Below are 57671 nucleotides of genomic sequence, written 5' to 3'. Positions count from 1 at the left end.
GCGCGGTGCTGCTGCAGTTCCCGCCGTGGCTGGCCCGCGGCGACGCGGCCCGGCGACGGATCGTGGAACTGGCCACCCGTTGCCGGCCCTGGCGGGTCGCCGTCGAGCTGCGGCACGCCTCCTGGTTCGACGGAGCCGCGGCCGCCCTGGAGACGTTGACCTTTCTCCGCGAACACGGCCTGACCTTCTGCTGCGTCGACATGCCGCAGGGCCATCCGGATTCGGTGCCACCGGCCCTGGTCGCGACCGCCGACCTGGCGATGGTGCGCTTCCACGGGCACAGCACCGTCTGGGCCGGCGGCAACAAGTCGACGTGCCGGCCGTCCGGGCCGTACGGTCCTGACCGGCGCCGCGCCCGGCGGTGTCAGCCCCGCGACACCCCTTCCGGTCGCATGCCGGTCGCCTCCTCCAACGAGTTGTCCGGCAGGTCCTCGCCGGCCACGTCGTCGGGGAACGATCGTCGGGACGGCGCCGGATCCGGTGGCGCACCGGGACCGGCGGCCGGCGTGGCGGTGGGCTCCACCGAGCCGAACTCGTGCCGGCCGGCGGGCCGGTGTTCCGCCGGCGGCTCGCCCGCCCGCCGCTCACCGCGCCGCCCCTCGGGCACCGCGGTCTCCTCGCTGCCCTCGTCCATCGGCGAGTCCTCACCGACACCCTCCGGCGCGCCGGCGTCGAAGCCGCCCGTGGTCCCCCAGGGCGCGACGTCCTCCGGTCCCCGGTCCTGCCTGTCCCTGTCCGTCATGACCACCTCGCTGCTGGATGCCTGGCCCCCGGTGCTGCTGCCGGCCGTGCTGCTGGATGGCTGGATCGGTGCTGCCGCCGGCCGTCAGCGGCCGGACGACACCATGTGCCGGCGGACGGCGTTCATCGCCCCGATCTTGCCCATCGCCGTCGGCGCGTGCATCAGCCCGTTCGCCCGGCCGAGCATGCCGCGCAGCACCTGTCCCGGCTTCTGCTGCTCACCCATGTACGCGGTGACCACGATCAGCGCACCGGTCAGCGCCGGAATCGCCCACTGGAGCAGCTTGAGCTGACGCTGGCAGGACGCGATGTTCGCCGGCGTCTGCTGGTTCGGCTCGGTGACCCCCTCGACCGAGGTCATGCCGCCCCGCTCCAGCCGCTTGCCGAGCATCCGGCTGTAGCCGGTCACCGCGAGAGCACCGACGGTCAGCGCGGTCTTCACCGTGCTCGTCCGTCCGACGCCCCGCTGGGCAGCCATCCGGGGGCTCTCGGTGACCAGTTCACCGACCGCGCCGGCGAGGTGGGCGCCGATGGCCGCCGCGTTGACCGGGGTCCACCGGGCCCAGCCGGTCGACGCCACCGGAAGTCGTTTGGTCGAGTCGTCGATCCGGGCGGCGGCGCCGTTGACGCCGAAGGCGCCCATCAAAGAGCCGCCGAACCAGGCTGCCAGGCCCAGGTCGTGCATCGAGCGCAGTGCGGTGTGGCTGTCAGACATCGGGTCCCCTTTCGCGGTGTCGGGCGCCCCGGCTTACCCCGGCGAACAGGGGTTAATCCCGAGCCGTCGGGCCCGTCAGCAGGGGTTGATCCCGAGCCGTCGGGCCCGTCAGCGCGGCGGCAGGCCGGCGGTGAAGTCGGCGATCCGGGCCGCCAGCGGCGCGGCGGCGCGTACCCAGGTGAAGTGGTCCACGGTGCTCTCGGCGTGGTAACGCTCGCGCTCGACCCGGGCCGAGGTGAGCTTGGCGCAGAGCCGGTCCAGCGTGGGGTGCGGGGTGTACTGGTCGCCCTCGACGCTGACCGCCAGCACCGGGGTGCGGATCCGGCTCACGGCCGCCTCGGCGTCGACCCCGCCCAGATGGGGGAAACGGCCGGTGCGGGCGGTGTGCGCCCAGTCCCGGATCACCCCCGGGGCCTGCCGGCCACCGAACCCCCACCCGGGCCAGACGCCGAGCAACCGGGTCGTGGCCGCGATGCCCTGGGTGTACGGCAGCACCCCGTAGCGCCGGAGGCCGGTGAAGTCACGCCAGTACGGCAGGCCGACGGCCACCAGCGCCAGCCCGTCCACCTCCTGCTCGCCGTGCAGGGCCAGGTGCAGCACGGCGGCATGCCCGCCGAGGGAGTGCCCCAGCAGCAGGGTGCGCCGCCCGTCCAGCCGTTCCTTCAGCGCGGTCCGCACCGCGCCGATGTCGGCGGCCAGTTCCGCGTACCCGTACCGGCAGGCCCGGCTCGGTCGCGGCGTGCTCTCTCCGGTGCCGCGCAGGTCGGCGACGATCACGGCCAGCCCAGCGTTGCGCAGCGCGGCGGCGAACGGCCGGTAGTACCGGGCCCGGACCCCCATCGCCGGCGAGATCAGCACCACCGGGGCGTCGCGGACGCCCGCCGGTTCCGGGTACACCTGCACGCCGAGGCGCGCGCCGTCGACCTGGACGAATTCCTGCACGTATTCCACCGTTGCGCTCACCAGGCCAGGCTACCCATGAGTAGCCAACGGGTGGCGTCGGGCATAAGGCCGGACACCGGGGCGTTGACCCGCGGCAGGGCCACCAGCCGCGATCTCGTGCGGCGTGCCGTACGGGTGTCCGCATCGCCTGTCGGGGCGTACGGCTACGCTCGCTGCGGCGTGCCCGCGCTGGGCCGACCACCGACGGTGCGGGCAGCACATCGCCGAGACCCGGGAGTACGACCAGTTGACCGCAGAGCCTGAGACCCTGTACGGGGCCGACGACCTCACGCACCTCGAGGGGCTGGATGCCGTTCGCAAACGGCCCGGCATGTACATCGGCTCCACCGACAGCCGTGGCGTGGGCCACCTCGTCAACGAGATCCTCGACAACTCCACCGACGAGGGGGTCGCCGGTCACGCCACGAAGATCGCGGTGATCCTGCACGCCGACGGCTCGGTGCAGGTCGACGACGACGGGCGGGGCATCCCCACCGACGTGCACGCCCGCTCCGGCATCTCCGGCGTCGAGCTGGTGCTCACCCGGCTGCACGCCGGCGGCAAGTTCGGCGGCTCCGGCTACAAGACCTCCGGCGGCCTGCACGGCGTCGGCGCCTCGGCGGTCAACGCGCTCTCCCGCCGGTTCGACGTCACCGTCCGCCGGGACGGCAAGGTGCACGCCATGTCCTTCCGGCACGGAGTGCCCGGCATCTTCGACGGCGACGGCCCGGACGCGTCGTTCACCCCTGGGCCCGGGTTGCAGGTCGTCGGCGCGACAAAGCGCGGCCAGCGCACCGGCACCTCGATCCGCTACTGGCACGACTCCCGCTACTTCGAGACCGGCGCGGCGCTGGACCACGACGCCGTACGCGCCAAGCTGCGGCACACCGCCTTCCTGGTGCCCGGGGTCAGCTACACCCTGCACGACCGCACCGGCGAGCAACCAGTCGAAGAGATCTTCCACTACCCCGGTGGCCTCACCGAGATGGTGGAGTTCCTCGCCCCGCCCGGCGACCGGCCCGTCTCCGGCACCCTGCTGGTCACCGGCGAGGGGACGTACCGCGAGAACGCCGCCGACGCCAACGGGGTCATGCAGTCCAACGTGCAGCGCCGGGCCGAGGTCGAGATCGCCTTCCGCTGGGGCACCGGCTACGAGCGCACCGTCGAGTGCTTCACCAACACCATCCGCAACGCGCACGGCGGCACCCACCGCAAGGGCTTCGAGCGGGCGCTGGCGCGTACCCTCGCCGACGCCGTGCGCAACACCCGCGGTCTGCTCAAGGCCAAGGAGGACGCGCCCACCCTGGACGACGTCCTGGAGGGCATGACCGCGGTGGTGCACGTCCGGGTGCCCGAGCCGCAGTTCACCTCCCAGACCAAGGACGAGCTCTCCACCGCCGGCATCACCAAGGTGGTGCAGGGCCTCATCGAGCGGCACCTCAAGTCCTGGCTGGACGACCGGAAGACGAAGACCGAGGCCCGCACCGTCCTCCAGAAGATCGTCGACGCGGCCCGGGTCCGGCTCACCCAGAAGCAGCAGAAAGACGCTGCTCGCCGCAAGACGGCCCTCGAAGGCGCGGCCATGCCCGCCAAACTGGTCGACTGCCGCGCCGCAGGCATTGACAGAAGCGAATTATTTATCGTGGAGGGGGACAGCGCCCTGGGGACAGGGCGACTTGCCCGATCTGCCGAGTATCAGGCGCTTCTTCCGATTCGGGGCAAGATCCTGAACGTGCAGAAGGCCAACCTTCAGCAGGTGCTCGACAACGCCGAGTGCGCGGCGATCGTGCAGGTGCTCGGCGCCGGCTCCGGGCGTACCTTCGACCTGTCGGGGCTGCGGTACGGCCGCGTACTCATCATGGCCGACGCCGATGTCGACGGCGCGCACATCCGGACGCTGCTGATCACCCTCTTCGCCCGCTACATGCGGCCGCTGATCGAGGCTGGTCGGCTCTACGCCGCGATGCCGCCCCTACACAAGATCACCACCAAGGGGCGCAGCCCGCAGACCATCTACACCTACACGCAGGCGGAAATGGAGACGACGGTCCGCAAGCTGGAACAGGCCGGCAAGCAGATCGTCACCCCCATCCCGCGGTTCAAGGGTCTCGGCGAGATGAACGCCGACGAGCTGTGGGAGACCACGATGAACCCGGCCACCCGCGCGGTACGCCGGATCACGCTGGACGATGTCGACGCCGCCGAGCGGATCCTCGACCTGCTGATGGGGGAGAAGGTCGAGCCGCGCCGCAACTGGCTGATCGACTCCGCCGGCCGGATCGACCGCGACGCCATCGACGCCTGAGCACCGGCTCTCTCGGAAGGACAGCGCAGCACATGGCACGCCGCAAGGAAACGAAGACCGACCACTCCGCGTTCGACCGGGCCGGCGCGCGGGTCTTCGACAACCCGCTGGTCACCGAGGTCTCCGACTCCTACCTGGAGTACGCCTTCTCGGTGATCCACTCCCGGGCGCTGCCCGACGCCCGGGACGGCCTCAAGCCGGTGCACCGGCGCATCCTCTACGCGATGCACGAGGCGGGTTTCCGGCCGGACCGGCCGCACGTCAAGTCCGCCCGCGTGGTCGGCGACGTGATGGGGCGCTACCACCCGCACGGCGACACCGCGATCTACGACGCGATGGTCCGGATGGCGCAGGACTTCTCGCTCAACGTGCCACTCATCGACGGGCATGGAAACTTTGGAAGCCCAGACGATGGACCGGCAGCGGCGCGTTACACCGAGGCTCGGATGTCGCGGGAGGCGATGCTGCTCGTCGGTGAGCTGGGCGAGGAGACCGTCGACGTCGAGCCCAACTACGACGGCTCGCTGACCCAGCCCACGGTGCTGCCGGCCGCCTTCCCGAACCTGCTGGTCAACGGCACCTCGGGGATCGCGGTGGGGATGGCGACCAACATGATCCCGCACAACCTGGGTGAGGTCGTCTCCGCCGCCCGGTGGCTGATCCGGCACCCGGACGCCACGCTCGACCGGCTGATGGAGTTCGTGCCCGGGCCGGACCTGCCCACCGGTGGCCTGCTGCTCGGCCTGGACGAGGTGCGTCGGGCGTACGAGACCGGTCGTGGTGTGGTGCGGATGCGCGGCAAGGTGGAGATCGGCCCGCTGGAGGGCAGCCGGGGCCGGCAGGCGATCACCGTGGTCGAGCTGCCGTACGGGGTGGGTGCGGAGAAGGTCATCGCGGCCATCACCAACGAGGTCAACAAGACCAAGCGGCTGACCGGGATCGCCGACGTCAAGGACCTCACCGACCGGGAGAACGGCACCCGCCTGGTCGTCGAGTGCAAGGTCGGGGTGAATCCGCAGGCGCTGCTGGCCGACCTGTACCGGCTCACCCCGCTGGAGCAGTCCTTCGGCGTGAACAATCTGGTGCTGGTCGACGGCCAGCCGCGGACCCTCGGGCTGAAGGCGCTGCTGGAGGTCTTCCTGGCGCACCGCTACGAGGTGGTGACCCGGCGCAGCGCGTACCGCAGGCGCAAGCGCGAGGAGCGGCTGCACCTGGTCGACGGCCTGCTGATCGCCCTGCTGGACATCGACAAGGTGGTCAAGCTGATCCGGGCCAGCGAGGACGCCCAGGACGCCAAGGACGGCCTGATGCGCCGGTTCAAACTCTCCGAGATCCAGGCCGGCTACATCCTGGACACTCCGCTGCGCCGGCTCACCAGGTACGACCGGCTGGAGCTGGAGGCCGAGCAGGAGAAGCTGCGTGCGGAGATCGCCGAGTTGTCCACCATCCTGGACGACGAGAAGGTGCTGAAGAAGCTGGTCTCCGACGAGTTGGCCGCGGTGGTCAAGAAGTTCGGCGCCCCCCGTCGCACCACGCTGGTCGACGGCGACCTCAAGGAGGTGCTGGCGGCGTCGGTTCCGGCCGGTCCGCTGGAGGTGGCCGACGACCCGTGCCAGGTGATCCTGTCGGCGACCGGGCTGGTCGCCCGCACCGCGGCCGAGTCGGAGGAGGCCGCCGAGGGGCGTCGCCGGCACGGTCGGGTCCGGCATGACGCGGTACGCGCCGCGGTGCACTCCACCGCTCGGGGCCGGGTGCTGCTGGTGACCAGCACCGGCCGGGCTTTCAAGGTGGACGTGCTGCCGTTGCCGGTGCTGCCGGAGCAGTCCGGCACGGTGTCGCTGCGCGGTGGGATGTCCGCCGCCGAGCTGGTGCCGTTGGAGCCCGGGGAGACGGTGGTCGGCCTGGCGCCGTTGGGGCCGGTCGCCGAGGGCTCGCCCGGCCTGGCGCTGGGTACCCGCCACGGCGTGGTGAAGGTCTGTGCCCCGGACTGGCCGGTGCGCTCGGACGAGTTCGAGGTGATCGGGCTGCGCGAGGGCGACGAGGTGGTCGGGGCGACGTGGTTGACCGACGATGCCGAGTCGATGATCTTCCTGACCAGCGCGGCGTCGCTGCTGCGCTTCCCGGCCGGATTGGTCCGGCCGCAGGGGCTCAAGGGCGGCGGCATGGCGGGGATCGCCCTGCCGGACGGGGCGCAGGTCGTCTTCTTCGGCGCGGTCCGCACCGATGATCCGCAGCATGGTGAGCCGATGGTGGTCACCTCCACCGGCGCGACGGTGAAGGTGACGCCGCTTTCGGCGTACCCGGTGAAGGGAAGGGCGACCGCCGGGGTGCGTGCGCAGCGGTTCCTCAAGGGTGAGACCGGCGTGGTGGTCGGCTGGGTCGGCCCCCGGCCGGTGGGGTCGACGGCGAACGGCGAGGCGGTGGAGTTGCCCGCGGCGGATCCGCGCCGCGACGGCTCCGGCTTCGCCGTGATGCTCGGCCCGGCCGTGGTCGGTCACCAGATCGACCGCGAGTAGGGGGTCCTCACCGGCTGAGCGTGGCGAGGCTGATGCGCGACGACACATCGATATCGGTCATTGACGTATGACGTATGACGACGATACGTTGAGCCTTGCTTCGCAGGCTGATCCAACGTGTTGACACCACCGTCCGACGTCGGCGCCTGCGACAACGCCCGTCCGTTTTCATCGCGCGGGTCTCTAGTCGAAGGAGCGGATCAATGAACGGTGAGCTTCATCCCGCCTCTCCTCCCAGGCGTCAGCGATGGTCCGTCGTGGCCGGGGCGGGTGCGGCGCTTCTGGTGGCCGGCACCCTCGTCGCGGTCAATGCGGCACCCGCGGCTGCCGCGACGGTGGACACCAACGCCTGGTACGTGCTGGTCAACCGCAACAGTGGCAAGGCGCTGGACGTGTACGGCCTGGCCACCAACGACGGCGCGCGGATCAGCCAGTGGACGCGCAACGACGGGGCCAATCAGCAATGGCAGTTCGTCGACTCCGGCGGAGGCTACTACCGGCTGAAGTCGCGGCATTCCGGCAAGGTGCTGGACGTGTCGAACGCGTCGACCGCCGACGGCGCCGCGATCATCCAGTGGGCGGACCACAACGGAACGAACCAGCAGTTCCGGCTGGCCGACTCCGACGGAGGCCACGTCCGGCTGATCAACCGGAACAGCAACAAGGCGGTGGATGTGCAGGGTGCCTCGACCGCGGACGGGGCGAACGTCGTTCAGTATTCCGACGGCAACGGTGCCAACCAGCAGTGGCAGTTGTTCCCTGTCGGCGGCGGCCCCACGCCACCACCGCCGAGTGGTGAGCCGGGCGCGGGGTGCGGCAGAACTCCGACGTTGGGCAACGGCACGCACACGATCCAGAGCAGCGGCAAGAGTCGTAGCTTCATCCTGCGGATTCCCGCCAACTACAACAACAACACCCGCTACCGGTTGATGTTCGCGTTCCACTGGTTGGGTGGCACCGCGGGCGATGTCGCGTACGGCGGGGCCGACGGGACTGCCTGGTCCTACTACGGGCAGCAGGAACAGTCGAACAACAGCGCGATCCTGGTCGCGCCCCAGGGCATCGGCAACGGCTGGGCCAACTCCGGTGGCGAGGACGTCACCTTCGTCGACGACATGATCCGTCGGATCGAGAGCGACCTCTGCGTCAACACGACGCAGCGCTTCGCCCTCGGGTTCAGCTACGGCGGCGCCATGAGTTACGCGCTTGCCTGTGCCCGCGCGAACGTCTTCCGGGCCGTCGCGGTCTACGGCGCTCCCCGGGAGCTGAGCGGATGCAGTGGTGGCACCCAGCCGATCGCGTACTTCGGCATTCATGGCATCTCCGACAACATCGCCAGCGGGCGGTCGCTGCGCGACAGGTTCGTCCGCAACAACGGCTGCACCGCGCAGAGTCCGCGGGAACCGGCGGCGGGTAGCCGGACCCACATCACCACCGTCTACTCGGGATGCCGGGCCGGCTATCCGGTGCAGTGGGGCGCGTTCGACGGCGGGCACACCCCCGGCCCGGTGGACGGAGGCGGGGACAGCGGCGCCAGGACCTGGACCAAGGGCGAGGTGTGGCGGTTCTTCGCGCAGTTCTGACGCGTACGACCGTGGTGCCGGCGAGCCCGCCCCCGCCGAGTCGGCGAGGGCGGGCCTCCCGGACGGTCAGAGTTCGGGCTCGGGGCCCTGACGGGTCGGCGGGGTGGCGCCGCGCAGGCGGGCCACCAGGCGCATGCCGTGGTAGACCAGCAGGGCGGCGGCGGTGCCCAGGGCGATGCCGTTAAAGGACAGGTCGCCGGCGGTGAGCGTGTAGTTGGCGGCGCCGATGATCACCGCGACGGCGGCGGTCAGCAGGTTGACCGGGTCGTGGAAGTCGACCCGGTTGTCCAGCCAGATCCGGGCGCCGAGGATCGCGATCAGCCCGTAGAGGGCGGTGGTGGCGCCACCGAGCACGCCGGCCGGCACGGTGAGGATCAGCGCGCCGACCTTGGGGCTGAGCCCGAGCAGCACCGCGGCCACCGCGGCCACCCAGTACGCGGCCGTGGAGTAGACCCGGGTGGCGGCCATCACGCCGATGTTCTCGGCGTACGTGGTGGTGCCGGAGCCGCCGCCGGAGCCGGCGAGCATGGTGGCCAGGCCGTCGCCCATGAACGCCCGACCCATGTCCCGGTCCAGGTTGCGGCCGGTGGTGGCGGCGACGGCCTTGACGTGGCCGGCGTTCTCGGCGATCAACACCAGGACCACCGGGATGATCAGCAGCACGGCGCGCAGGCTGAAGCTGGGCGTGTGGAACTCGGGCAGCCCGATCCAGGGGGCCTCGCGCAGCCCGGTGACTGCCTCCGGTGCCAGTCCGCCGGTGAGGGCGGCGAGCAGCCAGCCGACCAGCACCCCGAGCAGGATGGACAGCCGGGCCAGGAAGCCCCGGAAGAGCACGGTGAACAGCAGGATCGCGGTGAGCGTGACCACCGCGATCAGCGGCTGGGCCTTGACCCCGCCCTCCCCGCCGCCGTCCCAGGCGACCGGGGCGAGGTTGAGCCCGATCAGCATCACGATGGCGCCGGTGACCACGGGCGGCATCAGCCGGTTGATCCAACCGGCCCCGGCGTACTGCACCACGAGGCCGACCAGGGCCAGCGCGGCGCCGGCCACCACGATGCCGCCGAGCGCCGGGCCGATGTCACCACCGGCCTTGGCCGCCAGCACCGGGGCGATGAAGGCGAACGACGAGCCGAGGTACGACGGCAGCCGGTTGCCGGTGATGACCAGGAACAGCAGCGTGCCCAGCCCGGAGAAGAAGAGGGTGGTGGCCGGTGGGAAGCCGGTGATCAGCGGCACGGTGAAGGTGGCGCCGAACATGGCCACCACGTGTTGCACGCCGACGCCCAGGGTGCGCGGCCAGGACAGCCGTTCGTCGGGATGCACCACGTCGCCGGGGCGTACGGTCCGGCCGTCGCCGTGCACCGTCCAGGGCGACCAGCGGGAGCGTGTCGGGGTAGGGGACTGGGTCATGGCTGCCCTTCACGTCGGGGGTGGTGACGGGGGCGCGATCGACCCTGGGAGTTGTTTGTAGCACGAGCGGTCCGGGCTGATCGTCCGGGTCGCTGCCATGTGCCCGCCATCGCCTCGTCGCCGGTCTGTTCGCAGGACCGCCCCGAGGGCCGGCACGCGACGTGCGGGTCCTCGGGGCGGTCGCTCAAGCACCCGGTCGGCGGATCAGGCTCCTTCGGATCCGGGTTTGAGTGCTGGGTAGCGGGGTATGGGCGGCCATGCGTACGGCACTGATGAACAAGTTGGAGCGGGCGTCCGCGCTGGATCCGATTGGGGACCGGCTCCAGCCCAGGGTGTGGTCGCTGCTGCGGCCGCAACGGGTCAAGGACGCCTTGCACGGGGTGTGGCTGGGGCATCCGCTGCACCCGGCGCTGGTGCAGATTCCGATGGGCGCGTGGTTCAGCAGCGTGGTCCTCGACCTGATGCCGGGGCGGCGGACGCGCGGGCAGGAGCGGGCCGCCACGATCCTGGTCGCGGTCGGCACGGCGAGTGCCCTGCCCGCCGCGCTGACCGGCATCAACGACTGGTCATGGCTGTGGCAGGAGGAGCGGCGGGTCGGTTTGGTGCATGCTGCCACGAACACCCTGGCGGTGGCTGTCTACGCGGGCTCGCTCGCCGCACGGCTGCGCGGGCGGCACGGGCTCGGCCGTACGCTCGGCTTGGTCGGCTTGGCGGCGGTGAGCGCGGGTGGCTACCTCGGCGGTCACCTCGTCTACAAGCAGACCGCGCAGGTCAACCAGGGCACCCCGGACATGCACCGGGTCGAGTACGGGTGGCGCCGGGTGGCCGAGGTCGACTCGCTGCCCGAGGGCCAGATGCTGGCCCGGCGGGTCGACAACGTGCCCGTGGTGGTCTACCGGGACGGCAGCGACATCACCGTCATGCTGGCCCGCTGCGCCCACCAGGGCGGACCGCTCGACCAGGGGAAAATGATCCAGGTCGACGGGCAGGCCTGTGTCGTCTGCCCCTGGCACGGCAGCACCTTCCAACTGAAGGACGGCGAGGTCGTGCACGGCCCGTCCAGCACCGACCAGCAGGTGCTGCCCACGCGGATCACCAACGGCGTGCTGGAGGCCGCACTGCCCTGACCACGGGAAGGCGTTGGCGGTGCAGTGCGTCGAGTACCGCGTCGACGACCCGCGCGCGTCCCCGCCCGTCCACCGCCGTCCGGGCCCGCGCGGATAGCGCCGCCCGGCGTTCCCCGCTGGTCAGCAGCTCGTCCAGGGTGTGCGCGGCGGTCGCCCGGGTGGCCTGTCCGGTCGTCCCCGAAGCGGTCAGCGCCGGTAGTTCGCCGAGGCCGGCGGCCAGTCCGGCGGCGACCACCCGGCGGTACGACTCGCGTTGGTTGTCCACCACGCAGACCAGCGCCGACGGCGCGGCCAGGCAGCACAGCTCCCAGACCGACGTGCCGGCCGCGCTGACCACCAGATCTGCTCCGGCGATCAGGGCGGGCAGGGCGTCCGTGGGGGGCACCGGGAGCACGGCCTGCCCGGGGCCCGGGGTGAGCCGGGCCAGCCGGTCGGCCGTCTCGGGGCGGCCGGCGACGACGGTGAGGTCCATCGGGCGGCCGGTGGCCAGCAGCACCTCGGTCAGCAGCGGCGCCGCGCCGGCCGCGTCGGTGCCGCCGAAGAAGGCCAGCACGGTCGGTCGGTCCACCTGCATCGCGGGGCGGGCCGCCGCGGGGCGGGCCGCCAGCACCGAGTCGCGCAGCAGGGCGTACGCGCTGCCGGCCAGCAGCCGTCCCGCCGGCACCACCAGGTCGGTGCCGAAGTTCTGGTCGAGGTAGAGGTCGGCGTCCTGGCCCCGGGTGTCACCGTCGACGATCGCCAGGGTCAGCACGCCCGCGGCGCGCAGCGCGCCCGCCCCGGCCGGATCCAGCTCGTAGGAGTCGAGCACGACGGCGTCCAGCGCGTGCCGACGGGCCGCGGCGACCAGCCCGTGCGGGGTGTCCGGCCCGGGACGCAGCGGGATGCCCCGGGCGGCGAGCTGCCCGGCGGCCCAGTCGACGCCGGCCACCGCGCCGAACACTTCGACGGCGGCGCCCCGGGCCAGCAGTTCCTCGCCGAGGGCGAGACTACGGACCAGGTGGCCGACGCCGCGTTGTGGCCCGGCGTCGCAGCGCAGCCCCACGCGTACGGTGCTCAGGACTCCTCCAACCGCTTCTGCCGTACGGTCGCGTTGAGCGCGCGCAGCGCCGGTTGCCCGTCGAGCCAGTCGGCGAGCTTGGCCAGCGGCACGCTGACGTCACCGAAGTGGTCGACGACCGCGCGGACCAACTGCCAGTCCCGTTCGGTGTCCAAGGTGAGCCGTAGCGCTGACCGGTCCGGCGTGAGGGTCACGCCGAGCACCCGGAACAGCTCGGGATGAGCGTACGCGTACGAGGTGACGTGCACCCGGTGGTGGTCGGTGGCGAGCCGCTGCACCGTACGCAGCGCGCCGGCGCGGATGATCTCCACGTCCAGTCCGCGCGGCAGCGTACGGGCGATCGACGTGCTGGCGTAGTCCAGCCCCGGCACCGCCCGGTACACGGCGGCGACCAGCGTGACGATCTCCGGGTCCAGCAGCGGGCAGTCGGCGGTGAACCGCATGACAGCGTCTGCGGGATGCGCGTCGAGCGCCCCGACGAACCGGGTCAGCACGTCGTCGACCGGGCCCCGGTGCCAGGCCACCCGGAGCCGGTCGCACTCGGTGACCACCGCGTCGTCGCCGGGGTCCGTGCTGGTCGCTACCACCAGGTCGGCGAGTACCCCGCTGTCCTGGGCGGCTCGGATTACCCGACCGAGCACGCTGCGCCCGGCCAGCGGGCGGAGCACCTTGCCGGGCAGCCGGGACGAGCCCATCCGGGCCTGCACGATCCCTACGATCCGCTCGGTCACGTCCGTTCCTTCCGGGTGACGATCGCCCGGGCGCGGCGCGTGGCGGCCCGGGCGCCGCGCCTGGCCAGCCGGGCCGGGGTGATGGCCAGCCGGGCCGCCTTGTAGCCGAGCGTCCCGCTAAGCAGGTTGATCTTCGCCTCGGCCAGGCGCAGGGTGCGTTCCCGGGAGGCGAGCAGCTCCTCGGTCCACCGCAGCGCGGCGGCCAGCCGGGTGTTCTCGTCGCGCTGGCGTAGCCACGCCTCGCGTAGCTGCTGGTAGCTGCGCGGCCCGGGCGGCGGGTCGGTCGGCGTGACGGCGCGCAGGTCGGCCGCGAGCCGGACCGGCCCGTCGGCGTCCAGGCCGCGTACCGTGGCGCCGACGGCGGCCTCGGTCTCCACCGCGGCCTCCACCACGGCCCGGTCGAGGTCCCGTCCGGCCACGCCGCCGAGCACCACGGTCAGGCCGGCCACGTCCAGCGTGGAGGTCCACGGGTGGGCGTACCCGCCGGTGAGCAGGTCGGCGGAGAACCGCCACAGGGTCCTGGCCAGCACCACGTCGACCGGTAACGGTTCGTCGGCCCGCCAGGTCGGGTCGAGCACCGCGAAGCGGTCACCGGCGACGACCAGGTTCTCCGCCCCGGCCAGCGCCACCGCCCCGGTGAGCCGGCCGTCGTCGGCCTGTCCGGCGAGCCAGTCGGCGTACCCGCACAGCAGGTGCCGCAGTCGGGGCGTGTCGCGGCGCAGGCAGCCGTCGAGCAGCAGGCTGCGCAGCAGCCGCCCGTCGGGCACCGGTCCGTCCGGCGCCGCCGGGTCGCGGTGGGCGGCCGTCCGGATCGCGTACGGCGCGGGCGCCGGCTCGGTGCGGGCGTGCGGTTCGGTGCGGGCGTGCGGTTCGGGGCGGTGCCAGTGCCACCCCGAGGGCCCGTCGACCACCTCGACCACGGTGCTGCCCACCTCGCCGAGCCGCACCAGCGCCACCGGCAGCCCGTCGGCTCCGACGTGCTCGCCCATGTCAGCCGGTGCCGGCGTGGACCCGCTGGCGCTCGTCCGTCGGGCGAGCACCAGCCACGACGGCGCCAGGTCGGCGGCGCGCCCGGCGTGCAGCGCGTCCACCGCCAGCCGGGCCGGGTCGGCGAGCACGAACCGGTCGGCGAAGCCGCTGGTGCAGGCGTCGTGCAACACCGCGTCGAACAGCGCGTTGGTGGTTCGCCAGGACAGCTGGTCGGTGGCCAGCAACGCGGTGGTCAGGTCCGGGCGCGGATAGGCGGCATAGCAGGTGCCGGCGCGCAGTCCGGCGGTGGCCAGCCGGACGCGCACCTGGTCCAGGTTGGCCGGGCGGCCGGTGTCGAGCACCCCGTCGACCGTCCACTCGGGGTCGGCCCGACCGGCGTACCAGGCGTCGCCGGCGACCAACCGGTGCAGGCCGAGCGGGTTGGGGACGCGCAGCAGCAGTTGGCCGTCCGGGCGTAGGGCCGCCGCCAGCCGGGCCAGCAGCTCGTCCCAACACAGCCGGGGGCCTTCGACCGACTCGATCGCGCCCAGCCCGACACCGGCGATCACCACGTCGTACTGCTCGTCGGCCGGCAGGCCGGCCGACCCGGCGACCACCACCTGGTCGACCCGGCCGGTGACCGCCGTCGCGTCGCGGTAGCCGCGCAGCAGGCAGGTGACGCGGGCGTGGGCCAGTGCGTCGAGCACCGCCGGGTCGTGCGCCCCGACCAGCAGCACCCGGGCACCGGCCGGCACCAGCCGCGCCGCCAGCGCCGCCAGTGGACGGTCGGCGTGCTCGTCGGGCCGGTCGGACCAGGCCAGCATTTCGCCGCCGGGCAGCCGCACCGCCGGCGCCGTGCCGGCCGTCATGCCGCCTCCAACTGCGGCTGCGCCCGGTCCGGCGACTGCGTCCAGCCGAGCAGCTCCCGCAACGCTGCGGGCGGATAGCGGTGGTCGGTGCCCAGCTCGGCGTGGGCGATCTCCACGGCGGTCGGCAGGTGCACCTGTTCGCCGTGCAGCTCGGGCCACTGCCGGCGGATCCGGGCGGTGCCGCCGAAGGTGGGATCCTCCCCGGCCAGCGCCATCGGGTCGCCGTACACGGCGGGCTCGCAGCCGGCGACGATGCCGTAGAAGATGGCGCTGGTCAGCCGGTTGGAGGCGACCCGGGCGTGTCGGCGCAGCTCGGCGAGCTGGCGATCCAGGAACAACGGGTCGGTGTCCCGCCACCACTGGCCCCGGTAGCCGTGACAGATGACCCGGAAGCCGGCCTTCTCGTAGCGTCGGCGCACCCGGCGCATCCGGTGCTCGTGCCAGTACAGGCAGACTGTGACCGGACCGGGCTCGGTGTCCCGGATCCGCGCGATCAGCTCCTGGTGGTCGCCCTTGACGTGCTGGCCCTCCCAACCGTGGAACGGGTACCAGATGGTGCCTGCCCGTGGCGGCTGCGACTGATCCGCCGCGCGCATCGCCAGCAGGTAGCCGAAGGGCGCCCCGATCACGGTGACGTTGCGCCGCCCCAGCGACCAGGCCCGCCGCCGGGTCTGCTCGGACCAGAGCAGGCTCGGTGTCCGCTCGGCGTACGGGTGACCGGGGGCGAGACCGTCGCCGATGTTCCAGCCGTGCTGGACGTACCCGTTGATCCGCGGTGGGTGCCCGTCACCCAGGCCGGCGTAGCGGGCCAGGACGTGGGCGTGGCCGTAGAAGTGGTTGGCGTGGTGCATCGGCGTTCCCTCAGGCGGCCGACCGGATCGGCGCGCCGCGCAGCGCGGCGGCGAGCGCGTCGATCACCCGGTCCTGGTCGGTGTCGCGTAGCCCTGGGTAGAGCGGCAGCGACAGCTGCTGGGCGTAGAAGGCCTCGGCCACCGGGCAGCTGCCGCGCCGGTAGCCGAGGTCGGCGAAGGCGGGATGCCAGTGCGCCGGGATGTAGTTGACCTGTACGCCGATGCCGGCGGCGCGCATCCGGTCGTACACCTCGCGGCGGCGGCCGTCGAGCACCCGGACGGGGTAGAGGTGCCAGGCCGGTGTCGCCCAGTCCCGCCGGCCCGGGGTCAGCACGCCGGGCAGCTCCGCGAGGGCCTCGTCGTAGCGGGCCACCAGCTCGGCGCGGCGAGTGAGGAAGTCGCCGAGGCGGCGCAGCTGGCTGCGGCCCAGCGCGCAGAGCACGTCGGGCAGCCGGTAGTTCAGCCCGAAGGAGTGCACCTCCTGGTGCCAGCCGCCCTCGTCCGGCCAGCGCTGCTCGTCGCGTTCCCGGACCAGCCCGATGTTGCGGAACCGGCGGGCCCGCTTGAGCAGCTCCGGGTCGCCGGTGGCGACCGCGCCGCCCTCGGCGGTGGTCAGGTTCTTGGTGGGGAAGAACGAGAACGTCGTCAGGTCGGCCAGCGAGCCGACCGGCCGGCCCCGGTAGGTGGCCCCGATCGAGTGGGCGGCGTCGGCGAGCAGCAGCGCGTCGCTGCCGGCCAGCGCCGCGCGCAGCGCGTCGTAGTCGGCGGGGTGCCCGGCGTAGTCCACTGCGGCGACGACCCTGGTCCGCGTGGTGGTCGACGCGGCCACCGCCGCCGGGTCGAGGGTGAACGTCTCCGCCACCACGTCGGCGAAGACGACCCGGGCGCCCAGGGCCGCCGCGCTGCTGGCGGTGGCCACGAACGTCATCGGCGGGACGATCACCTCGTCGCCGGGGCCGACACCGGCGGCCGCGTACGCCACGTGCAGCGCCGCCGTGCCGCTGGTGACCGCGGCGACACCGGCTCCGCCGGCCCAGGCGGAGAGGTCCGCCTCGAAGGCGGCGACCTGCGGGCCGGTGGTGAGCCAGTCGCCGCGCAGGGCGGCGACCACGGCGTCGATGTCGTCGTCGGTCACCGACTGCCGCCCGTACGGGAGGAAATCGGTCATGCCGGCAGGCCGAGCATGTCGCGCAGCTGCGGCACGGTGAGCCACTCGTCGTTGGTGTCCGACTGGTACGCGAAACCGTCGGGCACCGGTTCGCAGCCGACCGGCGGCTGGTAGCCCCAGGTGGCGATGGTGGGCTGCACGATGAAGCGGTCCTTGGCGATCAGCGTCCGGCGACTGTCGTCCGGGGCGATCATCTCCTCGTGCAGCTTCTCGCCCGGCCGGATGCCGATCTCGTGGGTGGTGGCGTCCGGGGCGACCGCCTCCACCAGGTCGAGGATCCGCATGCTGGGGATGCGCGGCACGAACAGCTCGCCGCCCTGCATCTGGTCGAACGAGTCCAGGACGAACTGGACGGCCTGGTCCAGGGTGATCCAGAAGCGGGTCATCCGCTTGTCCGTGACCGGCAGGCTCCTGCCCTCGTCGGCGAGCCGGCGGAACAGCGGCACCACCGAGCCACGGCTGCCGACCACGTTGCCGTAGCGCACCACCGCGAACCGGGTGGGGTGCTGCGCGGCGTAGTGGTTGGCGGAGACGAACAACTTGTCGCCGACCAGCTTCGTCGCGCCGTACAGGTTGATCGGGCTGGACGCCTTGTCGGTGGAGAGGGCGATGACCTTCTTCACCCCGGCCTCGATCGCCGCGTCCACGACGTGCTGGGAACCGGTGATGTTGGTGGCGATGAACTCCGACGGGTTGTACTCGGCCGTGTCGACCTGCTTGAGCGCCGCCGCGTGCACCACGTGGTCGACGCCGTGCATCGCCCGGGTCAGCCGGTGCCGGTCCCGGACGTCGCCGATGAACCAGCGCAGCCGGGGGTCGTCGCCGAGCTGCTGGCGCAGCTCGTACTGCTTCAGCTCGTCCCGGGAGAAGACCACCACCCGGGCCGGGTCGGCCTCGGCGAGCAGGTGCCGCAGGAAGGTCCGGCCGAACGAACCCGTACCGCCGGTGACGAGGATGGACGATCCGCTCAGCTCACTCAATCTGGTGCTCCCGTGTTCGTCAATGATCGGGCGGTGCCTCGGCCGGGCCGGCCGGGTGGGAACGCTAAGGGCGACGGGTTAAAGGGCCCCGACCGTCCGGTTAACCGAAATCGCTGGGCCAATGAATGAAGGGCGCTCCGTGAACGCATGGTGAACGGCGCATGGAGGTGAATGGAAAATCAGCGGGCGCGGCGGTCGGCGCGATTGAGGGAGATGGGGACGACGATGATTTCCCGACCGTCGTGGATCTCCCGTCGACCCGGGCCTTCGGCGAAACGGAACCGGCGGTTCATCTGGCGGACCACGGTGTTGTGGGCGAGCACCTCGCCGTCCAGGCGGTCCAGTTCGAGCACGTCGAAGGCGTAATCGACCGCCGCCCGCATGACCGCCAGCCAGGCGGGCAGCGTGGCACCCCGTTCGGCCAGGCCGTCGGCATCCAGGTAGAAGCCCCACGAACCGGTACGCGCCCCGCCGAAGTGCAGGTCGAAGAAGGTGACCACGCCGCACGGCAGCCCGTCGTGCAGGTGGATCAGCACCCGACGGGTGGGATCGGTGCGGACGTCGCGCCACCATCGCGAGTGCTCCTCGGTGGTGATGACGTGACTGTTCTTGCTGGCCTGTCGATTGATTTCCTGATTACGCCAGGACAACATCAGGTTAACGTCGTCCCCGGTGGCGTCTCTTAGCACGTGCCGCTCGCTTTCGGCGTCCGTTCTGATGGTCACCGGGCACCCTAATTCCGAATCCCCTGGCTGTACACTCCGGCGCATGACGGAATTGAGCCGGGCGCAGATTCGCGAGCTGATGGGCCAGGTGTTGAAGAACCAGGGCAAGGTGCTGCCCGACGACGATGGTGCCGATCTGCGGGAGGTCGGTTTCCGGTCGCTGGACTTCTCCGAGCTGGCGCTGCGGGTGGAGGACGAGACCGGCGAGGAGCTGAACTTCGACGCCCCCGGGCTGCGGCGGATCGCCACCGTCGGCGACGTGCTCGACTTCCTCGTCGAGCTGCAGCGGCAGTGAGCAGCGCACCCGCCCACCCGGCCACCTCCCATCCGGCCGGCGCCGACAACCGGATCGTGGTCGGCGGCACTCCGACGACCTGGCGGGACCTGCCGGAGCTGACCCTGCCGGCGGCCCCGGTCGCGGTGCTCGCGCACTCCGCCCGGTACGCGCTCGCCGCCGCCCGCCACCACGCGGTGCACGGCGGTGAGCTGCTGCTCAGCACGCCCGGCCGGGTGGACGAGGCGATGCGCGCCGAGCTGCGTGACGCCGGTTTCACGGTGACCGACCTCGGCGCGGATGCCGCCGGTGTGGACACCGCCGCTGCGGTGGCACCGGCCGACTTCCGGCCGGTCGAACACGACCGGCTGTGGCTGCTGACTTCCGGCTCCACCGGCCGTCCCAAGCGGGTCGGGCACACGCTGGCGTCGTTGACCACCGTCCGGGGGGAGCAATCCGCCCGCACCTGGCTCTGCCCGTACGCCCCGGGTACGTACGCCTGGTGGCAGGTGGTGACGCTGTCGCTGACCCAGCCTGGGCAGGATCTGGTGGTGGTCGAGCCGGAGCAGCTCGACGACTGGCCGGCGCTGGCCGCCGCGTACGGTGTGGACGCCGCCTCCGGAACGCCGACCTTCTGGCGTCGGATCCTGCACCGCGATCCCGCCGGGCTGGCCCGGGTGCCGCTGCGTCAGCTCACCCTCGGCGGTGAGCCGGTCGACCAGCCGATCCTGGACCGGCTGCGGGAGGTGTTCCCAACGGCCCGGATCTCCTGGATCTACGCCTCCTCCGAGGTGGGCGCGGCCATCGTGGTGCACGACGGGCGGGCCGGTTTCCCCGCCGAGTGGCTGGACCGGGCGACACCCGGCCGCCCCACCCTCGGCGTACGCGACGGAGAACTGGTGATCACCTCGCCACACCACGCGGTGGGGTTGGCCGGGCCGGTGCACACCGGCGACCGTGCGCAGCTCGTCGGCGACCGGGTGCTGATCACCGGACGGCTCCACTCCGACGAGATCAACGTCGGTGGCAGCAAGGTCTCCGCCGGTGGAGTACGCGACGTGCTCACCGCCCATCCGCGGGTGGCCTGGGCCCGGGTCACCGGTCGCCGGGTCCCGCTGCTCGGCCACCTGGTCGTCGCCGAGGTGGTGCTCACCGCCGCCGCCCCCGCACCGCGGCCCGACTCGCCGACCGTGGCGGCGCCGACTGAGCCGACGGCGGTGCCGGACGAGGCGGGACTGGTGCGTTGGTGCGCCGATCGGCTTCCCGAGTACGCGGTACCGCGCCGGATCCGCGTACTGACCGAGATCCCCGTCAAGGAGACCCTGAAGAGTGATGTCTGACTCCGCCACCCCTGCTCTGCTCGTCCCGCCGTCCACCGTGGTGCTCGTCTCCGGCGGGTCGCGCGGCCTGGGCCTCGCCATCGTCACCGACCTGCTCGAATCGGGCCTGAAGGTGGCGGCCTTCGCGCGTACCGTCACCCCCGAGCTGGCCAAGCTCGCCGACGCCCATCCGGATCGGTCGCACGTCGACTCGGTGGACGTCACCGACCTCGCCGCCACGCAGGCGTTCGTCCGGGCGGCGGAGGGCCGCCTCGGGCCGATCGACGGTCTGGTCAACAACGCCGCCGTCGGTCAGGACTCGCTGCACGTGCACACCGCGAACGCCGACATCGCCCGGATCATCGAGACGAACCTGACCGCGCCGTTGCAGCTCACCCGCCTGGTGGTGCGGCGGATGCTGGCGCAGGGGCGGCGTGGCCGCATCGTGAACGTCACCTCGATCTGCGCGCAGCGCGGCTTTCCCGGCCTGGTCGCGTACTCCGCCACCAAGGGTGGGATGGATGCGGCGACCCGGTCGCTGGCCCGCGAGCTCGGCGGACGGGTGCTGGTCAACGCCGTGGCGCCCGGCTTCTTCGCCTCGGAGATGTCGGCCGTGCTCGGTCAGACCCAACTCGACCAGATCGTGCGCCGTACCCCGACCGGTCACCTCACCGAACCGGCGGAGGTGGTGCCGGTGGTGCGGCTGCTGCTGCGCGACCAGACCAACATCAACGGCCAGGCCATCGTGGTCGACGGTGCCGCCTCGATCTGAGTCGGCGAGCCGGTGGTCCCGCGCCCAGGGCCCGGGACCACCGCAGGTGTCCGCCCTGCTCGCTGCCGCGCACCGACACCTGCGGGTGGCCCCGGCCGTCGAGTCGGCCGACGCGGTCACCCGCAGCCACCTCGGCGACGGACGCTGCGTCGGCTGGTACGGCCCACCGGTGCCCGGCTGGCGGGTGGCGATCGACGCCGAACGCGCTGATGGTCCGCCGCCCCCGGCGTTGGCCAGCCGCTTCGGCGCCGCCAACTTCTGGGCCCGCTGGACCCGCACCGAGTGCCTCGCCAAGCTCACCGACATCCCGGTAGCCACCTGGTGGCACCGACACGGCCTGGCCGTCCCGCCCGCCCCTCGCTGGCGGTGGCGCACCCTGCCCCTGGCCGACCTGGTCGTCACCGTCGCCTTCGCCAGGGCGTAGGCAAGTCACCTCCCGCCGGCCGGCCGCCGCTCGGGGAAGAGCGACCCCTTCCGTGGGTGATTTCTGATGGTCTACGACCTTCGTCCATTAGTAGGTCTTATGGTGGCGAGCACGTGACAGGTGCCGCTACGTCCCTTCCGTCCGTTTGGCGCTCTGTTGCAGGTCCGGACAGCTAACCGCGTCGCACAAGGAGGACAAGACCACAATGAATCGACCGAGATGGATGGCAATGGGTGATTCGAGCAGTCGAGTACGCAGTCGCAAGTTCAAGGCCATCTTGGCCGGTGGGATCGCCCTCGGCCTCGGCGCGACGATCACCCTCGCGGCCTGGAACGACTCCGAGTACGCCACGGGCACGTTCACCGCGGGCACGTTCAGCATCGAAGGCAGCGTGGACGGCACGACCTACGCCGAGCACCCCACGCCCGCCGCTGCTGCCGCGCTGCAGTTCAGCACCGGCTTCGGCAACATCGCGCCCGACGACGTGGTGGCGGCGCCGTTCGCCGTCCGGCTGACCGCGGGCACGACGTACGACGCGACCGTGACGGTGGCGTCGGCCAGCCCCGATCCGACCACCTTCGTCGGCCTCACCTATGGGATCGCGACGGTCGCAGCGTTCGCCGACTGCGGCCCGGCACCCGTCGATCCGACCTGGATCGTGCCGCAGGGCACTGCGCTGGACGCGGTGGCTGACCCGGCGGTGCCGTTCAGTCTGACGCAGGGCGTTGATACTGCTACGCCTGGTGCTCCGGCATTCCTGTGTTTCGTCGTCACGGCCGATGACACCCTGGTGCAGAACTCGCAGGTCACCGAAACCTGGCAGCTTCTGGCCGAGTCTGTGGAGTAGGCGACGACAGTGGTCAGCCGTTGGGCGTCGGCCAGATCACCACGACTTCTCCGGACGCGTGCCGTACTCGCAGGCGCCCTCGTTCTCGGCATGGGAACGACGGTCACGCTCGCCGCGTGGACCGACGGCGAGTACGGCACCGCGTCTTTCACCGCGAGCACCTTCGGCACGGAATCGCAGACCGTGTCCAGCAGCTGGGCAAGCCACACCCCGGCGGGGAGCGCCGCGACGCTGGCGTTCAACGCGACGGCGATGTCACCCACGGTCTCGTACTACGCCTGGATCGACATCCGAACGACATCGACGACGAGCGTCGATGGTGCGGTCGAGCTGACGGGTTCGTCGAACAACTCCGGTGCCCTGGTGCCCGCGCTCGAGTACCGGGCGGTGCGTACCCCCAGCACCAGCACCACCTGTGCGGCCACCGCCTTCGCCGGCTCGCCGACGTGGATCGTCGGACCCAGCTATCTGGCCGTCACCTCGGTTCCCGGCTCACCGGTTTCGTCCGCCATCACCGCTCCGAGCGGTACGACGCCGGAGCTGCGGTTCTGCTTCGAAGTGCGGATCCAGTCCGGCGCCAGCAACTCGTACCAGGGTGCGAGCGCCATCGTCACCTGGCAATTCACTGCTACCTCCACGTAAAGGATTCATCAGATGGTAGGGCGAGTACATCAGTGGCAGGGGATCCTTTCCCGAGTCGGCGACCTGGTGCTGACCCTGCTCGCCGTCGGCGGGACGGTGTGCGTCGTTCTCGTTCCGCTGGCGTTCTTCTTCGACATCTCGCTCATCCTGTTCAAGACCGGATCGATGAGCCCGACCATTCCCGCCGGATCGCTGGCCGTGGTGCGGGAGATTCCCGCGTCCGAGGTCCAGGTGGGAGACATCGTCACCGTCGACCGCGACCCGCAGCCACCGATCACCCACCGGGTCGTCGAGATCGCCGACGGCAACGAATCGGTTCGCCTGCTCACCTTGCGCGGGGACGCGAACGAGTCCAACGACAGCGCGCCGTATGCGGTGACCCACGTGCGGCTCGTCGAGTGGTCGGTACCCAAACTCGGGTACGCGGTGCGCGCGGTGTCGAACGTGTATGCGATGAGTCTGATCACGATCGGGACCGCGGCGATCGTCACCTGGGCGTACTGGCCGCGCGGCACCGAGCCGCGGACGCGGCGCCGCACCGCGGTAGCGCGCCGTGACTCGACCTTACGGTGCATGTTCCTCATGGTGGTTGCGCTGCCGGGCGTCACCGCTGCCGTACTGGCGGCACCCGGCCAGGCCCGCGCAGTCGAGACCGAAGAGGTCATTCGTGGCAGATATCTCACCCTGATATCGATCGGCGACAAGGAGCGCATGACAAGCATGGCGCCGGGCGAGCCGGTGCCATGGCAGGTGGGCGTCCTGGCACATGCGAAACATGCCGGCACGGTGAAGATCACGCTGTCGGCGCGGGGCCCGCTCGCAGTCGACCCGGACGGGCTCCAGGTCAAGGCCGCCGTCTGCACCAAACGGTGGGTTGACGATGTCTGCCCAACCGGTCCAGGGGAGCAGGTTCTCGCCAACGGCCCAGCCACCAGACTGGTCGCACACCCGATCACCATCAGCAAGATGCCCTCCGACCAGCAGCGTTGGATCCTCGTCACCGCGAGCCTGCTCGCGAACTTCAGGGCCTCGGGGTCAGCGGACCTGACCGTCACGGCGACCGGTTTCGGGGAACGCCATTCGGCGGGCGGCAAGGTCCAACCGCTTCCGCGCACCGGCACCAACCTGTGGCCACCGGTGCTCGCCGGTGTCGGCGCGCTGCTCGCCGGCCTACTGCTCATGCTCGTCACGCGCCGGCGCCGGACCAGGGTGGATCAGTCGTGAGGCGCTGTCGGATCCCCGCCCGGCTGGCCGGGGAACAGACCGGCCGCGTTCGGCGGCGCTGGATCTCGGGTGCCGTCTCCGTGTTGCTCGCTGGCACTGTCGTTCTGCTCGCACCGCCACAGTCGACGCAGGCATCATGGACCGACACCGAGTACGGCTTGGGTTCCCTTCAGTCTGGCACGGTCAACCCACCGACCAACCTGCAGTGCAGCGCCGGCCTGCTCAATCCGCCGACCTTCACCTGGAACCTGCCCGTCGGCGGCCTGGCCCGCAGCGGCTTCACGTGGCGCCTGTCGGGCCCCTTCTCCGGAGGTGGAACTCTCGGCCCCAACGCCACCACGGTCACCGTCTCCGGTGGATTGCTGTCCATCGGAAGCGGTACCTTCCACCTCTACGCGAATGGTCCCGGCGGCTGGACATCAACAGAGGTCACCGGCACGGTCGGCATCGTGACGGGATTGATCTACTTCTGCAGCGTTCCTTAATCCGACAACGGGGCGGTGGCGACGAGGCGAGTTCTGGCCGGTGCGACGACCGGCCGATCAGCCTGAGGCGCTCTCACCCCGGCGTCGTCGCGCAGGATGCCGCACCTCGTGGTCTGCGCACGAGATGCCGCAACTCGCGGCCTCAGCGGGCCCGAACACCCCGACATGCCGCAACCCGCGCCGCCCGTAACCCAGGGACAGCATTACCAGGCGAATTGGGCAACCTGGTGGATCGGCTCAGGGTTGTCGGGTCAGGCCGATGACGGTGGCCAGTCGTGCCAGGTCGGCCGGTGCCGGTCCGCGTTGGATGATTTCGGCGAGGAGGGTACGGGCGACGGGGCGGCTGCGGACCTCGGCGGGGGCGATGCGGTCGGCGTCGAGGAGCGCGTTTCCGGCGTGGGTGGGGTCGCCGGTGTCGAGGTAGGCGCGGGCGGCGTCGATGAGGTGGGCGGCGCGGTGTTCGGGCGGTAGGCGTGGCCAGCCGTTGCTGCGGATGGCGTGTTCGTGTTGGTGGATGGCTTCGGTGGTGTCGCCGAGGTGGTGGGCGGCGAGGGATCGGGCCAGTTGGACGGCGGTTGGTCCGAAGCCGGTGTGGTGCGGGTCCGGGTGGCTGCTGCGCCGGTCGGTGAGGGTGGCGGCGTGGTCGAGTAGGTCGTGGGTGTTGCGGCGGTCGCCGGTGCTGGCGGCGGCGAGGGCGGCTTGGAGGAAGAGGGTTCCGCGTACGGCATCGTCGTCTGCGGTGCCGGTGGCGGTGAGGGCGGCGGTGAGGGCGAGTTGGTGGTGGCCGAGGGCGCGTAGGGCTTGGGTTACGGCGATGGTAGCGGTGGTGGTGAGGGTGGGGATGTCGGCGGCGGTGGTGGTGACGGCGCGGTCGGCGGCGAGCCAGGCGAGGCGCGGGTGGTCGAGTTTGATCAGCACGGCGGCGGTGATGCGGTAGGTGGCGGCGAGCAGGCTTCGGGTGCCGTGGGTGGTGTCGAGCAGACCGGGTAGGGCGTCGAGGAGTTGTGGGTAGCGGGCGTGTTGGTAGGTCATCCAGGCGTAGGCGACCTGCCGGCGGGCTTGGTCCGCGGTGACGGTGCGGTGGGGCCGATCGTGGTAGTGGGCGAGGGCGGCGCGGACCGCGTCGACTCCGTCCAGCTTGGGTGCGGTTGGTGGTGGTTGGCGGGGGCCGAGGAGGAGGTCGGGGTCGAGGCGGAGGACGTCGGCGATCTCTCGGATGACGGAGTAGCGGTCGAGTTTGCGTACGCCGCGTTCGATTTTGTCGACCCAGCTTTTGGATTTGCCGAGTCGGTCGGCGAAGGTTTGTTGGCTCATGCCTCGGTTGGCGCGTAGTTCGGCTACTCGTCGGCCGAGGGGTATCGAGTTGTGGTCGCGTCGGTGGGGGCGGTTCATCGATTGCCCTCCACCGGTGGCATGGCGTGGGTGGGCTCCCCGCAGCGTGGGCACCACCGCGACTTGACCTTGAACGCGAACAGCCCGGCCAGGAACCCCAGCAGCACCGCACTGAGCATCATCATCATCACCACCACCTCCATGATCACGACCTTTCTCACCTCCCAGTAAGGCCGGGAGTCGGGGTGGTATCGCGCCCCAAGACCCTGGCCATTCCGCCTCTGTGATGAGCGTTGGAGTAGGTCCACCCGCGGCACCCGTCCCGGAGGTGGATGTGTCACAGCGGTCGCATACGCCTTGAACCCATCCCGTTGCGTACGGCAATCAGACTCTCGCATCACATGATGCGAATCAAGTACCTAAGCATGATCGATTAATATCCGCGTGTGAGTCGGGGCAGACGAGCGGGCGGGACTGATGCAGAATCACTACATGCCTCGATTCACGCCAGCGACGCCGCGTTCCCGTCGACTCGGTCGGGAGCTGCGCAAGCTCCGCGAAGCCAAGGGACTGACCGGCGAGGAGACTGCGAATCTCATCCGCTGCTCGACATCCCGGATCAGCCGGATCGAGTCCGGAGAGATCAAACTCCGGGCCGGTGACGTCATGGAACTGCTGGTCACCTACGGCGTCCGGATCGACGAAGAGCCCGGCACGTCGCTGTTGGAGCTTGCCCGCGACCTGCGTGAAGAGGGCTGGTGGCAGCGCATCGGCGGCAAGTACGCCACGTACATCGCCTACGAGACCGAAGCCGCCGATCTCAAGAACTTCGAGCCGATGCTGGTGCCCGGCCTACTCCAGACCGAGCGGTACGCCCGCGAAGTCAACATCATCGGCCGCGAAACCGACCCGGAAACGGTCGACCAGCGCGTCGCCGCCCGGATGACCCGCCAGGAGGTCCTGCACCGGCAACCGACCCCGCTGCGGCTGCACGCCATCCTGTCCGAGGCGTCCCTGCGGACCGAGGTCGGCGGCCCGGACGTACTGCGCGAGCAGCTTCACCACCTGGTCAAGGTCAGCCAACTGCCCAACATCACGATCCAGGTGCTCCGCTTCGAAGCCGGCGCGCACCTGGCGGACAGCAGTGGCTTCGTCCTGCTCAGTTTCGAGCAGGACGACCCGCCGTTGGGCTACATCGAGACATTGGCCGGTGAGCTGTTCCTCGAATCCAGCCGTGATCTGGCGCGGCTGTCGGCGGCGTACGACAATCTGAGGATGCTGGCGAGGTCACCGGCCGAGTCGATCAAGTTCATCAAGGAGCTGAGCGAGCATGGAGCGTAACGCCTGGCGGACGTCGAGCCGTTCCGGCAGCAACGGCCAGTGCGTCGAGGTCCGCGACCGAGGCACCGAGATCGACGTACGCGACTCAAAGGCCCCTGCCGCCGGGACTTTGAGCTTCGGGCCTGCTGCCTGGGCCGCCTTCGTCAGCGACATCAAGACGGATGGCGGTCGCCCCTAGGCTGCGGCCATGCATGCCAACCGACGTCGCCACGGCGGCGGTTTGGGTGACTTGGAACGGCCGGCGGTGGGGCGATGGGGCCGAGGCGGGCAAGACGGAGGATGGAGCCGTGCCGGTGTGGCATGGCCGACGACGACGGCACTGCCAGCCGACGTGCCAAGGATGCACCGCGCAGCACACCACCAGTCCTGTTGCGGTCTGTCTCAGTGATCGGCCGCTGATCTCCGCAGCCAGTTGATCGACTCCGTTCCGTCGGTACAGCGGTGTCCGAGCGGTCGGGACACCGCCATCACGGCGAAACGGTGATGATCAATGGGCCCGTGCGTGACCGCCGGTACTCGGGGAGCCGCAGATCCGTGCATTTTCGCCAGGGCATGACGGCAGGGTGTGTGGGCCCTGCCGAGCTGAACCGTTCGCGCTATCGCCCAGGGCGCTGTCGCGGTAGTCAGGGACTGTGACCCGTTTGCGCTATCAGATTGACAGCAACCACATACCCCACCCGGGCCCTGCCGCAGCGGGCCGAACATTAGGGAGCCGGAGCCGGAGCCGGAGCCGGAGCCGGAGCCGGAGCCGGAGCCGGAGCCGGAGCCGGAGCCGGAGCCGAAGCCGGAGCCGAAGCCGGAGCGCCGCGCTGCCCAGGCCCCGCCACCCTGATACCGGTCTCGATCCGCGCATCGGCAGTGCCATGGGCGCCGTTTCGGCGGTGTGGCGGTATCCCGGGCGGGCGGATACCGCCACACCGCCGAAACCGAGTTGATCAGCCTGGCGGCGGTCGGGCGCTTCCCCGCCGCTGCCTGGCGGGCAGCGTCAGATCAGGTCCCAGCTCAGCGGGGTGCCGCGTGGCACGTCGGTGGTGAAGCGGCGGCCCAGCACCCGGTCGACCTCCACCGGCGGCAGTCCGCCGGCCGGCCGGATGGAGCGGACGTTGTCGGGGGTGACCTCGTCGCCGGCGCGTACGTCGGCCACCACGTAGAGCGAGCGCCGGAAGCGTAGCCCCTCCTGCTCGGCGGGGGTCGGACCGACGGCGGTGCCGCCGAGCGCCGCGTACGCCCGCTCCGACTCGATCACCAGGGCGGCCAGTTCGGCCGGGCTCAGGGAGAAGTCGGAGTCCACCCCGCCGTCGGCGCGGTCCAGCGTGACGTGCTTCTCGATGAAGCACGCGCCGAGCGCCACCGAGGCGACCGGGACGCCGATGCCGGGGGTGTGGTCGGAGAGACCGACCGGCACGCCGAACGCCTCCGCCAGCACCGGAATACGGCGCAGGTTGCTGTCGGCGGGAGGTGCCGGGTACGAGACGGTGCAGGCCAGCAGCACGATCCCGCCCGCCCCGCCGGCGAGGGCGGTGCGTACGGCGGCGTCGATCTCGGCCAGCGTGGCCATCCCGGTGGAGATGATCAGTGGCTTTCCGGTGGCGGCGACCAGCCGGATCAGGGGCAGGTCGACCAGCTCCGACGAAGCAATCTTGTAAGCCGGTGCGTCCAGCTCCTCCAGCAGTTCGACCGCCGAGGCGTCGAACGGGGAGGAGAAGACGGTCAGACCGCGCTCGCGGGCCCGTCGGAAGATCGGCCCGTGCCACTCGTACGGGGTGTGTGCCCGCTCGTAGAGCCGGTAGAGGTTCTGCCCGCCCCACAGCTCGTGCCCGCCGGAGATGCGGAAGGCCGGCGCGTCGACGTCGATGGTGAGCGTGTCGGGACGGTAGGTCTGCAACTTCAGGGCGTGCGCGCCGCTGTCGGCCACCGCGTCCACGATGGCCAGTGCCCGCGCCAGGTCGCCGTTGTGGTTGCCGGACATCTCGGCCACCACGAACGGGCGTTCTCCGCTGCCGACCAGGTGCGGGCCGATCTTCACTGTGGTCATTCCGTTCCGTCTCCGTGGGACCGCACCAGTGCGTGGTGCGGGCTGCTGGCCGGCGCCGGTGTCGCCGGCGGTACCGGGGGCGCCGGGGCGTCCTTCTGCGCACGCAGCCGGCCGGCGAGTCGGTGCGCCCGCCGCAGCGCCGCGTACGCCAGGTAGCTGTCCCGGTCGACCAGCCGGTGCTTGAGCCCGGCCACCCCGTCCGGGCGGGGGTAGCCGCTGTCCGGCAGGTAGCGCCGGTAGTGCTCCGCCACCCGGCGGAAGAAACGCCGCCGCAGGTGCGGGTGGAGCCGGTCGTCGTTGCCCACCACCACCAGGAAGTGACTCACCATCAGGTCGAACAGTTCGGCGTGCCAGTGTCCGTCCGGGTGGCGGGCGGCCAGCCAGGCGAAGAGCCGGTCGTACTGCTCGAAGGCGTCGAAGTGCCGGCCGCTGCGGGTCGAGGTGATGGCACCCGGACGGCCCTGGCGGTACAGGTAGCAGACCCGGTCCAGCACCGAGATCCGCTCCGCGCCGATCAGCAGCGGATGGCTGAACGGGATGTCCTCGTACCAGCCGGGGTGGAAGCGCAGGCCCAGTTCGGTCAGGAAGTCACGCCGTACCACCTTGTTCCAGGCGGTGTGCTGCACCCGCAGCAACTGCGGCCGGTCGGCCAGCCGCACCACGCCCGGGGCACCGCGCAGCAGACGGCTGCTGGGATCCACCTCGTGTCGCCCGCATTCGTGCACCCGCCGGTGGTCCACCATCATCACGTCCGGCCGGTCCGTGCGCAGCCGGTCGAGCACGGCGGCAACGGTGCCCGGTGGCAGCCGGTCGTCGCTGTCGACGAACCAGACGTACCGCCCGGTGGTCACGTCCAGGCCGGCGTTGCGGGCCGGTCCGAGGCCGACGTTCCGGCGTAGGTGCAGCACTCGTACGCCCGGATGGTCGGCGGCGTACTCGTCCAGTAGTTGCCCGCACCGGTCCGGGGAGGCGTCGTCCACGGCGAGCAGTTCCACCGCCGCCGCCTCGGCCACCGGGACGTCGGTGTAGATGGAATCGAGGCACTCGCGCAGGAACGCCTCGACGCCGTAGACCGGCACGACGATGCTCAGCAGTGGTGCTCGCGTCGGCTGAATGGCCACGTGGACACCCTCGACCGCCCGGATGGCCGGGTCGGGAACCTCACGTGACCGGCAGCGGTGAGGAAACTGAACAGCCGCCCGACGCGCCGGGCCGGCGCACGACGGCTGTCGTGGCGCGGTCCCGGCCCGATTGCGGCCGGAGTGCCCGAAACGGTTAGGGTGCCCGGATGACCAGCACGACCGTCGATCGGCCGACCACCACGACCGAGCGCGGTGCGACGAGCCGGCTGCCGTCGCTGACCGGGCTGCGGTGGATCGCCGCGCTGCTGGTCTTCGGTTTCCACGCCGGCACCATGCGGATCATCGCCGAGCCGGACCACCAGGCGGTGATGGGCAAGGTGTTCACCCTGGGCCTGTCCGGGGTGCAGTTCTTCTTCGTCCTCAGCGGATTCGTGCTGGTCTGGTCGGCCCGGCCCGGTGACTCCAAGCGGCGGTTCTGGCGGCGTCGATTCGCCAAGATCTATCCGAATCACCTGGTGATGTGGGCGCTGGCCATGCTGGCCGCGTTCTGGTTCGCCGACCCGATCAACCCGGTGGCCGCGCTGGAGAACCTGCTCCTGCTCCAGGCCTGGGATCCCCGACCCGGATACTTCTACAGCGTCAACAACGTGAGCTGGTCGCTCTCCTGCGAGATGTTCTTCTACCTCTGCCTGCCGCTGGCCCTGCCGCTGGTGCGACGGGCCCGGCCGTGGCTGCTGTGGGTCGTGGTGATCGCGGTGCCGCTGCTGATCCTGGCGCTCTGGCCTGCCCAGACGCTGGTGCCGGAGCAGTACCGGTGGTGGTTCACCCAGGTGTTCCCGCTGGTCCGGTCGCTGGAGTTCTGGATGGGGGTGGCCGCCGCCGAACTCATGCTGCGCGGTCGCTGGCGGGGCCCGCGCCTACCGGTGGCGAGCCTGATCTTCGTGGCGACCTGGGTGGTGGCCGCGCAGTGGATCCGGGCCGAGTTGTGGGCGGCGATCCTCTCGGCGGCGTACGTCGTGCTGATCGCCGCGGCGGCGGACGCCGACGTACGCGGCAGCCGCTCCCCGCTGCGGTCCAGGCCGATGCTCTGGCTCGGCGAGGTCTCCTTCGCCTTCTACCTGGTGCACGTGTTCGTGATCATGATGATCATGCGGTTCACCGGCGACTGGGGGACCGGCTTCCCCGGCTGGTGGGGGCCCGTCGCGGTGATCGGGTTCCTACTGCTCACCCTGACCCTGGCCGGGCTGCTGCACCGGTATGTGGAGCAACCCATGATGCGCCGGCTGGCCCGCCCGGGTGGGCTGATCGGGTGACCCTGCGGTCCTGCGGTCGGACGGATCTCGCCCTCCGCGGCCGGGTTGCCGCCCCGGGTCTGGTGATCCCGGTCACGACGCTGCGGAAAACGGTCACCGGACGCGCTGGGGCGGATCGAGCAGACAAAGTCCGGGACATTTTGTGCGCGCGGTCCGGTTGTCGCCTGACGGCGTACCGGATTCCCCGAATCCCATAGAGCGAGGCCAGTGGCCGAATACCCGAAAATAATCGGGCCGGACCATGTTTAAGCAGGTGGGGGAGGGCTGGCGTGCGCTTTGACCCGCCAGTAGCCTCAGCCCGGCCGGTGCGGTAACCGATCGCAAAAAGCGACGCCGCGCCGACCCGCTCAATCGTGATCTCACGAACCGGGGACCCACTGCAACACCTGGGGTGAATCCGCGAGCCTCGGCCCGCGGTAGGGCGATCTTCCCGCCCGAATCCGTCAGCTAACCCGGTCGGCGGTGTCGGAAGGAGTTCCATCCCCGTGCAGCACGATCCCCCCGTTGTTCCCACGCCTCCACGACCCTCGTCGAGGAATGCCGTGAAGCACAGCGTCAAACGTCAGCTCCGCCGCCTGGCGACGGAGCGTCCGTACCAGATCGTCGCCGTGTCGGCGGCGGCGCTCGTGCTGGCGACCGGCTCCGGTGCGGTGCTCGCCGGCACCGGGGACGCCCCGGCCACCGCCCAGATCACCACCGTCGCCGAGCTGCGTCGCGACGCGGCGGCCTCCCGTGGCGAGGAGCGGGTGGCGCCGTCCCCCTCGACCGCGCCGAGCGGCCAGGCCGAACCCAGTGCCGCCGCCTCGCCGTCGCCCAAGGCCACCTCGGCCGCGCCGGATCCCGACGTGACCAGTAAGAAGGCCGCGCCGAAGCCGCCGAAGAAGAAGGTCCTGGACTACGCCCACCAGGCCCAGATCAACGGTTACTACTGCGGCCCGGCCGCCGTGCGGAACGCGCTCAGCGCCGGCGGTGTCAAACGCGACCAGGACACCCTGGCCGCCCAGCTCCGCACCACGTACGCCGGCACCAACTCGGCGGAGGACACCACCCGCGTCCTCAACGCCGTGGCCAAGGGCGACCCGTACCAGACCAGGTGGATCCGTGGAGGATCGGCCACCCCGGCCCAGATGGACCAGCTCCAGGCCGACGTCGTGGCCGCCGTTGCCGACGGGCGCGGCATCGTGGTGAACGTGGCCGGCAGCGCCACCGACACCAACGGTCGCTGGCACTCCTTCCCCGGCGGGCACTACGTCGCCGTGGTGGGCTACGAGGACGAGGGCCGGCTGGTGAAGATCGCCGACTCGGCCGACGCGTCCTACCCCTCGTACTGGATGACCACCATCGACCTCGCGAACTGGGCGGCCACCCGGGGCTACTCGGCCTGACCGACCTGACGTGCCGGGCGCCCGGTCTCCACTCGGGGACCGGGCGCCCGACCGTCTCACGCCTTCCCGTCCCCAGAGGGCGGGCCGGCCACAGCCGCGTCGAGCGCCGGTACGAACGGCGTCAACGCGGCACCCGGGCCGCGATCACCGGCAGCAGGTGCGGCGCGTCCGACGGACGGTCAGGTGGTCGGGGAGAGCGGCTCGGTGGCTGCGGTGCGGGGCGTCGGCGGGGCCCAGGTCGGGTCCAGCTCGCGCCGGGCGGCGGCCAGGAACGCCTCGGCGTACGCCTCGGCGGGAAAGTCACCCAGGTAACGCCGCCGGGTCGCCCAGCGGGACTCGGCGAGCGGGTCGGTGTCGAGCAGCCGGGTCAGCACGTCGTCCAGGTCGTCCAGGTCCCGACGCAGCACATAGCCGGAGGCGGCCAGCGGGAACCGTTCGGTGAAGCGGTCCCCGTCGGCGCCGGTGTCGGTGACCGCGTACGGCTTGCCCGAGTACAGCCAGTCGGAGACGACGCCGGAGACGTCGGAGACCAGGGCGTCGGCGCGGTTCACACACTCGGCCAGCGGCAGTCGCCCGGCCGCGGCGCCGAACAGGTGCGCTCGGCCGGTGCGGGACCGGTCGGCGGCGAGCAGGTCGTGCAGCCGGGCCAGGTGACGGGCCGAGGCCGGGTTCCGCGTGGTGTAGGGGTGCGCCCGCAGGATCACCGTGGCACCCCGGTCCAGCAGCCGCCGCAGCAGCGTCTCGGCCATCGGCAGCGAGCAGTAGTCGGCGTCGGCGTGGTGCCCGGTCCAGGTGGGGGTGTAGAGCACCGTCGGGTTGGCCAGGCCACGGGCCGGTTCGGCGCGTACCTCGATCGTCTCGACCTGCGGGCGACCGACCACGACGAACTTCTCCGCCGGGATCTCCACCCCGGCCCGGGCGTACCGGTCGATGGCCGCCTCGCCGGCCACGAAGATCCGGTCGAAGATCGCCGACACCGGGTTCGCGCTGGACGCCTTGTCGCTGTCGCCGTGATGCAACTGGACGTGGGTGAGCTGGGTGAAGCGGAGACAGTGGGCGTTCTTCGCGCCGTGGTTGACGTAGAACGCCACCCGAAGGCTGGGCACCAGCACCTCGTCCATGCTCCGCAGGGTGGGGCAGTAGAGCACCGGGGCGGTGGTGGCCGCCGCGATGGTGGCCAGCGACTCCGGCTCGCGCACCATCACCACGAACGGCCGGCCGATCCGCGCCAGGTACGGCAGCCACATGGTGACCTGGTATTCCGAGCCCGGCGGGGCGGAGAAGTGCAGCACGAACTCGGGCCGGTGCCGGCGCAGCGCCCGGGTGACCGGCGATCCGCCGGCGGCCGGCCGGAACCGCCGCCGGGCCAGGTCGAGCGCGACCGCGCCGGCGACGGCACCCAGCAGCAGGACCGCCGCCAGCGCGACCGCGGCGGGCAGGGCCGCCAGGGCGGCCAGGGCCAGTACGGCGAGCAACCCGGCCAAGGCATCGCCGAGGCCGGCGGCGACCTGCGGTACCCGGGTGCGTACCGGCAGGTTGGCGGCGCGGATCTCCAGGTTTCCGGCGTCCCGCAGCGGACCGGTCAGTAGCAGCAGCCCCAGCAGCAGCAGGGCGGCGGCGGTCAGGGCGGGGTCGAAACCGGGGCCGAGCTGCCGGGCGTAGCCGACCAGGACCCCGGCCGCGACCAGGGTGGTCTCGGCGACGTTGTCGGCGCCGGGGCGCACCCGGCGTTCCCAGACGATGGCCGCGAGCGCGGCCACCGCCAGGCCGAGCCCCCAGCCGGTCACACTGGTGAACGCGACCACGAGGAACGCCAGCACCGCCCCACCGGTGGCCAGCCCTCGGGCGGCCAACTTCCTGACCAGGTCACCACGCATCTCGGTGTCGCCTTCGCGCTACGGTGCCGGCCGGTCAGCCGACGGGTGCGGTGTTGGTCGGCCGATCGGCCTGGGCGGGTGCGGGAACGGCGAGCGGCGCCTCGCCAGGGGGCCGGCGGACGTCGATCACCTGGCCGGTGAGGTCCGAGAGCAGCACGTCGAGCGAAGACTGGGCGACGGTCTCGGCGGCGAGCAGGGTGTGCTCGGGCTCCTCGCCGAACGCCTTGGTCCGCATCGGGGTGGCGGTCCGTTCCGGGTTGATGATGTTCACCCGTACGCCCAGCTCCGCCCACTCGTCGGCCAGCGCCTGGGTGAGGTTGACCAGGGCCGCCTTGGTCGCCGAGTAGAGCGCGTAGTCGGCGCGGCCCCGGGTGTAGGAGCTGGAGGTGTAGAGCAGCAGTTGGCCCTTGGTGTGCTGGAGGTAGGGCAGGGCCTGCCGGGCGACGGTCACCGGGCCGACGAAGTTGACCTGGAGCACCCGGTCGATGGTGTCCTGGTCCATCTCGGCCAGCGCGCCCTTCTCCAGGATCCCGGCGGTGACCACGACGTGGTCGATCCGGCCGGTGGCCTCGAAGGCGGTCCGCAGCGCGGCCTCGACGTCCTCGGGCCGCTCCACGTGGGTGCCGGTGGTGGAGCGGCTGAACGGGAAGACCTGGGCGCCGTGGCTGCGGGCCAGCGCGGTCAGGTCGTGGCCGATGCCGTAGCTGCCGCCGAAGACGACGATGGTGCGGCCCGCGACCTCCTCGCTGTAGGCGCGGTGGTCGGCCAGTCGGGGCACCTTGGCGGCGGCCAATTGGAACAGCTTGTCGGCCAGGTGCACGTCGACCGGGTGGGTGACCTTGATGTTCTCGTCCGAGCCGTCGATCACCCTGATCGGCGTCTCGGGCAGGTAACGCAGCACCACGCCGCAGTCGTCGGTGGCGGCGAAGTTCGGGTCGCCCGCGGCCCGGCGGTACGCCTCGCGGATGGTCGGCGAGCGGAAAGCCTGCGGGGTCTGGCCCCGGCGCAGGGTGGCGCGCACCGGGATGTCGGTGATGCAGTCGTTCTCGTCGACCTGAATGATCGTGTCGGCCGACGGGATGGCCACGTCGACCGCCGAGTAGGTCCAGAGCGCGTTCACGCACTCCCGTACGATCCGGCCGTTGAGCAGCGGTCGTACCGCGTCGTGAAAGAGGATGTTGCAGTCTTCCCCGCCGACCGCCTCCAGGGCGACGCGGGTGGTGGCGTTGCGGGTGTCGCCACCCTCGATCACCTTGGTGACCTTGCGGAAGCCGGCCTTGTCCACGATCCGCCGTGCCTCGTCGAGGTGGCCGCTGGCCATCAGCACGATGATCTCGTCGATCTCCGGCGCGGCCTCGAAGACGGCCAGCGTGTGCTCGATGATCGGCTTACCGGCGATCTTCAGGAGCTGCTTGGGGATGCCGAGGCCCAGCCGGGTGCCGGTGCCGCCGGCCAGCACCACGGCCACCGTCCGGGAGGGTCGCCACGGCGCCGGATGCTCCGGCCGGGTGCCCGGGTCGGTGGTCAGGTCCTGCGTCATTGCCGGTCCTCGCTCTCAACTGCGTCGTTTCGTGGGTGGCCTGGGGGGAAAGGTTTCGCCGAGGTGGCGACGGGATGAACAGTAACGCGCGGACCACGTCGCCCCAACGAGGCGACGTGGCGTCGACGGCCGCCCGCCATGGCCGCACGGCCGCGGCGAAGACTTACTTGCCGTTGGTGAATGTCTCGTAGGCGCGCAGGACCTCCTCGGTCGGGCCGTCCATCCGGAGCTCGCCCGATTCCAGCCAGATGGTCCGTTCGCACGTGTCGCGTACCGAGGAGAGCTGGTGGCTCACCAAAAAGACGGTGCCGGCGCTCTCCCGCAACTCCCGCACCCGTTTCTCGCTGCGCTTGCGGAACCTCTTGTCGCCCGTGGCGAGAGCCTCGTCGATCAGCAGCACGTCGTGCTGCTTGGCGGCGGCGATGGAGAACCGCAGCCGGGCCGACATGCCGGAGGAGTAGGTACGCATCGGCAGCGAGGCGAAGTCACCGCGCTGGTTGATCCCGGAGAACTCGATGATCTCCGGCAGCTTGCGCTGCACCTCGGCCGGGGGCATGCCCATGGCCAGACAACCGAGCATGACGTTGCGCTCGCCGGGCAGGTCGTTGAGCAGCGCGGCGTTCACCCCGAGCAGGGAGGGCTGCCCCTGCGTGTAGACCGCGCCACGCTCCACCGGCAACAGCCCGGCGATGGCCCGCAGCAGGGTCGACTTGCCGGAGCCGTTGGTGCCGATCAACCCGATCGCCTCGCCCCGGTACGCGGTGAAGGAGACTCCGCGTACCGCGTGCACCTCCCGGACGTTCGGCGCGGCGGTGCGGGTCACCATCCGCTTGAAGGCCGCCACCGGGCTCTGGTTGCCGCCGGCGCCCCGGTGCACGCGGTAGACGACGTGCGCGTCGTCCACCACCACGGTCGGGATCCGCTCCTGGATCCGGGGCAGGGTCACCGTCACATCATTGGACATCGCGAGGTGGTCAACCACGGCCGTACTCCTGTTCGCCGCGCCAGAAGTAGAGGTAGCCGCCGACGCCCATCACGATCGTCCAGCCCAGCGCGATCAGCCAGGTCAGCAGCAGGGAGGGGCTGAGCAGCGGGGCGTTTTCCAACAGCGCGACCCGGGCCAGCTCGATGTAGACCAGCATGGGGTTGAACTGGAGCACCGTGGTGGCCCAACCGGGCAGGGCGTCGGCGAACAGTTCGACGCTGTAGAGCACGCCGGAGCTGTACATCCAGGCCCGCAGGACGAAGGGCATGACCTGCTTCAGGTCGGTGGCCTTGGCGCCCAGCCGGGCCACCGTCATGGTCAGTCCGGCGTTGAAGATCGTCTGGAGCAGGATCGCCGGCACCAGCATCAGCCACATCAGGGTGAGCGGCTCCCCGGTGGCCAGCACGATCCCGAACAGGACCAGCAGCGAGCCGACCAGCTGCTGGAACTGCTGGACGGTGATGGCCAGCGGCAGACAGGCCCGGGGGAAGTGCAGCGCGCGGATCAGACCGAGGTTGCCGCTGATCGCCTGGGTGCCGTTCTGCACGCAGGTCTGGGTGAAGTTGAAGATGAACACGCCGGCGGTGAGGTAGGCGAGGAAGTTGTCCATGCCCCGGTTCTGTTTGAGGATCAGACCGAAGATGAGGAAGTAGACCGCCGCGTTGGTCAGCGGGGTGAGCACCTGCCAGAGCTGCCCGAGGCGGGCGTTGCTGAACGAGGCCGTCAGCTTGGCGTGGGCGTACGCGGAGATGAAGTGCCGGTACTGCCAGAGTTGGCGGGTGTAGCGGCTCAGCGAGGGGCGCTCGCCAGCTATCCGTAGCCCGTACCGGGTGGCCAGCTGGGCTGGGGCCAGGCCGGAGTCGGGGTCGGCCAGCGCGTTGGCCATGGGGAAAAGCGCTCCGATCTTGTCGTGCCGGCGGGATGTTCGCGACGTGGAATCTAGCGTGGCCAGTGCGGGGGAGCGCCGCCCCCGTCGCTGCGTGGACAGTAGTCCGAAACACGTCGGGACGCAACCGTAGCGTCGTTGCGGTACATTGTCGCACGTGAAGACCGACAAGAGGCGGGCGCCGGCCGGTGCCGCGGTGCTCCGTGATGAGATCACCAAGGCGATCCGCCGCGCGGTCACCAAGGAACTGGCCGAGGTGGGCTACGGCCGACTGTCGATCGAGGCGGTGGCGCGCCGGGCCGGAGTGAGCAAGACAGCCATCTATCGCCGCTGGCGCTCCAAGCTCGAACTGGTGCTGGACGTGGTCTCGGCCGTCGCGAGCCGCAAGCTGCCGCTGCTGGACACCGGCACCCTCGACGGCGACGTGCGGCTGCTGCTGCTCGTCGTGACCGGGGCACTGGGCCACCCGTTGGCGTCGCAGATCATCCCCGACCTGCTCGCCGAGGCGGCGCGCAACCCGCAGATCGCCGGCACGCTACAGGGCGCGCTGAACGACTACCAGGACCGCATCGGCAAGATCGTCATCGGGCGGGCGGTCGAGCGCGGCGAGCTGCCCGCCGACGCCGACCCGCGAGCTGCGGCCGACCTGATCGTCGGGCCGGTCTACTGGCGGCTGGCCATCGCCCGGGTGCCGCTGGAGCCGTCCGAACTCGCCCGGATGGCGGACGCCATCGTGGCCGCCCTGCGGGTGGCGGCTGCCGAGCCGGGCCAGGACGCACGGCCGTGAGCTGCGGCGGATGGCCACCCGCCAGGCGGATGGTGAATCCCGGGCCGGCGACAGGTGAATGCCGATCTGCCGCCCGGTGGCCAACGGGCTAGTATCGCACCCCGAACCACCGCCGCGAGTCGTTCCGTGATCACAGGAGGACCCCTTATGCCTGGGCCGCACCCGGACTTCATACCGCCAGCCCGGCCGATCATCGGTGACGCCGAGATCGAGGCGGCGGTGCGGGTGCTGCGCAGCGGGAGGGTGGTGCAGGGGCCCGAGGTCGCGGCGTTCGAGGAGGAGTTCGGGGAGCTGGTCGCCGGCCGCCACTGCGTCGCCGTCAACTCCGGCACCTCCGCCCTCCAGTTGACCCTGCTGGCGCTCGGCTTCGGCCCGGGTGACGAGGTCATCGTGCCGTCGTTCTCCTTCGCGGCCAGCGCCAACGCCGTGCGGCTGGTCGGCGCCGAGCCGATCTTCGTGGACATCGAGCCGGGCAGCTTCTGCCTCGACCCGGAGGCGGTCGCCGCCGCGGTCACCCCGCGGACCGTCGCCGTCATGCCGGTCCACCTGTACGGCCACCCCGCCGCGATGGACAAGATCATGGCGCTGGCGCAGCGGCACGGCCTGGCCGTCGTCGAAGACGCCGCCCAGGCCCACGGCGCCAGCCTGCACGGCACCCCGGTCGGTGCGTTCGGCACCGCCGGGTGCTTCAGCTTCTACCCCACCAAGAACATGCACTCCCTGGAGGGCGGCATGATCAGCACCGCGGACGCCGGGCTCGCCCGCACCCTGCGGCTGCTGCGCAACCAGGGTATGGAGCAGCGGTACGCCAACGAGATCGTCGGGGCCAACATGCGGATGACCGACGTGGCCGCCGCGATCGGCCGGGTGCAGCTGACGCAGCTCGCCGAGTGGACCGAGCAGCGCCGGGCCAACGCCAAGTACCTCGACTCCAACATCACCGGCATGGTCACCCCGCCGGTGGCGGACGCCGCCCGGCACGTGTACCACCAGTACACCGTCCGCACCCGGGGCGACCGGGACGCCGCCCAGGCGCGCCTCACCGAGCTGGGCATCGGCAACGCCGTCTACTACCCGATCCCGATCCACCGACTCAAGCCGTACCTCGGCGAGGACGGCCAGCCCGGCCCGTGGGAGCTGCCGGAGACCGAGCGGGCCGCCGCCGAGGTGATCTCGCTGCCGGTGCACCCCTCGCTGAGCCCCGCCGACCTCGAGCGGATCGCCGAGGCCGCGAACCTCGCCGGTGGTGCCCGGTGAGCGCGCGTCAGGGTGGCAAGCTGCGCGCCGGACTGATCGGCCTGGGCGCGATGGGGCGCAACCACGCCCGGGTACTGTCCGGCCTCGACGGTGTCGAGCTGGTCGGTATCGTCGACCCGATCGGTGACACCAACGGTCTGCTCCGGGCACCGGTCCTGCCCGACCTGAGCGAGCTGCTGGCCCTCGACATCGACTACGCCGTGGTCGCCTGCCCGACCGCGCTGCACGAGCAGGTCGGGCTCGAACTCGCCGCACACGGGGTGTGCGCGCTGATCGAGAAGCCGCTCGCGCAGTCCGTCGAGGCGGCCACCCGCCTCGTCGAGGCGTTCGAGAGCCGCGGTCTGGTGGCCGGGGTCGGGCACATCGAGCGGTACAACCCCGCCCTGCAGAACCTGCGCACCCGCCTGGAGGCGGGCGAGCTGGGCGAGGTCTACCAGGTGGTGACCCGGCGGCAGGGGCCCTTCCCGCACCGGATCGCCGACGTCGGCGTGGTGATGGACCTGGCCACCCACGACATCGACCTGACCAGCTGGGTGACCGGCCAGGAGTACGCCTCGGTGTCCGCCCGGACGGTCTCCCGCAGCGGGCGGCTGCACGAGGACATGGTGGCGGCCGTCGGTGTGCTCGCCGACGGCACGATGGTCAACCACCTGGTCAACTGGCTCAGCCCGCTCAAGGAACGGTCCACGGTGATCACCGGCGAGAAGGGCTGCTTCGTCGCCGACACCCTCACCGCCGACCTCACCTTCTACGCCAACGCCGCGATCGGCACGGAGTGGGAGGCGCTGCGCGCCTTCCGCGGCGTCGCCGAGGGTGACATGATCCGCTACGCCATCCCGAAACGTGAACCGCTGCTGGTCGAGCACGAGCGTTTCCGGGACGCCGTCGAGGGCAAGGAGAGCGATATCGTCACCCTCCGACAGGGGCTACGGACGGTCGAGGTGGCTGGGACAGTGCTGCGCTCGGCCTCCGACGGCAGCACGATCACCTTCGATGCGCCGCGCGCTGCTCCGGTCGAGGGCGTCCCCATTCGCTGACCGGGCAGCCGCGCCAGCTCTGGCAGGCCACGGCCGTGTAGCCTTCCCGACCCGCACCTGATCCCGAAGGACCGCGTATGTCATCGCTCTCCCGCCCGCCGAGACTGGTAGTCCTCGTGTCGAACGGCATCACCGGAGACTCCCGGGTCCAGAAGACCGCCATCGCCGCCGCTCGCGACGGCTGGGAGGTCATCCTGATGGGTCGCAGCTCGACGAAGAAGAGCAAGGAAGTCGAGCGTTCGACGATGGGCCCGATCGAGGTGATCCGGGTGCCGGTCGCGATGGTGCTGTCCCGTTCGCAGGCCGACCGGCATCGGGTGCGCAAAGCACTGACCCAGTTCCGTATTCCCGACAAGTCGGCGCTGAACCGCTACCGGGCCCGACACCAGGCCTGGCTGCGCATGCAGACCGCCAAGGACAATCCGCCGCCGAGAGCCTGGATCAAGGCACACCAGGCCCTGCACGAGCTGCGGGTCAAGGCCTGGGGCTGGGAGCAGTTCCACGGCAGCAAGCCGGGGCCGCCCACCGGTGACTGGCGTTCCGACTGGCCGATCCTGCTCGACATCGACCTGGCCTTCGGGCCGGTGCTCGAGGAGTTGGAGCCGGACGTCATCCACGCCAACGACATCAACACCATTCCGACCGCGGCGATGAGCGCGACGCGGCTGCTCGCTCGTGGTAAGAACTGTGTCTGGCTCTACGACGCCCACGAGTACGTCCAGGGTGTGGAGTGGCCCAAGCCGCAGCAGGCCAGCGGCGTCAAGGCCGCCGAGCGGGAGTTCATCGACCGCGCGGACGCGGTAGTCACCGTCTCCGACCAGATCGCCGAACTGCTCCGCAGCCACTACAAACTGCCGCAGACTCCGCTCGTGGTGGGCAACTCGCCGGTCCGGGCGGGCATTCGTAGCGGCAACATCGACGCGTCCGTTCGGGCCCGCGCCGGCCTCGCTGAGGACGTGCCGCTGCTGGTGTACGCCGGCTGGATCGGCCCGGAGCGGGGTCTGGACACCGTCATCGCCGGCCTGCCCGAACTGCCCGAGCATCACCTGGCCGTGGTCACCGGGCGGATGACCGCGCTGCTGAAGGAAATGCTGGCGGAGGCGGAGAGGCTCGGCGTACGCGACCGGGTGCACCTGTTGCCCTACGTGGCGCCGTACGAGGTGGCCGACTACCTCAGCTCGGCCGACCTGGGACTGATCCCGTTCCGGCGGACGCCGAACTGCGAGCTGTCCCTGCCGACCAAGGTCTCTGAATACCTGCACGCGGGGCTGCCCCTGGTCGCCAGCGACGTACAGGTGGTCAGCGCGTACGTCAGGCAGCACGACATCGGTGAGGTGTTCACCTCCGGTGAGGTGGCCAGCTTCGTGGCTGCGGTCAGCCGGGCCACCGCCCGGCGGCGGGAGTTGAGCGCGAACATCACCGAATCCATCCTGGACGACCTGTCCTGGGAGCGGCAGAGCAGGAAGCTGCTCCAGCTCTACCGGGACATCTCGGGCCTCGCGCCGGCTGCCCCCCGCGCCGACATCCCGTGGTCGGTGCAGGAGCGCCCGGCGGGGGTGGTGATCGGCCAGGCCGCCGCGCGGCGCGAGCTGCCGGACTGGAAGCCCTTGTCCGACACCGCTGTCCGGCTCGGCATCGGCCCGGCGAACTACGCTGGGCAGGCCGCGGGATTCGCCAAAGCGATCAGCCGCGACAACTCGGACGTGTCGATCGAGGTGGTGATGAACAAGCCCCCCGCCTCGTTCAACTACCCGGCCGACATCTACCTCGATCCGGGCCGCCAGAAGGAACTGGACTACCAGCTTGAGCAGGTCAAGCGGGTGCTCAGCTCGTACACCCACGTGCTGGCGGATGCTTTCCTGCCGCTGTTCGGGCACCTGAACGGCGACAACATCGGGGGCGACCTGCCGGCGCTACAACGGGCCGGCATCAAGGTGGCGCTGCTGGCGCACGGCAGCGAGATCCGCCACCCCGACCGGCACCTGGAGCGGCACGAGTTCTCGCTCTTCGCGGACGCGCCGGAGGGATTCGTGGACAAGTTGCGCGAGAAGGCGGAACGCAACCGGCGGGTGGCCGAGGAGTGCGGTCTGCCGGCCTTCGTGACCACACCGGACCTGTTGGTGGATCTGCCCTGGGCCACCTGGACGCCGCTCGTGGTGGATGTCGAAGCCTGGGCGTGTGACCGGCCGGTGATGGAGCGGAGCCGCCCGCTGGTGCTGCACGCGCCGTCCAAGCGGTGGACCAAGGGCACCGACCGGATCCTGCCGATCGTGCAGGCGCTGCACGACAAGGGCATCATCGAGCTGCGCCTCGCTGAGGGCGTCACCTGGTCCGAGATGCGTGGCCTCGTCCAGAGCTGTGACATCGTGCTGGACCAGTTCACCAGCGGCAGCTTCGGCACCTTCTCGGTGGAGGCGATGGCTGCCGGCAAGCCGGTAGTGGCGTACCTGAGCGATCAGGTCATCAAGACCGTCGGCGGTGACCTGCCGATCGTCAACGCCAACCCGAGCAACCTTGGCGAGGTTCTGAAGTCGCTACTCGACGACCGGGAGGCTACTGTCAAGATCGGTCTGGCGTCCGCCGAGTACGCCCGGACATATCACGACGGCACCTGGACGGCCCGTCAGCTCGCTCCGTTCCTGAAGAGCTGAATTCCTCCCCCACGCGCCACATGACCACGCCCGACACTCGCGATCGCGAGCCGGTCTCCACCGATACCGCCGGGGCGACGGCGAAGACGCTCGCCCCGACGGCGGGCTCCGAGCCATCGGCCGGGGCCGGCCGTCGTGCCAGCCGGCGGTGGCGGGTCGACGCGCTGGTCGCCCTGGTCTTCCTCGTCGGCGCAATCTGGGTCACCGGTCGCGGGTGGCGCGACCCCGACGGTCGGCTGCTCGGCAGCCGCCCCGACGACCAGGGCTTCAACGAGTGGATGCTGGCGTACGCGGCGCACGCGGTCAGCCATCTGGAGAACCCCTTCTTCACCACGCTCCAGAACGCCCCGAACGGGGTCAACCTGATGGCCAACGTCGGGATGCAACTGCCCGGGCTGGTGCTCAGTCCGGTCACCCTGCTGTTCGGCGCGCCCGTCTCCTACCTGTTGTTCATCACCCTGAACCTGGCCGGTACCGGTTACGCCTGGTACCACATGCTTTCCCGACACCTGGTCGACTCCCGGGCGGCGGCCTTCCTGGGCGGCCTGTTCTGCGCGTTCGCCCCGGCGCTGGTCTCGCACAGCAACGGCCACCCGCACATCACGGCCCAGTGGCTGGTGCCGTACATCATCTGGCGGGTGGTCGCGCTCTGTCGGGGCGGGCACGTGGTCCGGGACGGCCTGGTGCTGGGCGCGCTGATGACCGCGCAGTTCTTCGTCAGCCTGGAGATCCTCTTCCTCACCGCGTTCGGCTGCCTGCTGCTGGTCCTGGCGTATCTCGCCGTCCGGGCCCGGGACGCGGTGCGACGCTGGCGTGGGCTGCTGTCGGGCCTGGCGATCGCCGCCGGGCTGATGGCGGTCGCGGCCGCGTACCCGCTCTGGATGTATTTCGCCGGTCTGCAGCACCGCATCGGTCACCCGGGCACCCCGGACATGTACGCCCTGAAGCTCGGCTCGTACGTCCGGTTCGCCACCCAGTCGGTCGCCGGCGGCCCGACCAGCGCGGTGGGCTGGGCGCCGAACACTACCGAGCAGGCGAGTTTCTACGGCTGGCCCGTGCTGGTGCTCGCCCTCGGCGCGCTCTGCTGGCTGCGCCGTGAGGTCGTCGCGTGGGTGCTCGGAATCGTCGGACTGGTGACGGCGCTGCTGGCGATCGGCACCACCTGGACCGTCGGCACCCACCGTACGGACATCCCGGCACCGTTCGCGCTCGTGCAGCACCTGCCGGTGTTCGACGCCCTGGTGGTGGCCAGGTTCGCCTTGATCACCACCGTGGCGCTCGGCGTCCTGCTGGCAGTGGCCGCGAATCGGCTCGCCGCCCGTCGGGGGCGGCCACGTGGTCGGCTCGCGTTCGGGGCTGGCGCCGTGGCCGTGGCCGCCGCGCTCCTGCCCATCCTGCCGGTACCTCTGCCGGCGCAGGGCCGGCCCCCGGTGCCGGACTTCGTCACCGGTGGGGCCTGGCGCGATCACGTGGCACTCGGCCGCACCCTGGTGCCGGTGCCGGTCGCCCAGATGACCTCGGTCTACTGGGGTTCCGCCGGGCTTACCGGCTTCGCCGTGCCCGAGGGCTACTTCCTCGGGCCGAGCTCCGCGACCGACGCCACCGGCCGCTGGGGGGTTGATCCGCAGCCCACGGCCGACCTGCTCACGGCGGTGTCCAAGGGTGAGCGGGACACCACGGTGGGCCCCGCCGAGATCACCCAGGCGCGAGCCGACGTCCGCTACTGGAAGGCCGACGCGGTGGTGCTTCCCGACCGGGGGACCCGGCGGCACGAGGCGCTGAAGACCGTGCTCGACGCCCTGTACGGCCCGGGCCGGCGGGTCGACGACGTCTGGCTGTGGGACGTCCGCCCGTTCACCCGCTGATCCCGGCCCACCGGTCACCTGATCAGGGCGACCACTTCCAGATCAACAGCAGGTACCCCCCAAAGTAGGTGGAAAAGGCGGTCATCGCCACCAGCACGGTGACGGCCCGCGCCCGGCCGGTGCGGGCCAGCGCCACGGCCGCCGGCAGCAGCAGCGGGAAGGCCGGCAGCAGGAACCGGGCCTTGGCGTGGTAGTAGCCGGCCGAGCCGAGCGTGGTGACCAGCAGCAGCCCGCTGTAGAGCAGCAACTGCCACGGCTGCCGGTCGAGCAGGCTGAGCACGAAGAACATCAGTGCCAGCAGGACCACCACGCTCACCACGAACAGCTGCGGCACGGTCGGGTCCGCCAGTACCTCCCGGCCGCGACGGAAGGTGTAGGCGCCAAAGTCGAAGGTGCTTCGCCAGCCGGCGGACTGGATGTGGAACCAGCCGTCCGGCCGCCCGACCTCGCTGCCCACCCAGGCCAGGTATCCGAGCCAGCCGGCCGGAGCGAGCAGCGTGGCGGCCCAGGGACGCCAGCCGTCGCGGCGACGGACGATCGCCACCAACGCGGCTAGTACCACCACCGGGATCAACGAGGAGGAGGTCGGCCGGGTCAGTCCGGCGAAGAGGCAGACCACCCCGGCAGTGACCCAGTGGCCGCGCAGCAGGGCGTAAAGCGCCCAGGCGGCGAGGGCGGTGAATAGCGACTCGCTGTACGCCATCGATTGGACGACGGCGTGCGGTATGGCGGCCCAGAGCGCAGCGAGCAGCACGCCGGTACGCCGGTCGTGCAGGTACGCCCCGATCGCGAACAGCCCCCAGGCGGCGGCCAGACCGGCCAGCCAGGCCACGATCAGCGCCGCGTCCCGGTTACTGAACGGGGCGACTCGGTCCAGCGCGGCGATGAGCCCGGGGTAGAGCGGGAAGAACGCCATGTCGCTCTGCGCCTTTTCGAACCCGTCATACCCCTGCTGGGCGATTCCGAGATACCGGATTCCGTCCGAACTCGCCAGCCGGGAACCGGGGGAGCGGCCCGTGCTCCGGGCCCAGACGTAGAGCGTCACCACACCCACCAGGCGGATCACCGCGTAGGCGACGAGCGCGGGGAGCACGTGCCGGGCGGCATCGCGCAGCCGCCGGTCCCAATCGGGCCGATCCGGGCCGGAACCTGCAGTCGACCAGACCGGCGCCGAGCGGTTCGACTCCTCGGTCGTCACCACGTTCATCGGTGGCGGTCTCCGTTCGCCCTGAGCCGGATGATCGGATGATTCGCGTGGCCGGCCCGGCGGCGCGACGCTGACTTGCGGTCGGTAGCTGAACTCGTATGGAGGGTAACAATGAGCGTGGTAGGTCGCAGACCGCCTACGGCGGCGCGTATCAGGTCGAGATCCCTGTCGTAGACTCGCTCCGGTCCGGGGGCGCGGCGCCTGTCTGAAAGCCGGGCAGGGCGGGGGCGTTCGCGCCCAGGAATGCTGACTTCGTTGCGGGCATCGTGGTGTCCGTCGACGCGGCCCGCTACCGCGCCGCGTACGACCGGCCCGGTCCGCGGGTCGGCTGGTATTGGGAGGCGCAGGTGCTCGACGACATTTTTCTCCGGCTGCGCCAGGCGCGGCCCCGGCTGGCTGCGCCGACGGCGGGCCCGGCCCCGATCTCTGTGCGAGTGAGCCGGTGAGCACGCCAGACGTGACGGTGGTGGTCGCCGTCTACAACACCATGCCGTACCTCACGGCCTGCCTGGACTCGCTGGTCGGCCAGAGCATCGGCCTGGAGCGGCTCGAGGTGGTCGCGGTGGACGACGGCTCGACCGACGGCAGCGGGGAGGAGTTGGACCGTTTCGCCAAGGAGTACCCCGGCACCGTCACCGTGCTGCACCAGCCCAACTCGGGTGGGCCGGCGGCGCCGAGCAACCGCGCCCTGGGGATCGCCCGAGGGCGCTACGTGTTCTTCATCGGCTCCGACGACCACCTCGGCCCGGAGGCGTTGGAGCGGCTGGTGGACGCCGCCGACCGGTGGGGCTCGGACGTGGTGCTCGGCCGGATGGTCGGCACCAACAAGCGCTACGTCCACCAGGCGATCTACGCCAGCACCGAGGAGCGGGTCGACCTCTTCGACAGCGAGCTGCCCTGGTCGCTGTCGAACACGAAGCTGTTCCGGCGAGACCTGATCGAGCGGCACGGTCTGCGGTTCCGCGAGGACATGGCGATGGGCAGCGACCAGCCCTTCACCCTGGAGGCCTGCGTCCGCGCCGGAAAGATCTCGGTGCTGGCCGACTACGTCTACTACTACGCGGTCAAGCGGGACAACGCGCAGAACATCACCTACGCCAGCCGGTTCGAAGAGCGGCTGCGCTGCGCCGAGGAGCTGATCGGCTTCGTCGCGGGGCTGATCGAGCCCGGCCCACGCCGGGACGCGATCCTGCTGCGGAACTTCAGCTGGGAGGTGGCCAAGCTGCTCAAGGCCGACTTCCTGGATCTTGAACCGCAGGTGCAGGTGCAGGCCCACCAGCGGATCCGCAAGCTGGCCCAGAGCTACCTCAGCGATGCCATCATCGAGCGGCTCGCCGCCGATGTGCGGCTGCGCCTGCTGCTCGCTCGGGACGCGAATCTGGATCGGCTGTGCCAGCTGATCCGCCAGCAGCGCGACAAGAAGCTGCCTCCGCTGACGGCCGGCGACGGCCGTTGCTACGCCCACTACGCCGGCTTTCGCGACGCCGACCTGGGATTCCCCGACGAGTGGTACGACGTGACCGGGCAGACCGCCAAGCGCATGGTCAAGCTCACCGCTACGGAGCTGACCTGGGGTCGAGATGCCTCCGGCGCTCCGGCACTGGTGATCACGGCTCACTGCGGCTGGGCGCCACTGGCCGAACTCCCCGCCGACGTGGTGCAGGTCAACATCGGTGAGTTGGCCGTCGCCGCGAATTCCTTGCGTCCCTTCAGACCAGGTACCGTCGTACGGACGGAAGTCGCGGTGGATCAGCTGCTCACGGCCCTTCCGTCCGGCGGACGCCGGTGGCAGGGCAAGGGCAAGGTTACCGTGCTGGGTGGTGTCGCCTCGGCGCCGCTGCGGGCCGACCAACGCCTCGCCGCGGCCCGTCGGGTGGCGCGCCACGGCCTCCGGTTCCACCTCGTCACGGCCAGCACGGACCGCAAGGGCCTGGTGATCGTGACGATCACACCGATGACGCCCGGTCGGGTCCTCGCCCGTCTTCGCCGCATGCGGCCCTCGAGAGGAAAGTAGTTCCATGAACATCTGCGTCGTCGCCCTCGGGAAGATCGGTCTGCCGCTGGCCGTGCAGTTCGCCTCGAAGGGACACCGGGTGATCGGCGCCGACGTCTCCGAGCGGGTCGTCCAGCTGGTCAATGACGGGGCCGTGCCCTTCCCCGGCGAGACGGACCTGGACGTCAAGCTGAAGGAGGCGGTGGCCGCCGGGTTGCTGTCGGCCACCACGGACACCACGGCCGCGGTGGCCGAGTCCGAGGCGGTCGTGGTGGTCGTGCCGCTCTTCGTGGACGCCGAGGGTGTGCCGGACTTCGGCTGGATGGACAACGCGACCCGGGCGATCGCCGCCGGCCTCAAGCCGGGCACCCTGGTCAGCTACGAGACCACCCTGCCGGTCGGCACCACCCGCAACCGCTGGGCGTCGATGCTCCAGGAAGGCTCCGGGCTCACCGCCGGCACGGACTTCCACCTGGTCTTCAGCCCGGAGCGGGTGCTCACCGGTCGGGTCTTCGCCGACCTGCGCCGCTACCCGAAGCTGGTCGGCGGCATCGACGAGGCGTCGGCCCAGCACGGCGTGCGCTTCTACGAGGCGGTGCTGGACTTCGACGAGCGGCCCGACCTGGACCGCCCCAACGGCGTCTGGGACCTGGGCTCGGCCGAGGCTTCCGAGCTGGCCAAGCTCGCCGAGACGACCTACCGGGACGTCAACATCGGCCTGGCGAACCAGTTCGCCCGGTTCGCCGACACGGTGGGCGTCGACGTCACCAAGGTGATCGAGGCGTGCAACACCCAGCCGTACAGCCACATCCACTCGCCGGGCATCGCGGTCGGCGGGCACTGCATCCCGATCTATCCGCGGATGTACCTGTGGAACGACCCGGCGGCCACCGTCGTGCGGTCGGCCCGGGAAGCCAACGCCGCCATGCCGGAGTACGCCGTCGACCTGCTGGCCGCCGCGTACGGCGACCTGACCGGGGTCGGTGTGCTGGTGCTCGGCGCCGCCTACCGGGGCGGCGTCAAGGAAACCGCCTTCTCCGGCGTCTTCCCGACGGTCGAGGAGCTGCGGAAGCGGGGCGCGAAGCCGTACGTCTCCGACCCGATGTACACCAACGAGGAGTTGGTGGCACACGGCCTGCCGGGCTACGACGGTGAGCCGGTCGGCGCTGCCGTCATCCAGGCCGACCACGCCGAGTACCGGACGCTCGGCCCCGCCGACCTGCCCGGCGTGACGGTGCTGGTCGACGGGCGTCGGGTCACCGACCCGGTCCGCTGGACCGGGGTGCGCCGGGTGGTCATCGGAGGCTGACCGTCAGCTGCGACACGAGGGGCCCGCCACGCTGTGCCGGGCCCCTCGTCCGTGTCGGTGGTGCTGGAACTCTCGCCGGAGCGGGTCAGCCTCGCCGGGGCGGGTTGTCCACGTCGCGCGAGACGACCTCGCCCTGCTCGTCGACCCAGCCTTTCGGCCGGGCCGGGTTGCCCGCCACCAGCTGGTACGGCGCGACGTCCCGGGTGACCACCGAACCCGCGGCGATCATCGCGTACTCGCCCACCTCGATGCCGCAGACCAGGGTCGCGTTCGCGCCGATCGAGGCGCCCCGACGCACCAGGGTCGGAGTGATCTTCCAATCCGGGTTCTGGGCCCGCGGCCGAAAGTCGTTGGTGAAGACCGCGCACGGGCCCACGAACACCTCGTCCTCCAGGGTCACGCCCTGGTAGACGGAGACGTTGTTCTGGATCTTCACGAGGTCGCCGACCGTCACGCCGGCGTCGACGTACACGTTGCGACCGATCACGCAGCCGGCGCCCAACTGCGCAGAGGAGCGGATGTGGGCCAGATGCCAGATCTTGCTCCCGGCGCCTACCCGGGCCCCCTCCTCGACGTCAGCCGTCGGATGGACGAAGACCGAGGGGGACGCAGAGCTCTTGTCAGTCATCCTGCAACTCTAGAGAGACCGGCCGCGCCGACCGGGACGGGACCGCCCTCCCGTCCGGAGCGACCTTCTGCCACCATTCGAAGGCGACGGACCGACGAATGGGGGCCGGGGTGCGCATTCTGCTGGTCGAGGACGACCGTCGGGTGGCCGCCGCGTTGTCGTCCGCCCTGACCCGGCGCGGGTACGAGGTGGAACACGCCGCCACCGTCGCCGCCGCCCTCTCCGCCGCCCCGTGCGACCTGGTGCTGCTCGACCTGACCCTGCCCGACGGCGACGGCACCGACCTGTGCCGCGAACTGCGCCGCCGCAGCAGCCAACTGGGCATCATCGCGGTGACCGCCCGGGGTGAGGAACGGGACCGGGTGCTCGGGCTGCGGCTCGGCGCGGACGACTACGTGGTCAAGCCCTTCTCGATGGTGGAGCTTCAGGCCCGGATCGAGGCGGTGCTCCGCCGGGCCGCACACGCCGCGCCGGAGCGGAACCTGATCGAGGTCGGGCCGATCCGCATCGACGTGGCCGCCCGCACGGTGACCGTGGCCGACCGGGCGGTCTCGCTGACCCGCAAGGAGTTCGACGTCCTGCTCTCGTTGGCCCGGCAGCCCGGCGTGGCCGTACCCCGCGACCGGATCCTGCTCGACGCCTGGGGGACCACCTTCGCCGACCGGCACACCGTGGAGGTGCACGTCGGCTCGCTGCGCGGCAAGCTCGGCGATCCGCGCCTGGTGGAGACCGTACGCGGCGTCGGCTACCGGCTGCGAGCCGAGTGAGGGGCCAGCGGTGCGTCGGCGTCTGGTGATCAGCTATCTGCTGCTGATGGTGCTGGTGCTGGTGGCGTTGGGCACGCCACTGGCGGCGACCCTGGCGACCCGGGAGACCGACCAGGTCCGGGCTGATCGGCTGGCCGACGCCACCCGGTTCGCCTCGCTGGCCGGCCCGGCGCTGCGCAGCGGCACGACCGGTCCGCTCGACAGCGAACTGAACAGCTACCAGGAGCTGTACGGCATCGACGCGGCGGTGGTCAACCGGGACCGGGAGGTCGTGGTGGGCTCGCCGAACTGGCGGCCGTTCCTGGGCACCCGGGAGGCGCTGGACGTCGCGTTGTCCGGCCAGCAGATCAGCGGGCCCGACTCGGTCTGGCCCTGGGTGGACGGGCCGATCGTGGTGGCGGTACCGATCAACGACGGCGGCGAGGTGCTCGGCGCGGTGGTGACCGCCAGCCCGGCCGACGCGGTCCGCCGCACCGTCACCACCTGGTGGCTGCTGCTCGCCGCGCTGGGGCTGCTCGCCGTGCTGGCCTGCGTGCTCACCGCGTTCGGGCTGGCCGGCTGGGTGCTGCGGCCGATCACCGAACTGGACGCGGTCACCCACGAGATCGCCGAGGGGGACCGTGGCGCCCGCGTGCAGCACCGGCTGGGTCCGCCGGAGCTGCGCCGCCTGGCGGCCAGCTTCAACCACATGGCCGATGTCGTCTCCGACGTGATGGACCGGCAGCGGGCGTTCGTCGCGCACGCCAGTCACCAGCTGCGCAACCCGTTGACCGCGTTGCGGCTGCGGGTGGAGGAACTCGGGCCCTGCCTGACCGATCCGCAGGGCCGCGCCGAGCACCAGCTCGCCCTGGAGGAGACCGACCGGTTGGCCCTGCTGCTCGACGCGCTGCTCACCCTGGCCCGGGCCGAGCGGCGGGAGAACCAACGGGTGGTCGTCGAGGCAGCGGCCGTGGCCGCCTCCCGGGTGGCGGCGTGGGAACCGCTGGCCCGGCACCGTGCGGTCACGCTGCGCCTGGCGGCCGACCCGGTCCCGACGTACGCCCGGACCGTGCCGACCGCGATCGACCAGGCGCTCGACGCGCTGATCGACAACGCGGTGAAGTTCAGCGGGGCGGGCGGCGAGGTGACGGTGACCGTCGCGGCCCGCGACGGCGGGGTCGAGTTGGAGGTGCGCGACACCGGCCCGGGCATGACCCGCAGCCAGCTCGGTCAGGCCACCGAGCGGTTCTGGCGGGCTCCGGAGGTGCAGAACGTCGACGGCGCCGGCCTGGGGCTGACCATCGCCGCCGTGCTGGTCGACGCCTCCGACGGTCGGCTCACCATGCACCCGAACTCGCCACGCGGGCTGGTCGCCACCCTGTGGTTCCCCACCTCCACCGAAGCGCCCGCCGACGCCGAGCAGCCGGAGGCAGCCCACCTTTCGTCCCGAGTGGCCTGACCGGGCGGCTCAGGGTTTGCTGTCGCGGTAGTACGCCGTCGCGCCCGGATGCAATGGCAGTGGCGAGGTGGCGATCGCCGAGCGAGGGCTCATCCGGCCGGCCGCCGGATGGGCGGCGGCCAGCTCGGAGCGTCGCTCCATCAGCAGCCGGGTCACCTCGCGGACCAGATCCTCCGGCAGATCGGCCCGGACCAGCAGATAGTTGGGGTTGGCCACGGTGGTGACCGGATCGATGCCGTACACCGAGCGGGGCACGTCCCGCGGCACGTACACCTCCGGGTTGCCCCGGCGTAGCGGAGCGGTCCACTCCCCGAGGTCGATGATGCGGGTGGGGTTGTCCTGGGCGAACTGGGCGACGGCACGCACCGGCAGCCCGCCCGAGAAGAAGAAGGCGTCGATCTCACCGTTGCGTAGCGCGACCACCGAGTCGTCCAGGCCGAGCGGTAGCCGGTGCACCTGGTCGTCCAGGTTGGCCACGGTGAGCAGCCGGCTTACCGTGATCTCGGTTCCCGAACCCGCCGCGCCGACCGACACCCGCCGACCCCGCAGGTCGGTCAACGTCCGTACCGGGCTGTTGGCGGTGGTGACCAGGTGCAGCAGGTCGTCGTAGACCCGGGCGACCGCCACCACCGGCGGGTCCGGCCCCGGATCGGCGGGCAGCACGTCGGCCTGGGTGAACCCGAGTTCGGCCGCACCGGTGTTGAGCAGCCTGACGTTCTCCATCGAGGCGGCGGTGACCAGCACCTCCGCCCGTACGTTGGGCAGCTCCCGGTTGAGGATGGTGGCCAGCGACTGACCGAAGGCGTGGTAGACGGCGGTCGGGCTGCCGGTGGCGATGCGGATGTGTACCGGCTGGGCGGGTTCGTCCCGACAGCCGCCGATGCCGGGCAGGACCAGCAGCACGGCCACGAGGACAGCCACACGGGAGCCGTGCCGCCGGGATCGGGCGGCGTACCGGGTACGGGTCACGGGCAGCACTGTGCGCCGCCGGACCCCCATGACGCAACCCCCGGGGCGGCGGGATTCGTGCTGACCGCGCGGTCAGGCGACCCGGCTCTGTCCGGCCTCCTCCCCGGCGTGCCGCAGGATCCGGTCGCGGTCCGGGCCGTGGGCGACACTGACCAGGTAGCAGCCGGTGCCGGGGCGCAGCAGCGCCGGCACGTCGAGCAGCGCGGCACCCCGGACCAGTACGGCGGCCAGTTCCCGGTCGGTGATCCGCACGCCGAGGATGTGCCGGCGGACGTGTCGTCCACCCGCCAGCAGCGCGGCCCGCCAGGCGGCGGCGGCCAACCGGGTGCGCCACTGCCGGCGCGCGGTCGAGGCGCCGGGCACCGGGCCGCCGAGCAGCTCCCGCCGGCCGCGCCGCCAGCCGTTCTCCATCATCGCCGTGTACGCCGGCCGGCGCTCGCGGGGCACGTGCAGCCGGTGCAGTTCGTAGCGGCGGCGCAACCCGCCGACGGCCAGCTCGTGTCGTGCCGGGATGTCGAGCCGGTCGAGCAACTGCCGCGTCCGTCGCGCCGCCTCCTCCCGGTTGAACTCGATCGTCGCCGGAAAGCCGGGCTGCTGCCCGCCGTGTCGCTGGCTTGAGGTCGCCGGCGGCGGCATGCAGCGCAGCAGACAGGCTGTCTCGAAGGCGTCGGCGAGCGTTATCCAGTCCAGTGGCGGCTGGGCCGCCGGCGGACGGGGCCGGTCGAGCAGGATCGGTTGAACCACCGGAGGCCTCCTTGCGGCGTCGGTCCTCCTTACGGTGACCCGTGACACGGGCGAGCGGTACCGATCCGGCCCAGCCTTGAGCAAATCTTGCGTCTGGTTACAGCTCGGCGACCACGACGTCGACCTGGCGGGGGCGGCCCGGGGACGCCGGTTGCTCACACACGGTGTACTTCAGCTCGCGCAGGGCGGCCACCAGGGCGTCGGCGGTGCGCGGCCGGGCACCGGCGAGCAGCAGGTCCCGAACCAGGCGCCCCTTGGTCGCCTTGTTGAAGTGACTGACCACCGACCGCACCGGCACGCCGTCGACCTCCCGTTCGTGCAGGATCCGCACGGTGACGGTGCGGTCGGCGAGTTCGCCGCGCGGGGTCCAGGCGGCGGCGTACGCGCCGGAGCGCAGGTCCAGCACCGGCCCGGTGCCGGCCGCCGCGGACAGCACCGGGCCCAGGACCCGCCGCCACAACGCCGGCAGCCCGCCGATGCCGGGTATCCGGGCCCCGATCGGGCAGCGGTACGGCGGGATCCGGTCGGTCAGCCGTACCGCCCCCCACAGTCCGGAGCTGACCAGGATCTGCCGCCCGGCGGCGCGTTGCGCCGGCGGTGGCAGGGTGGGCAGGTCGAGGGCCTCGTAGAGCACACCAGTGTAGATCCGGCCGGCCGGTGCGGTGGCGGCCCGTTCCAGCCGGGCGTTGCGGCGCAGCTCCCCGTGCTGGCCGGCACCGAGCCCCAGAGCGGCCAGCGCCGCCTCCGGCTCCTCGGCGCTGAGCGCGACCAACGCGGCCAGCACCTGCGCGCGCACGGGGTTCAGCTCCGGCAACGAGAGCCGGTCCAGGTCCAGCCGGCGGCCGGTGCCGGCGTCGGCCTTGCCCTCCGAGGGCGGCAGCAGGATGAGCATGGTGACTCCTCGACGTCCCGGTCCGCACCACGCGCCGGGCCCGGCCAGCGTACGGCCACCGCCCTACCGCCACGGCCGCACGGGCGTCGCCGGGTGGTACACGCGATACCCGCCGACGTCGGCGAGCAGCGCCTCGTCGGCCCGGTCGCCGAGCAGTTCCCGCAGCCGCCGGTCGGCCGGTGTGCCAACCACCAGCACGTACCCGGGTCGCGCGGCGGCAGCCAGCCGGGACCAGTAGGCGGAATAACGGTTCAGGCCGGGCCGCAGGTTCTCGTCGAGGACCCCGCAGACCACCTCCTCGGCCGTGTCGAAGACGAGCCGGTTGCAGGTCCAGTACTCCCCGTACACCTCGCGCAGTCCGGCGGCGCGCACCATCGCGGCCATTGCCCGCGCCTGCCGCTCCTCCCGTCGGCCCGGAGCCGCGCCGACGGTGGCGAAGAGCACCGTCACCACCAGTGAGGTCGCCGCCAGGGCGGCCAGCACGGCGGCCGACAACGCGCCGACCAACCGGGTCGCCGCACGGGCCGTTCTCCGCCAACCGGCCACCACGGCCAGCCACAGCGGCCACAGCACCGCCGGCAGCGACAGTTGCAGCACCGACAGGTAGCGGGCGTTGCCCAGCGGATCGGTCGCGGCGAGCGGGCTGCGCACGTACGACAGCAGGGTCAACGCCGCACCGGCGACCAGCGCGAGCTGCACCACCGGCGCGACCCGCTCACCTCGCCCGCCGGCCCGCCGGTACGCGACCACCGCGACCACCGCCGCGACGACCAGCAGCACCGGGTAGAGCAGGCCGAACCACGCCTGCCAGCGGGCGCAGCCGGTGAGCGGGCAGAGCCCGGTGGCCAGCGGTACGCCCTCCAGCAGCCCGCCGTCCAACCGCCGCGGCCAGGACGCGGCGGCCGCCGTGCCGCCGCTGATGGAGCGCAGCACGGACAGGGAGTCCTGCCCGGGCCCGGCGACGAGATTGTCGCGGATCATCGGGGCGACGCCGACGGTGAAACCGGCGACCAGCAGCAGCCCGGCGCCGCCGATCAGCTCCCGGCGCATCGCCCAGACCAGCGCCAGCCCGGCCGTGGCCAGGTACGGCACGATCAGCCAGTCCGACCAGAGGGCGAGGCCGGCGAGCAACCCGAAGCCGCCGACGGCCAGCCACCGGCGTCGGACGGTCCGCTGGGCCAGCCCCAGCACGATCAGCAGCATCACCAGCACCGCGACCTTGACCTCCGGCCGGCCGCCGACGGTGGTCACCTGGTCGCGGACGACCCGCTCGGAGCCCAGCGCCAGCAGCCCGACGACCAGCGTGGCGAACCATGGCGAGCCGATCCGCCGGGTCAACCGGTGGATCAGCCAGAGGAACAGCGCGTAGAGCGCGAGCACCGGCAGCCGTAGCACCGGCCAACTCGGGCCGGTCACCGCGATCAGCGGCGCGGCCAGGTACGACTGGAGCGTGCCCATGTAGTGCTGGCCGTAGAGGAAGATCGGGTGCTCCCGACCCTGCGCGATGTGCAGCGCGGCCAGACCGAAGGTCGCCTCGTCGCTGTTGGCGACCGGCACGGTGTCCAGCACGAGGAACAGCCGGTAACCGATCCCGGCCAGCCCGAGCAACAGCGCGACGAACGCCGCCCGGTCCAGCCCTCGCACCAAAACCCCCTCTGTGTAAGGAAGGGCCCCC

Annotated in this window: 50 protein-coding genes, 1 pseudogene and 1 riboswitch (1 of these 52 only partly in view); of the genes and pseudogenes, 27 read left to right on the top strand and 24 right to left on the bottom strand. The window is 71.4% G+C overall.

The features are described 5' to 3' along the window. Positions 1-227, top strand: a pseudogene (locus tag IEY61_RS17015) (DUF72 domain-containing protein); its annotated part reaches 322 nt to the left of the window's first position; the annotation flags it as partial. Between the two features lie 599 nt (positions 228-826). Here the strand turns inward: IEY61_RS17015 and IEY61_RS17010 are convergent. Next, positions 827-1456, bottom strand: a complete 630-nt coding sequence (locus tag IEY61_RS17010) for a hypothetical protein (RefSeq protein WP_189045388.1) — start codon at positions 1454-1456, stop codon at positions 827-829. Positions 1457-1564: 108 nt separating this feature from the next. After that, entirely contained in the window at positions 1565-2407 is an 843-nt protein-coding gene (locus IEY61_RS17005) for an alpha/beta hydrolase family protein (RefSeq protein WP_189045433.1), read from the bottom strand. A 238-nt stretch (positions 2408-2645) separates the two neighbouring features. Between IEY61_RS17005 and IEY61_RS17000 the strand changes: the two genes are divergently transcribed. The 3 genes from IEY61_RS17000 to IEY61_RS16990 all read left to right on the top strand — a co-directional run bounded on the left by IEY61_RS17000 (position 2646) and on the right by IEY61_RS16990 (position 8802). Further along, positions 2646-4703 carry a DNA gyrase/topoisomerase IV subunit B gene (locus IEY61_RS17000; RefSeq protein ID WP_229705975.1) on the top strand — a complete coding sequence of 686 codons (2058 nt, stop codon included), beginning with the start codon at positions 2646-2648 and terminating at the stop codon, positions 4701-4703. A gap of 32 nt (positions 4704-4735) precedes the next feature. Beyond that, entirely contained in the window at positions 4736-7219 is a 2484-nt protein-coding gene (locus IEY61_RS16995) for a DNA gyrase/topoisomerase IV subunit A (protein ID WP_189045386.1), read from the top strand. 203 nt (positions 7220-7422) lie between these two features. Next, positions 7423-8802, top strand: coding sequence for an RICIN domain-containing protein (locus tag IEY61_RS16990; protein ID WP_229705974.1), 1380 nt, complete (start codon positions 7423-7425; stop codon positions 8800-8802). A 66-nt stretch (positions 8803-8868) separates the two neighbouring features. On the opposite strand, the gene IEY61_RS16985 is transcribed toward IEY61_RS16990, so the two are convergent. Next, positions 8869-10212: a uracil-xanthine permease family protein gene (locus IEY61_RS16985; protein WP_189045384.1), complete on the bottom strand. Its 1344-nt coding sequence runs from the start codon at positions 10210-10212 to the stop codon at positions 8869-8871. Positions 10213-10469: 257 nt separating this feature from the next. Here IEY61_RS16985 and IEY61_RS16980 point away from each other — a divergent pair, with 257 nt between their 5' ends. Then, on the top strand, positions 10470-11339 hold the full coding sequence (locus IEY61_RS16980) for a Rieske (2Fe-2S) protein (protein WP_189045382.1): 870 nt from the start codon (positions 10470-10472) through the stop codon (positions 11337-11339). On the opposite strand, the gene IEY61_RS16975 is transcribed toward IEY61_RS16980, so the two are convergent. The 7 genes from IEY61_RS16975 to IEY61_RS16945 form a co-directional block, all read right to left on the bottom strand. Then, the gene (locus tag IEY61_RS16975; RefSeq protein WP_229705982.1) at positions 11305-12396 is read right to left on the bottom strand and encodes a PseG/SpsG family protein; all 1092 of its coding nucleotides are present in this window, start codon (positions 12394-12396) and stop codon (positions 11305-11307) included. The two genes, IEY61_RS16980 and IEY61_RS16975, sit on opposite strands and share 35 nt — an antisense overlap. Further along, the gene (locus IEY61_RS16970) at positions 12393-13127 is read right to left on the bottom strand and encodes a cytidylyltransferase domain-containing protein (RefSeq protein WP_189045380.1); all 735 of its coding nucleotides are present in this window, start codon (positions 13125-13127) and stop codon (positions 12393-12395) included. The genes IEY61_RS16975 and IEY61_RS16970 overlap by 4 nt, the downstream gene beginning before the upstream one ends. Further along, positions 13124-14965, bottom strand: coding sequence for a class I SAM-dependent methyltransferase (locus IEY61_RS16965; protein WP_189045378.1), 1842 nt, complete (start codon positions 14963-14965; stop codon positions 13124-13126). The genes IEY61_RS16970 and IEY61_RS16965 overlap by 4 nt, the downstream gene beginning before the upstream one ends. Next, complete coding sequence (locus IEY61_RS16960; protein ID WP_189045376.1) at positions 14962-15816, bottom strand: hypothetical protein; 855 nt, start codon at positions 15814-15816, stop codon at positions 14962-14964. The genes IEY61_RS16965 and IEY61_RS16960 overlap by 4 nt, the downstream gene beginning before the upstream one ends. Before the next feature lie 10 nt (positions 15817-15826). Then, the gene (locus IEY61_RS16955; protein ID WP_189045374.1) at positions 15827-16984 is read right to left on the bottom strand and encodes a DegT/DnrJ/EryC1/StrS family aminotransferase; all 1158 of its coding nucleotides are present in this window, start codon (positions 16982-16984) and stop codon (positions 15827-15829) included. Next, positions 16981-17964, bottom strand: coding sequence for a UDP-N-acetylglucosamine 4,6-dehydratase (inverting) (gene pseB / locus IEY61_RS16950; protein WP_189045372.1), 984 nt, complete (start codon positions 17962-17964; stop codon positions 16981-16983). Before pseB ends, IEY61_RS16955 begins: the two co-directional genes overlap by 4 nt. Before the next feature lie 179 nt (positions 17965-18143). Then, positions 18144-18689 carry a GNAT family N-acetyltransferase gene (locus IEY61_RS16945; RefSeq protein WP_229705972.1) on the bottom strand — a complete coding sequence of 182 codons (546 nt, stop codon included), beginning with the start codon at positions 18687-18689 and terminating at the stop codon, positions 18144-18146. A 43-nt stretch (positions 18690-18732) separates the two neighbouring features. Here IEY61_RS16945 and IEY61_RS16940 point away from each other — a divergent pair, with 43 nt between their 5' ends. The 8 genes from IEY61_RS16940 to IEY61_RS16905 all read left to right on the top strand — a co-directional run bounded on the left by IEY61_RS16940 (position 18733) and on the right by IEY61_RS16905 (position 24676). Further along, positions 18733-18984 carry a phosphopantetheine-binding protein gene (locus IEY61_RS16940; RefSeq protein WP_189045370.1) on the top strand — a complete coding sequence of 84 codons (252 nt, stop codon included), beginning with the start codon at positions 18733-18735 and terminating at the stop codon, positions 18982-18984. After that, on the top strand, positions 18981-20303 hold the full coding sequence (locus IEY61_RS16935; RefSeq protein WP_189045368.1) for an AMP-binding protein: 1323 nt from the start codon (positions 18981-18983) through the stop codon (positions 20301-20303). The genes IEY61_RS16940 and IEY61_RS16935 overlap by 4 nt, the downstream gene beginning before the upstream one ends. Further along, positions 20296-21054 (top strand): SDR family NAD(P)-dependent oxidoreductase, encoded by a 759-nt coding sequence (locus IEY61_RS16930; RefSeq protein WP_189045366.1) that lies wholly within the window; start codon positions 20296-20298, stop codon positions 21052-21054. The genes IEY61_RS16935 and IEY61_RS16930 overlap by 8 nt, the downstream gene beginning before the upstream one ends. After that, complete coding sequence (locus IEY61_RS16925; RefSeq protein WP_229705970.1) at positions 21038-21478, top strand: hypothetical protein; 441 nt, start codon at positions 21038-21040, stop codon at positions 21476-21478. The genes IEY61_RS16930 and IEY61_RS16925 overlap by 17 nt, the downstream gene beginning before the upstream one ends. 229 nt (positions 21479-21707) lie before the next feature. Beyond that, positions 21708-22325, top strand: a complete 618-nt coding sequence (locus IEY61_RS16920; RefSeq protein ID WP_229705969.1) for a SipW-dependent-type signal peptide-containing protein — start codon at positions 21708-21710, stop codon at positions 22323-22325. Positions 22326-22334: 9 nt separating this feature from the next. Then, positions 22335-22967 carry a SipW-dependent-type signal peptide-containing protein gene (locus IEY61_RS16915; RefSeq protein WP_268240655.1) on the top strand — a complete coding sequence of 211 codons (633 nt, stop codon included), beginning with the start codon at positions 22335-22337 and terminating at the stop codon, positions 22965-22967. A gap of 12 nt (positions 22968-22979) precedes the next feature. Further along, positions 22980-24191: a signal peptidase I gene (locus IEY61_RS16910; protein ID WP_189045362.1), complete on the top strand. Its 1212-nt coding sequence runs from the start codon at positions 22980-22982 to the stop codon at positions 24189-24191. A gap of 80 nt (positions 24192-24271) precedes the next feature. Further along, positions 24272-24676: a hypothetical protein gene (locus IEY61_RS16905; protein ID WP_189045360.1), complete on the top strand. Its 405-nt coding sequence runs from the start codon at positions 24272-24274 to the stop codon at positions 24674-24676. A gap of 237 nt (positions 24677-24913) precedes the next feature. Here the strand turns inward: IEY61_RS16905 and IEY61_RS16900 are convergent, their stop codons facing one another. Both IEY61_RS16900 and IEY61_RS16895 read right to left on the bottom strand, forming a co-directional pair. Continuing rightward, positions 24914-26068: a helix-turn-helix domain-containing protein gene (locus IEY61_RS16900; RefSeq protein WP_189045358.1), complete on the bottom strand. Its 1155-nt coding sequence runs from the start codon at positions 26066-26068 to the stop codon at positions 24914-24916. Then, positions 26065-26217, bottom strand: a complete 153-nt coding sequence (locus tag IEY61_RS16895) for a hypothetical protein (RefSeq protein WP_189045435.1) — start codon at positions 26215-26217, stop codon at positions 26065-26067. Before IEY61_RS16895 ends, IEY61_RS16900 begins: the two co-directional genes overlap by 4 nt. 283 nt (positions 26218-26500) lie before the next feature. On the opposite strand from IEY61_RS16895, the gene IEY61_RS16890 reads away from it, so the two are divergent. Beyond that, positions 26501-27349, top strand: a complete 849-nt coding sequence (locus tag IEY61_RS16890; protein ID WP_189045356.1) for a helix-turn-helix domain-containing protein — start codon at positions 26501-26503, stop codon at positions 27347-27349. Continuing rightward, positions 27339-27527 (top strand): DUF397 domain-containing protein, encoded by a 189-nt coding sequence (locus IEY61_RS16885; protein WP_189045354.1) that lies wholly within the window; start codon positions 27339-27341, stop codon positions 27525-27527. The genes IEY61_RS16890 and IEY61_RS16885 overlap by 11 nt, the downstream gene beginning before the upstream one ends. A gap of 807 nt (positions 27528-28334) precedes the next feature. Here the strand turns inward: IEY61_RS16885 and pseI are convergent. Then, the gene (pseI, locus tag IEY61_RS16880; RefSeq protein ID WP_189045351.1) at positions 28335-29384 is read right to left on the bottom strand and encodes a pseudaminic acid synthase; all 1050 of its coding nucleotides are present in this window, start codon (positions 29382-29384) and stop codon (positions 28335-28337) included. Continuing rightward, positions 29381-30505, bottom strand: coding sequence for a glycosyltransferase (locus tag IEY61_RS16875; RefSeq protein ID WP_229705968.1), 1125 nt, complete (start codon positions 30503-30505; stop codon positions 29381-29383). The genes pseI and IEY61_RS16875 overlap by 4 nt, the downstream gene beginning before the upstream one ends. A gap of 167 nt (positions 30506-30672) precedes the next feature. Between IEY61_RS16875 and IEY61_RS16870 the strand changes: the two genes are divergently transcribed. Together IEY61_RS16870 and IEY61_RS16865 are read left to right on the top strand one after the other, a co-directional pair. Next, positions 30673-31779: an acyltransferase family protein gene (locus tag IEY61_RS16870; protein WP_189045349.1), complete on the top strand. Its 1107-nt coding sequence runs from the start codon at positions 30673-30675 to the stop codon at positions 31777-31779. Between the two features lie 334 nt (positions 31780-32113). Then, positions 32114-32256: riboswitch (cyclic di-AMP (ydaO/yuaA leader) on the top strand. A gap of 65 nt (positions 32257-32321) precedes the next feature. Further along, positions 32322-33164 carry a C39 family peptidase gene (locus tag IEY61_RS16865; RefSeq protein WP_189045347.1) on the top strand — a complete coding sequence of 281 codons (843 nt, stop codon included), beginning with the start codon at positions 32322-32324 and terminating at the stop codon, positions 33162-33164. A 179-nt stretch (positions 33165-33343) separates the two neighbouring features. On the opposite strand, the gene IEY61_RS16860 is transcribed toward IEY61_RS16865, so the two are convergent. The 4 genes from IEY61_RS16860 to IEY61_RS16845 all read right to left on the bottom strand — a co-directional run bounded on the left by IEY61_RS16860 (position 33344) and on the right by IEY61_RS16845 (position 38452). Continuing rightward, positions 33344-35041 (bottom strand): CDP-glycerol glycerophosphotransferase family protein, encoded by a 1698-nt coding sequence (locus IEY61_RS16860; protein WP_189045345.1) that lies wholly within the window; start codon positions 35039-35041, stop codon positions 33344-33346. A 34-nt stretch (positions 35042-35075) separates the two neighbouring features. Further along, positions 35076-36581 carry a bifunctional cytidylyltransferase/SDR family oxidoreductase gene (locus IEY61_RS16855; protein ID WP_189045343.1) on the bottom strand — a complete coding sequence of 502 codons (1506 nt, stop codon included), beginning with the start codon at positions 36579-36581 and terminating at the stop codon, positions 35076-35078. A 163-nt stretch (positions 36582-36744) separates the two neighbouring features. Beyond that, a complete protein-coding gene (locus IEY61_RS16850; RefSeq protein WP_189045418.1) occupies positions 36745-37545 on the bottom strand; it encodes an ABC transporter ATP-binding protein in 801 nt (266 codons plus the stop codon). Between the two features lie 10 nt (positions 37546-37555). Further along, positions 37556-38452, bottom strand: coding sequence for an ABC transporter permease (locus IEY61_RS16845; protein ID WP_189045341.1), 897 nt, complete (start codon positions 38450-38452; stop codon positions 37556-37558). A gap of 157 nt (positions 38453-38609) precedes the next feature. On the opposite strand from IEY61_RS16845, the gene IEY61_RS16840 reads away from it, so the two are divergent. From IEY61_RS16840 to IEY61_RS16820, 5 genes are all read left to right on the top strand, one after another. Next, a complete protein-coding gene (locus tag IEY61_RS16840) occupies positions 38610-39239 on the top strand; it encodes a TetR/AcrR family transcriptional regulator (protein WP_189045339.1) in 630 nt (209 codons plus the stop codon). 147 nt (positions 39240-39386) lie between these two features. Further along, positions 39387-40496: a DegT/DnrJ/EryC1/StrS family aminotransferase gene (locus tag IEY61_RS16835; protein ID WP_189045337.1), complete on the top strand. Its 1110-nt coding sequence runs from the start codon at positions 39387-39389 to the stop codon at positions 40494-40496. After that, entirely contained in the window at positions 40493-41533 is a 1041-nt protein-coding gene (locus IEY61_RS16830) for a Gfo/Idh/MocA family protein (protein ID WP_189045335.1), read from the top strand. The genes IEY61_RS16835 and IEY61_RS16830 overlap by 4 nt, the downstream gene beginning before the upstream one ends. A gap of 116 nt (positions 41534-41649) precedes the next feature. Next, positions 41650-44184: a glycosyltransferase family 4 protein gene (locus IEY61_RS16825; RefSeq protein ID WP_229705967.1), complete on the top strand. Its 2535-nt coding sequence runs from the start codon at positions 41650-41652 to the stop codon at positions 44182-44184. 20 nt (positions 44185-44204) lie between these two features. Then, entirely contained in the window at positions 44205-46049 is a 1845-nt protein-coding gene (locus IEY61_RS16820) for a DUF6311 domain-containing protein (protein ID WP_189045331.1), read from the top strand. Between the two features lie 22 nt (positions 46050-46071). Here IEY61_RS16820 and IEY61_RS16815 read toward each other — a convergent pair whose 3' ends face one another. Next, positions 46072-47256: a putative hexosyltransferase gene (locus IEY61_RS16815; protein WP_189045329.1), complete on the bottom strand. Its 1185-nt coding sequence runs from the start codon at positions 47254-47256 to the stop codon at positions 46072-46074. A gap of 269 nt (positions 47257-47525) precedes the next feature. Here IEY61_RS16815 and IEY61_RS16810 point away from each other — a divergent pair, with 269 nt between their 5' ends. The 3 genes from IEY61_RS16810 to IEY61_RS16800 are packed head-to-tail and all read left to right on the top strand — an operon-like array spanning position 47526 to position 50558. Continuing rightward, complete coding sequence (locus IEY61_RS16810) at positions 47526-47702, top strand: hypothetical protein (protein WP_229705966.1); 177 nt, start codon at positions 47526-47528, stop codon at positions 47700-47702. Continuing rightward, positions 47699-49270: a glycosyltransferase family 2 protein gene (locus tag IEY61_RS16805; RefSeq protein WP_189045325.1), complete on the top strand. Its 1572-nt coding sequence runs from the start codon at positions 47699-47701 to the stop codon at positions 49268-49270. The genes IEY61_RS16810 and IEY61_RS16805 overlap by 4 nt, the downstream gene beginning before the upstream one ends. Positions 49271-49274: 4 nt before the next feature. Further along, positions 49275-50558 carry a nucleotide sugar dehydrogenase gene (locus IEY61_RS16800; RefSeq protein WP_189045323.1) on the top strand — a complete coding sequence of 428 codons (1284 nt, stop codon included), beginning with the start codon at positions 49275-49277 and terminating at the stop codon, positions 50556-50558. An 85-nt stretch (positions 50559-50643) separates the two neighbouring features. Here the strand turns inward: IEY61_RS16800 and IEY61_RS16795 are convergent, their stop codons facing one another. Continuing rightward, positions 50644-51186 carry an acyltransferase gene (locus tag IEY61_RS16795; protein ID WP_189045321.1) on the bottom strand — a complete coding sequence of 181 codons (543 nt, stop codon included), beginning with the start codon at positions 51184-51186 and terminating at the stop codon, positions 50644-50646. Positions 51187-51284: 98 nt separating this feature from the next. Between IEY61_RS16795 and IEY61_RS16790 the strand changes: the two genes are divergently transcribed. Together IEY61_RS16790 and IEY61_RS16785 are read left to right on the top strand one after the other, a co-directional pair. Next, the gene (locus IEY61_RS16790) at positions 51285-51953 is read left to right on the top strand and encodes a response regulator transcription factor (RefSeq protein WP_189045319.1); all 669 of its coding nucleotides are present in this window, start codon (positions 51285-51287) and stop codon (positions 51951-51953) included. Between the two features lie 10 nt (positions 51954-51963). Beyond that, a complete protein-coding gene (locus tag IEY61_RS16785; protein WP_189045317.1) occupies positions 51964-53391 on the top strand; it encodes a sensor histidine kinase in 1428 nt (475 codons plus the stop codon). A gap of 9 nt (positions 53392-53400) precedes the next feature. Here IEY61_RS16785 and IEY61_RS16780 read toward each other — a convergent pair whose 3' ends face one another. From IEY61_RS16780 to IEY61_RS16765, 4 genes are all read right to left on the bottom strand, one after another. Beyond that, the gene (locus IEY61_RS16780; protein WP_189045315.1) at positions 53401-54390 is read right to left on the bottom strand and encodes a TAXI family TRAP transporter solute-binding subunit; all 990 of its coding nucleotides are present in this window, start codon (positions 54388-54390) and stop codon (positions 53401-53403) included. A 42-nt stretch (positions 54391-54432) separates the two neighbouring features. Beyond that, positions 54433-55104, bottom strand: a complete 672-nt coding sequence (locus IEY61_RS16775; RefSeq protein ID WP_189045313.1) for a hypothetical protein — start codon at positions 55102-55104, stop codon at positions 54433-54435. Positions 55105-55201: 97 nt separating this feature from the next. Continuing rightward, positions 55202-55996 carry a peroxide stress protein YaaA gene (yaaA, locus tag IEY61_RS16770; protein ID WP_189045311.1) on the bottom strand — a complete coding sequence of 265 codons (795 nt, stop codon included), beginning with the start codon at positions 55994-55996 and terminating at the stop codon, positions 55202-55204. 63 nt (positions 55997-56059) lie between these two features. Next, positions 56060-57640: an ArnT family glycosyltransferase gene (locus IEY61_RS16765; protein WP_229705964.1), complete on the bottom strand. Its 1581-nt coding sequence runs from the start codon at positions 57638-57640 to the stop codon at positions 56060-56062. Between the last annotated feature and the right edge of the window lie 31 nt (positions 57641-57671).

Origin of the sequence: Micromonospora sonchi, from assembly GCF_014646235.1 — a bacterium.
Lineage (GTDB): Bacteria > Actinomycetota > Actinomycetes > Mycobacteriales > Micromonosporaceae > Micromonospora > Micromonospora sonchi.
The sequence above is the reverse complement of the archived record's forward strand: the minus strand, read 5'-3'. Positions and strand labels throughout refer to the sequence as shown.

Excerpts from the sequence above, each read along its gene's own strand:
- IEY61_RS17010 (WP_189045388.1), bottom strand. The coding sequence starts at position 1,456 with ATGTCTGACAGCCACACCGCACTGCGCTCGATGCACGACCTGGGCCTG.
- IEY61_RS16995 (WP_189045386.1), top strand. The coding sequence starts at position 4,736 with ATGGCACGCCGCAAGGAAACGAAGACCGACCACTCCGCGTTCGACCGG.
- IEY61_RS16990 (WP_229705974.1), top strand. The coding sequence starts at position 7,423 with ATGAACGGTGAGCTTCATCCCGCCTCTCCTCCCAGGCGTCAGCGATGG.
- IEY61_RS16985 (WP_189045384.1), bottom strand. The coding sequence starts at position 10,212 with ATGACCCAGTCCCCTACCCCGACACGCTCCCGCTGGTCGCCCTGGACG.
- IEY61_RS16980 (WP_189045382.1), top strand. The coding sequence starts at position 10,470 with ATGCGTACGGCACTGATGAACAAGTTGGAGCGGGCGTCCGCGCTGGAT.
- IEY61_RS16965 (WP_189045378.1), bottom strand. The coding sequence starts at position 14,965 with ATGACGGCCGGCACGGCGCCGGCGGTGCGGCTGCCCGGCGGCGAAATG.
- IEY61_RS16960 (WP_189045376.1), bottom strand. The coding sequence starts at position 15,816 with ATGCACCACGCCAACCACTTCTACGGCCACGCCCACGTCCTGGCCCGC.
- IEY61_RS16955 (WP_189045374.1), bottom strand. The coding sequence starts at position 16,984 with ATGACCGATTTCCTCCCGTACGGGCGGCAGTCGGTGACCGACGACGAC.
- IEY61_RS16940 (WP_189045370.1), top strand. The coding sequence starts at position 18,733 with ATGACGGAATTGAGCCGGGCGCAGATTCGCGAGCTGATGGGCCAGGTG.
- IEY61_RS16930 (WP_189045366.1), top strand. The coding sequence starts at position 20,296 with ATGTCTGACTCCGCCACCCCTGCTCTGCTCGTCCCGCCGTCCACCGTG.
- IEY61_RS16920 (WP_229705969.1), top strand. The coding sequence starts at position 21,708 with ATGGGTGATTCGAGCAGTCGAGTACGCAGTCGCAAGTTCAAGGCCATC.
- IEY61_RS16910 (WP_189045362.1), top strand. The coding sequence starts at position 22,980 with ATGGTAGGGCGAGTACATCAGTGGCAGGGGATCCTTTCCCGAGTCGGC.
- IEY61_RS16900 (WP_189045358.1), bottom strand. The coding sequence starts at position 26,068 with ATGAACCGCCCCCACCGACGCGACCACAACTCGATACCCCTCGGCCGA.
- IEY61_RS16890 (WP_189045356.1), top strand. The coding sequence starts at position 26,501 with ATGCCTCGATTCACGCCAGCGACGCCGCGTTCCCGTCGACTCGGTCGG.
- IEY61_RS16885 (WP_189045354.1), top strand. The coding sequence starts at position 27,339 with ATGGAGCGTAACGCCTGGCGGACGTCGAGCCGTTCCGGCAGCAACGGC.
- pseI (WP_189045351.1), bottom strand. The coding sequence starts at position 29,384 with ATGACCACAGTGAAGATCGGCCCGCACCTGGTCGGCAGCGGAGAACGC.
- IEY61_RS16870 (WP_189045349.1), top strand. The coding sequence starts at position 30,673 with ATGACCAGCACGACCGTCGATCGGCCGACCACCACGACCGAGCGCGGT.
- IEY61_RS16860 (WP_189045345.1), bottom strand. The coding sequence starts at position 35,041 with ATGCGTGGTGACCTGGTCAGGAAGTTGGCCGCCCGAGGGCTGGCCACC.
- IEY61_RS16855 (WP_189045343.1), bottom strand. The coding sequence starts at position 36,581 with ATGACGCAGGACCTGACCACCGACCCGGGCACCCGGCCGGAGCATCCG.
- IEY61_RS16850 (WP_189045418.1), bottom strand. The coding sequence starts at position 37,545 with ATGTCCAATGATGTGACGGTGACCCTGCCCCGGATCCAGGAGCGGATC.
- IEY61_RS16845 (WP_189045341.1), bottom strand. The coding sequence starts at position 38,452 with ATGGCCAACGCGCTGGCCGACCCCGACTCCGGCCTGGCCCCAGCCCAG.
- IEY61_RS16835 (WP_189045337.1), top strand. The coding sequence starts at position 39,387 with ATGCCTGGGCCGCACCCGGACTTCATACCGCCAGCCCGGCCGATCATC.
- IEY61_RS16820 (WP_189045331.1), top strand. The coding sequence starts at position 44,205 with ATGACCACGCCCGACACTCGCGATCGCGAGCCGGTCTCCACCGATACC.
- IEY61_RS16815 (WP_189045329.1), bottom strand. The coding sequence starts at position 47,256 with ATGAACGTGGTGACGACCGAGGAGTCGAACCGCTCGGCGCCGGTCTGG.
- IEY61_RS16800 (WP_189045323.1), top strand. The coding sequence starts at position 49,275 with ATGAACATCTGCGTCGTCGCCCTCGGGAAGATCGGTCTGCCGCTGGCC.
- IEY61_RS16795 (WP_189045321.1), bottom strand. The coding sequence starts at position 51,186 with ATGACTGACAAGAGCTCTGCGTCCCCCTCGGTCTTCGTCCATCCGACG.
- IEY61_RS16790 (WP_189045319.1), top strand. The coding sequence starts at position 51,285 with ATGGGGGCCGGGGTGCGCATTCTGCTGGTCGAGGACGACCGTCGGGTG.
- IEY61_RS16780 (WP_189045315.1), bottom strand. The coding sequence starts at position 54,390 with ATGGGGGTCCGGCGGCGCACAGTGCTGCCCGTGACCCGTACCCGGTAC.
- yaaA (WP_189045311.1), bottom strand. The coding sequence starts at position 55,996 with ATGCTCATCCTGCTGCCGCCCTCGGAGGGCAAGGCCGACGCCGGCACC.